Below are 54,727 nucleotides of genomic sequence, written 5' to 3' on the forward strand. Positions count from 1 at the left end.
ACGCATTTGCATGTGTGCACCGACGAGATTAAATCCTCTCGTTTGATTCCGGTGCAACATACAAGGAGCTGCCGCAGCCTGCGGCAGCTCCTACGTCTACATGTCAGAAAATTCATCTCCAGGGGAAAGGGTCGATAAATAGCGCCCTATAGGATGAGCTCCAGTCAGCCAATACACGGTCTGGCTGAACCCAACTACTGGAGAGTTCCCGATGAAATTCCTGAAAGCTTTTGTGATCGTTTCCCTGATGTGTGCTTCTGTGGCCGCGATGGCCGAAGGCGGCGGCGACAAGGTCCAGGCTCGAATGGACGCCGCACGCGATGTGGCGATGGTTCACTATCAGCAGTCTGAGCATGCGCAGGCCGTAGCGAGCAGTCAGAAAGCGCAGTCCGACACTGTCGAACGCTCGAATTGACGGCGTGCTTCACCCAGTCGCTGACGTGCCGTGTGGCAGCAGGACTTGGGGTAACACAGGCGTCAAACGCCTGAAGCCCGGATAGCGGAGTGCTCCGACTGTCCGGGCGATTGCAACTACTATGATGTGTACCGCTCACCGCGTTATCGCGGCGCGGGGTTTTCTGATGATCTGAATGGCGTCTATTTGTGGAAGAACTCAATCGCAGCCTGTTTATGGCGATCAATGCCAGCGTGGATGCCTCGGCGCCAATGCGCTCTTTGGCAATGTTTCTGGCGCAGTGGCTGATCTTCTGCGTACCGCTTCTGCTGATCGGCTTGTGGCTGCGCGGGACACGCCAGCAGCGGGCGGCGGCGGTCACTGCGACGCTGAGTATCGTTTTCGCGCTGGGCTGCAATTTGCTGATCAGCAGCCTTTGGTTCCACCCGCGGCCGTTCATGCTGGGGCTGGGGCAAAACTTTCTGGCGCATGCCGCTGAGTCATCGTTCCCCAGCGACCACGCTACAGTGATGTTCACGCTGGCCTTTGCATTAATGCTGGCAGCGCTGCGCAAGCTGGGTCTGCTGGTTCTGCTGCTGGGGGCGTTGGTTGGTTGGGCGCGTGTCTACCTGGGCGTGCACTTTCCATTCGATATTGCCGGGTCGTTGCTGGTGTCGCTGGCCAGCGCTTGGCTGGTGCGGGAAGTGTTGGGCTTCAAACAATTTGGCGAGCATCTGCTCGACGTTCTTGAGCGTCTGTACCAGCGAGTATTTCCAACACTCAGCCATAGGGTCTAGGGCTCGGGTATCTGTTTCATAGCCGCCGATGAGGCCTTGGAGCACGACAGGATGAACAGGTGAATCAGGCCAGATCGGTACCTCTGCGTATTCCGCGGACTATTTGGGCCTTGGGCTTTGTCAGCCTGTTCATGGATGTTTCGTCTGAGCTTGTGCACAGCCTTCTGCCGGTGTTTCTGGTCACGACCCTGGGCGCGAGCGCGCTGACTGTCGGCATCATCGAGGGCATCGCCGAAGCGACGGCGATGCTGGTCAAAGTCTTCTCGGGTGCGATCAGCGACTTTATCGGCCGGCGCAAAGGCCTGCTGTTACTCGGATACGGTTTGGCTGCGTTGTCCAAACCGCTATTCCCGCTGGCTCACTCGGTGGAGGTGGTGTTCACTGCGCGTTTTCTCGATCGTATCGGCAAAGGCATTCGCGGCGCGCCGCGCGATGCCTTGGTGGCGGACGTAGCGCCGCTGGAAATTCGCGGTGCGTGTTTCGGCTTGCGCCAATCGATGGACACCGTCGGTGCTCTTGTCGGTCCTGCGCTGGCCATCGTGCTGATGCTTTGGCTCACGGATATCCAGCAGGTGTTGTGGTTCGCCGTCATCCCGGCGGTCATCGCGGTAGCGCTGATTGTCACCGGGGTAAAAGAGCCTGAGCACGCGGCTGGCAAGCACACCTTTCGATCACCCATTCATTGGCGAGTCCTTCACGACTTTTCGTCCGGGTATTGGTGGGTGGTCGTCGTTGGAGGGGTGTTTACGCTGGCGCGTTTCAGCGAGGCGTTCCTGGTGTTGCGGGCGCAGCAGACAGGTCTGTCAGCCACGTGGGTGCCGCTGGTGATGGTGGTCATGTCGGGGTTCTATGCGTTGTCCGCGTACCCGGCCGGTTGGCTGTCTGACCGCATCAGCCGCACCAAACTGCTCTGTCTCGGTATGGGGCTGCTGGTGCTGGCGGACCTGGTGCTCGCTCAATCCCACTCGATCCTGACGATGATGCTGGGCGTGGCCTTGTGGGGGCTGCACATGGGTTTCAGCCAAGGCATCCTCGCCACACTGGTCGCCGATACGGCTCCCCAGGAACTGAAAGGTACAGCGTTCGGCATTTTCAATCTGATCAGCGGCGTCTGTCTGTTGATCGCCAGTGTTCTCGCCGGCTGGCTGTGGCAAACCGTCGGCGCACAAAGCACCTTCATCACTGGAGCGGTGCTGGCCGCTATGGCCATGCTTTTGCTGCTGCTACGCCAGGCCGATTAATGCCCGTGGCTTCTGCCGACATGCGAATGCCCGGTTTCACTCGCCGCCACGCCACCGCTGACTTCCAGCTGCTGCAGAATCCCGCACTGTTCGATATCCGGCCGTTCGCTGCAGCTTTGGCGCAGTTCCAGCAGTTGTATCTGCAAGGCCAGTAAACCGTCGATTCGCGCCTTGACGTGGTGGATGTGCTCGTCGATCAGTGCGTTGACGCTTTCGCATTGGTCCTGCGGGCTGTCACGCAGGCTGAGCAGGCTGCGGATTTCTTCGAGGGTCATGTCGAGGGTGCGGCAGTTGCGGATGAAGGTCAGGCGTTCGGTGTGGGCCTGGGTGTACAAGCGGTAATTGCCTTCGCTGCGGGCCGGTTCCGGTAACAGGCCTTCGCGCTCGTAATAACGGATGGTTTCGACCTGGCAGTCGGTCAGTTTCGCCAGTTCACCGATCTTCATTGCGTCAGTCTCCAAAAGGTTGCTTGACCCTATAGTGGCTACAGGGTCTTTACTTGGCAACAGGCACTTTTTGGACGCGACCTTATGAGCGACTCCCAGCACACCCACAAACCCCACGCGGATCACGATCACAGCCACGGGCCGAAGCTTCAGCCGGTTCAGAAACACGATCACGCCAGTCACGGTTCTTGCTGTTCCAGTGCGGCGGCGCCTTCGTTGATCAAACTCAGCGAAACGCCGACCGATGGCGCGCGCTTGAGCCGTTTTCGCATCGACGCCATGGACTGCCCGACCGAGCAGACGCTGATCCAGAACAAACTCGGCAAGCTTACGGGTGTGCAGCAACTGGAATTCAACCTGATCAACCGCGTGCTGGGCGTGACTCACGACCTGCCAAGCACTGCGCCGATCATCGACGCCATCAAGTCGATTGGCATGTTGGCCGAACCCATTGAGCAGGGCGCGGATGCGCAAGCCAGCCCGGCACCGGTGAAAAAGCCCTGGTGGCCGTTGGCGGTGTCGGGTATCGGTGCTTTGGCTGCCGAGGTGCTTCACTTCACCAACGCCGCGCCGACCTGGGTGGTGGCGATTGTTGCGCTGATTTCGATCCTCTGCGGCGGTTTGGGCACCTATAAAAAGGGCTGGATCGCCCTGAAGAACCTCAACCTGAACATCAACGCGCTGATGAGCATCGCGGTGACCGGTGCGGTGCTGATCGGCCAATGGCCGGAAGCGGCGATGGTGATGTTCCTGTTCACCGTGGCCGAGCTGATCGAAGCCAAATCCCTGGACCGCGCGCGCAATGCGATCAGCGGGCTGATGCAGATGACCCCGGAAAAGGTCACCGTGCAGCAGGATGATGGTAGTTGGATCGAGCGTGAAGCTAAAAGCATCGATCTCGGCGCGCGGGTGCGGGTTCGTCCCGGCGAGCGCATTGGTCTGGACGGCGAAGTGCTGTCCGGCAGCTCGACCATCGACCAGGCGCCGATCACCGGTGAAAGCCTGCCCGTCGAGAAAACCGTCGGCGACAAAGTCTTCGCCGGGACCATCAACCAGGCCGGTTCGCTGGAGTTCAAAGTCACTGCCGCCGCCAACAACTCGACCCTGGCGCGGATCATTCATGCCGTGGAAGCAGCACAGGGCGCACGGGCACCGACCCAACGCTTCGTTGACCGCTTCTCGAAAATCTACACGCCGGTGGTGTTCATCCTTGCCTTGGCCGTGGCGCTCATCCCGCCGCTGTTCATGGGCGCGGCCTGGTTCGACTGGATCTACCGCGCACTGGTGTTGCTGGTGGTCGCGTGCCCCTGCGCGCTGGTGATTTCCACCCCGGTAACCATTGTCAGCGGTCTGGCGGCGGCGGCGCGCAAAGGCATCCTGATCAAGGGCGGCGTGTACCTGGAGGGTGGTCACAAACTCGATTACCTGGCGCTGGACAAGACCGGCACGATCACTCACGGCAAACCGGTGCAGACCGATTACCTGTCTCTGGACCCAACGGTCGAAAGCACCGCAGAGGTTCTGGCCGCCAGCCTCGCCGGGCGTTCCGATCACCCGGTATCGCTGGCCATCGCCAAAGCGGTTGTGGATAAACAGCTGACGCTGCTCGCTGTGGATAACTTCGAAGCGCTGACCGGCCGTGGCGTGCGCGGTGAAATCAACGGCCAGGTTTACCACTTGGGTAACCACCGTTTGGTGGAAGAGCTGGGCCTGTGCTCGCCAGCCCTGGAAGAGAAACTGTTTGCCCTCGAAGAGCAGGGCAAGACCGTGGTATTGCTGCTCGACAGCTCTGGCCCGCTGGCGCTGTTTGCAGTAGCCGACACAGTGAAGGAATCCAGCCGCGAAGCGATCCAGCAGTTGCATGAACTGGGCATCAAAACCTTGATGCTGACCGGCGACAACCCGCACACCGCTCGGGCGATTGCCGCCCAAGTGGGCATCGATCAGGCGCAAGGCGACCTGCTGCCGACCGACAAGCTCAAGGCTATCGAAGGTCTGTACGCCCAAGGGCACCGGGTCGGCATGGTCGGCGACGGCATCAACGATGCCCCGGCGCTGGCCCGTGCGCAGATCGGTTTTGCCATGGCTGCCGCTGGCACCGATACCGCGATTGAAACCGCCGATGTCGCCCTGATGGACGATGATCTGCGCAAGATCCCGGCGTTTATCCGCTTGTCGCGGCAGACCTCGAATATCCTCACGCAAAATATTGCCTTGGCATTGGTCATCAAGGCGATCTTTCTTGGGGTAACCTTCGTGGGTCTCGCCACCATGTGGATGGCGGTCTTTGCCGACATGGGCGTGGCCCTGCTGGTGGTGTTCAACGGTCTGCGCCTGTTGCGCAAATAATCGATGTGAGGGTGATGTGCTGAGTGCCGAGCTGAAGGCTTTTTACAGGGTCGCGCGTTTGGGGAGCATTACCCTCGCGGCGAAAAAGCTCGGCCTGAGCCAACCTACGGTGACCACCCAGATTCGTCATCTGGAAAGCCAGTATTCGGTTGAACTGTTCTATCGCGGGGGTCGTCGGTTAACGCTCAGTGAGGACGGCGCGCGGTTGCTGCCAATGGTCAAAACCCTGTTGCAGCAGGAAGCCGATATCGAGTTTTTCCTGCGCAACAGCGGTCAGGTTCAAGGCGCGCTGCGCATCGCCGCCACCGCGCCGTATTACATCCTCGACCTGGTGAAAACCTTCCGCGAACGGCTTCCGCAGGTGGACGTCTCGGTGGAAATCGGCAACTCCCAACAGGTGCTCGAATCCCTTGAGGAATATCGGGTCGACATCGCCGCTTCATCACAACTGCTTGAAGACCCACGGTTGATCCGTCGGGTGCTGGGCAGCGATCCGCTGGTGCTGGCGGTGCACCGTAACCATCCGCTGGCGGTGCATGATCATATTCCGCTGAGTGCCTTGGTTGGGCACACCTTGTTGATGCGCGAAACCGGCTCGACCACCCGTCGTCTGACCGAAGAACTGCTGGCGAGCGCCGGAGTGAGCTTCGGCCCGTTGCTGGAGATCGGCAGCCGCGAGTCGATCCGTGAAGCGGTGCTGCGCAACATCGGCATCAGCATCATCGCCCGCCAGGAAGTGCCCCATGACCCGCAACTGCGGGTGCTGACCCTCGAAAACGCCCCGCAGATCCCCGAATACCTGTACTGCCTCAAAGAACGCAAAGGCGCACGCCTGCCGGCGGCGTTTCTTGGCCTGGCGCAGGAAATGGCTCCGGTCTAGAGACCTTTATCGCCAGTGAGGGCCTCATCGCGAGCAAGCTCGCTCCCACAGGTGACCGCGTACCCCTGTGGGAGCGAGCTTGCTCGCGATGGCGTCAGCCCATGCAACACATGACTTGAACCCAAATTCCCGAATACCACTATCGGCCGTTTTTGCCTCGCTGCCACATGACGGACGCATTACAAACCTAGGATGGCCTTCATCTGCTTGATGAGGCCCGTCCATGAACCACCCGAATGCAATTGCCCAGGTCTTCCCCGGTGCGCCGATGAAGGTGCGCGGTATCGAGAAACGCTTCGGCGCCTTCACTGCGCTGGATAACGTTTCGCTGGACGTCGAGGCCGGTGAGCTGGTGTGTCTGCTCGGGCCTTCCGGTTGCGGCAAGACCACCTTGCTGCGCTGCATCGCTGGTCTGGAGCGTCAGGATCGCGGCGAGTTGTACCTGGGTAGTCGGGATGTTTCCCTGCTGGCACCGCAGGCTCGGGACTACGGCATTCTGTTCCAGTCCTACGCGCTGTTCCCCAATCTCACCGTCGAAGCCAACATTGCCTACGGCCTGGCCGGCAGCGGCCGCGAGGAAGTGCGCAAGCGCGTGGCGCAAATGCTTGAACTGGTGGGCCTGATCGGCAGTGAAAAGAAATACCCCGGCCAATTGTCCGGCGGTCAGCAACAGCGCGTGGCACTGGCCCGGGCCTTGGCGCCGGCACCGTCACTGTTGCTGCTGGACGAACCAATGTCGGCCCTCGACGCGCGGGTTCGTGAGCATCTGTGCACCGAGTTGCGCCAATTGCAGCGCAACCTCGGCATTACCACCTTGATGGTCACCCACAATCAGGACGAGGCCATGCTGATGGCCGACCGCATTGCCGTGATGAACAACGGCAAGGTCGAGCAGTACGCCACGCCCCAGGAAATCTACAACCGCCCGGCCACACCGTTTGTTGCCGAGTTCGTCGGGCAGGGCAACTGGTTGCCGTTCCAGCGCAACAGCGACAGCCACGCGCAGGTCGGCGGAATGAATGTGCGGTTGGCCGACAACTCCGGCAAAGCCGCTTCAGGTCGACTGTTCTGTCGCCCGGAAGCGATCAGCATCAACCCGCCGGTGCATGAAGAAAACTTGTTCCCGGCCAAGGTTCGCGAAATCACCTTTCTCGGCAATCGCTGTCGGATGAGCTTTGAACTCAACCAACTGCCGGGCCATGCGCTACTCGCCGAACTGGCGCCTGAAGCCATGCCGCGATTGGGCGCTCAGGACATCATGGTCGCCTTGCCGCCGCGCAGCTTGCAGGTGTTTGCCTGATGAGCGAGCAGATCGCCCTGCCGATACCGCACAAGCAGGTTCGGCAGGCTTCCCGCGCCGAAATCGGCGACCGGCTGTTCGTGGTCGGCGGCAAGGTGTTGCTGTTGTGCCTGCTCAGCGTCGCGGTATTGATGCCGCTGCTGGCGATCTTCTGGCGCGGCTTCAGCAGCGACGCCGGGCAGGGCGGTGGATTAGTTGCCGCCCGAGAACTGCTGACCAGTGAGAATTTTCACTGGCTGCTGGGCAATAGTCTGAAAGTCTCCCTCAGTGTGGCGGCCATCGTCGTTCCGCTGGCCTACCTGTTTGCCTACGCGCTGCAACGCACACTGATTCCCGGCAAGGCGATCTGGCGCGGCATGTCGCTGTTGCCATTGATGGCACCGTCGATGCTGCCGGGTATCGCATTGGTCTACCTGTTCGGTAACCAGGGCATGTTGCGCGGGCTGCTGTCGGACAACATTTACGGCTTCTGGGGCATTGTCCTCGGCGAAGTGATTTATACCTTTCCCCACGCCTTGATGATCCTGCTCTCGGCGTTGTCCCTGGCGGATGCGCGTTTGTTCGATGCGGCGTCGAGCATGGGCGCCAGTCCGGCCAAGGCCTTTCGCAGCATCACCTGGCCGGCGACCCGGCAAGCGGTGTTCGCCGCGTTCTGCCTGGTGTTCACCCTGACCATTACCGATTTCGGTGTGCCGGTGGTGGTCGGTGGCGACTATCAAGTACTGGCGCTGGAAGCCTACAAAGCGGTGGTCGGCCAGCAGCAATTCGGTCGCGGTGCGCTGATCGGCATGGTGCTGCTGCTGCCGGCACTGTTCAGCTTCGGCGTTGACGCCTGGTTGCGCCGTCGGCATGGCGACTCCATGAGCGGTCGGGCACAAGTCTTTCAACCGGCGCCGTCGCGGCTGCGGGATGGCTGCTACCTGAGCATCGTCCTGTTGATCTGCGCCGCGCTGCTGCTGGTGTTCGGTATGGCGGTGTACTCGTCGCTGGTGAAGTTCTGGCCATACAACCTGTCGCTGTCGCTCAATCACTACCAGTTTGGCGACACCGCCGGTGGCGGCTGGCTGGCCTACGGCAACAGCGTGAAGATGGCCTTGTGCACCGCGTTGATCGGCAGCGGCTTGATCTTCACCGGCGCCTATCTGATGGAGAAAACCCGTGGTCAGCGCGGCTTGAATCTGGCGCTGCGAATGCTCAGCTTCGTGCCGATGGCGGTGCCGGGTTTGGTGCTGGGCCTGGGCTACGTGTTCTTTTTCAACCTGAACGGCAACCCGCTGCATGTGCTCTACGGGACGATGACCCTGCTGGTGATCTGCACCATTGCTCATTATTTGACCACTGCGCAAATGACCGCCACCACCGCGCTGCGTCAGCTCGACGCCGAGTTCGAAGCCGCCGCGCTGTCGCTCAAGGCGCCGCTGTACCGCCACTACCTGCGCGTCACCGTGCCGATCTGCCTGCCGGCGCTGCTGGACATCGTGCGCTACCTGTTCGTCTCGGCGATGACCACGGTGTCGGCGGCGATCTTCCTCTACAGCCCCGACACCATCCTCGCGGCGGTGGCAGTGCTGAACATGGACGACGCCGGCAACGTCGGCGGCGCGGCGGCCATGTCGACTCTGATTCTGTTCACTTCGGCGGGCGTTTCCCTGCTCCTGGCCTGGGCGTCGCGCGGCCTGCTGCGCCGCTCCCAGGCCTGGCGGCAAACAGCGCCCGGCAACTGATTTCCACTCCCGCAAACCTGAACTCAACTGCCGGTAAACAAAAGGAAAAAGACATGTTCAAGCCAATGGCCCTAGCCGCTGCTGTCCTCACCGCTTTCAGCCTGAACGCCTTCGCGGCGAAAACCGAGTTGACGGTCTACACCGCCCTCGAAGCCGAGCAACTGAAGTCCTACAAAGAGGCTTTCGAAAAGGCCAACCCGGACGTCGAGATCAAATGGGTGCGCGATTCCACCGGGATTATCACCGCCAAACTGCTGGCCGAAAAAGCCCGCCCGCAGGCTGACGCGGTCTGGGGCCTGGCCGCGTCCAGCCTGGCGATCCTCGATCAGCAAGGCATGCTGCAAAGCTACGCACCGAAGGACCTCGGCAAGATCGGCAGCAACTACCGCGACGCCGCCAACCCACCAGCCTGGGTTGGCATGGACGTCTGGGCGGCGACCATTTGCTTCAACACCGTCGAAGCCGAGAAACAGGGCCTGACCAAACCGGTGAGCTGGCAGGACCTGACCAAGCCTGAATACAAAGGCAAGATCGTCATGCCGAACCCGGCCTCGTCCGGTACCGGTTTCCTCGACGTCAGCGCCTGGCTGCAAACCTTCGGCGAGAAGCAGGGCTGGCAGTACATGGACGCGCTGCACCAGAACATCGGCCAGTACGTTCACTCCGGTTCCAAGCCGTGCAAGCTGGCGGCTGCCGGCGAATTCCCGATCGGTATCTCTTTCGAATACCCGGCGGTGCAGTTGAAGCGCCAAGGCGCGCCGCTGGACATCGTTCTGCCGAAAGAAGGTCTGGGCTGGGAAATCGAAGCCACCGCGGTGATCAAGGGCACGCCGCATGAAGACGCGGCGAAGAAACTCGCCGATTTCTCCGCAAGCCCGGCGGCGATGGAGCTGTACAAGGAAAACTTCGCGGTACTCGCCCAGCCAGGCATCGCCAAGCCACAGACCGAACTGCCGGCCGACTACGAACAACGCCTGATCAAGAACGACTTCGCTTGGGCCTCGAAAAACCGCGACGAGATCCTCAGCGAATGGCGTAAGCGCTATGACGGCAAGTCCGAGAAGGTGGTTGCCAAGTAAGATCTTCATCGGCTGACAGGGCCTCATCGTCGGATCGCCGCCCGGACCAAGCTCGCTCCCACAGGGGATTTGCGTTGATCACAGATCCAATGTGGGAGCGAGCTTGCTCGCGATAGCGGTTCTGAATTCAGGACAAACGTCATGACACACCACAGCGACATGCTGATCGTCGGTGCCGGCATTCTCGGCCTGTCCCACGCTTATGCCGCAGCCAGGCGCGGGCTCAAGGTCAAGGTCTTCGAACGCAGCGCCACACCCCTGGGCGCCTCGGTGCGTAACTTTGGCCAAGCGCTGGTCACTGGCCAGCCGCCGGGACAAATGCTTGAACTGGCCAAGGCCAGCCGCGAAATCTGGGGCCAGTGGGCGCAACGGGCGGGTTTGCAGCTCAAGCGCAACGGCTCGTATTTGTTTGCTCGCACCGAAGCTGAAGAGCAACTGCTGGAAGCCTTCTGTGCCGGCCGCGCTATCGAACACGGTTACCGCGTCGAGCTGTTGCGCGGCGCCGCATTGGGCGATGTGTACGGTGGCCAGTTCCGGCATCATCGCGCAGCATTGCACGGCCTGGATGACCAGCAACTGTATTCGCGTGAAGCAATTCCAGCGTTGATCGACTACCTGCGTCGCGACCTCGGCGTGGAGTTTCACTTCTCCACTCTGGTACGCGATATCGAACCCGGTCGCGTGCACAGCACCGCCGGCAGTTTCACGGGGGAGCAGATCATCGTCTGTTCCGGCCACGATTATCAGACCCTGCTGGCCGAGCCGATTGCCGCGCTCAAGCCGCAGATCTGCCGCCTGCAAATGCTCCGCGCCCGGCCGCAGATCAACCTCAATCTGCAACACGCGTTGCTCACCGGTTTGAGCTGTGTGCACTACGGCGCATTCGCTGATCTTCCGGAGGCGGCTGCGGTGCAGGCGCAAATTCTGCGTGAGGCGCCCCATCTGCATGAACACGGTATTCACCTGCTGATCAGCCCGACGCCGCATGGCGAACTGATCATTGGTGATTCCCACGACTACGGCAGCGACCCGTCACCGTTCAACGCGGAACAGGTCGATACCTGGCTGCTCGAACTGGCCGAGCAGACTCTGGGTTGCAAGGTGCAAGTGGTCGAGCGTTGGCAGGGCGTCTATGGCGCTCGCGGAGCAGTGCCGTTTTCGTTCTTGCAGGCCGCACCGGGCGTGCATGCCGCGTTGATGCACACGGGCGTCGGCATGAGCGTCGGGCCGGCGATGGCTGAGCGCAACATCAGGACCTTGTTGGGAGAACACTGATGGGCCGTAACGAACAGGCGATTGCCGAAGTGTTCGGCTGGTATGAGCGCTTCGGTGACAGCGACTACATTGGCGAACCGGTGTCGCAGATCGAGCACATGTCCCAGGCCGCCGAACTGGCCATGGCCGAAGGCTTCGACGATGAAGTGGTGCTGGCCGCGTTCTTCCACGACATCGGGCATCTCTGCGCCGCGAACGCCGAGAGCATGGGCGGCTTTGGCGTGGCCAGCCATGAACGCCTCGGCGCCGATTACCTGCGTCGCCTGGGTTTTGGCGAACGCATGGCGCGGCTGGTGGAATATCACGTTCAGGCCAAGCGTTACCTGACGTTCAAAGAGGCGGGCTATTACCAACGCTTGAGTGAGGCCAGTCGGCGCACGCTGGAATATCAGGGCGGGGTGATGACGGCTGCCGAGGCTGAGGCGTTTGAGCAGGATCCGTTGTGTGCGATTAGCCTGCGGATGCGTCAGTGGGATGAACAGGCGAAGGAGGTGTGGGTGCCGGTGATTGATCTTGAGATATTGAAAGAGAAGGCTGGGCGATTATTGGCGGCGTAGAGCCGTGGAACCGAGTGGCTGCCATCGCGAGCAGGCTCGCTCCCACACTGGACTTCCTGCGAACACATAATTTGTGAGCACCAGAGATTAAATGTGGGAGCGAGCCTGCTCGCGATGGGGCCAGTACAGACACTCGAGATTCAAGCCTCGATCACCTTCTGCGCCAACACCTCAATCTGCTCCTGCCGCTCCGCCTGACTCAACCTGGCATGAGGATTGAGCGAAGACCACTGCGGATGTGCGCGGGCTTTGGTCAACGCCTCCGGCAGTTTCCCTTCGCGCCAGCTCTTGTCCTGCGGCGTAGCGACCTGAATGCTGTCCATCGCTGCGTGCCCGCGCAGGTTCATGGCCTGTACCAGTTGCCGCTGACGCAACGCCAACAAACGCAGCACACTGTCGTCGACCGTCAGCTCGCGCTGGCCTTTGATCTTGCCCAGCAAGCGGCTGCCGTAACTGCGCGCCGTTTGCAGCGCGCCGCCGGCAATCGCCCCGGCCAGTGCTGCCACGCCGAGGGTCAGGCCGCCTACCAGCAAGTCCACGCCGGCACCAGCCGCGGCGCCAGCAGCGATTCCGCTGCCGACCCGCACGCCCAATTGCTTGAGGGTTTCGGGGTTGAACAAGTCATCGCCCCAGCGGCCATCCAGCAGCGGCAAGTCGCTGGCTGCGGCATCCTGTAGACGGAAGGCGTACAGCTTGAGCAGCGCTTCGACGCAGCGTTGTTCGCGTTGGCGAACGGCTTTGCGCAGTTCGCTGATGGCCTGCTGTTCCTGTGCGGCATCACTGACCACGCTGCGTCGACAGGCGGCGCAATCGATCAGCAATTCGGCGATCAAACGTGCCGCGCTTTGCTGGCGCGCTTCGCGCTGGGCCTGTTGGTCGACGATCAATCGCTCAAGCTGACCGCGCGCGCTTTCGATCAACAGCGCGAGACTTTCATAGAGCCGCCGTTCGCCATCTTCGGGCGGCGCCACGCTGTCAAAACGCACCAGCGCATGCAGGCCCAAACGGGCCAGGGCCTCGCGCCAATCCGGCTCGCGGTGGTTGGCGCTGCTGACGAAGTTCAGCACCGGCAGCAGCGGTTTGCCGCAACTGGCCAGCACTTCGAGTTCATCACGGTACTTGGCCAGCACCGGCTCACGGGCGTCGATCACGTACAGGCCAGCGTCGGAGGCCAACAGTTGACGCAGCACCTTGGTTTCCTGTTCGAAACGCTGGCGCGCCTCGCTGCCGTCGAGGAAACGCGCCAGCCGCGCCGGGCCGTCGAGGCGTTCGCCGGGGCGTTCCAGACGTTCCAGATAATCGAGCAGGGCAATCGCGTCTTCCAGCCCCGGCGTGTCGTAGAGCTCAAGCAAGGCTTCGCCATCCACCGACAGCCGGGCGCCCTCGACATGCCGAGTGGTGCTCGGGCGATGGGAGACTTCGCCGAAACCGACGTCGCGGGTCAGGGTGCGCAGCAATGAGGTTTTGCCGACATTGGTATGGCCGACCACGGCGAGTTTCAGTGGCCGTTTTTCAGCATCAGTCATGGCCCGACTCCAGCCAGTTCATCGGCGCGCAGTCAGCGAACGGCAACTCCAACTGTCGCAGAGCGGCGTGCCAGTCGCCGAGGCGTTCAGCGTCGAGTGCCTGACCGGGCGGCGCTTGCAGCAGCCAGATGCGTGTCGCGCTGGCGCTGCGGGCGAGTTCGGCGATCAGCGCCAGGCTGCCACGATCCGGCGAGCGCCGAGGGTCACAGGCAATGGCCAGACGTTGCGGTGGGAAACGGGTCAGCTGTTCCAGCAATTTTTGTCGGGACTCACGGCTGTCGAGGATGCCAGCGTCTTTGACGTTTTTCGGTAGTTGCGGCGGCCATGAGCGCTGGTCGTCCAGTTCGATAGCCACCAGCAATGCGCCGTCGCTGTCCAGGGAGTTGGCGCCGCCTTCGACCTGATGCAGGCGCTCGGGCGCGGCATCGTTGACGCCGAGGCGTTCGCTGCTCGGCATCAGCCGTTCGCGCAACTGTGCGTAGCCAGGCAGGTTAAGGTCCAGACGCAACGTAGTACGACCGCTTTTCCAGTGCCACAGGCAGAACAGCGCGAGCAGCAAACGCGGCAATACGCCGTACACCAGCAATACCCCTACCAGCCAGGCGGCCCAGGCTTGCCGGGCGCTTTCGATGTTCAGCGCGGTGTCACCGCTGGCGCGGATCATCTCCACGGTCGGCACGCTGAAGCCGAGCAATGCGGGCAGGGCGCCGAGGGTCTGGGTCATGACCACGAACGTGTCGCCGCTGAGAATCGTGGTTTCCCAGACGAAGCCGTAGCGCCGGGTTGCCATCAGCGTCAGCAGAATCGCCAGAGCGGTGAGCATCGCCAGCAGCCACAAGCCATTGACCAGCAAGCCGAGCACCCAGCGATTGAGCTTCTGCCGTTGCAGCAACAGCAGCAGGGCCGGCGCCAGTTGTGCGGCCTTGGCGTCGCGGGCGAGTTTTTCGCTGAGCCACAACCACAAACGCCCAAGGGTGGCGCCGTAATCGCCAGCGAATATCAGGCCCGAGGCCCAGCTCAATAGCAGAATCAGGTTCAGCCCGAGCAGGCTGCCGAGGGCCCAGAACACGTTGACCGCTGTCTGGCCGTCGCTCAACGCAGCGAACGCCATACCGGCACCGCTGATGATCGCCAGTACGGCCAGAACGATCAGCGCCAGTCGCGCACCTTGCAGCCAATGGCGCAAGGCGACGGTCAAGCCGTCGCGTTCGGCCAACCACAGGGCGCGGGCCTCGATTCGGGTCGGCAGATCGCCGCCAGCGCTGCGGGCCAGCCGGTTGGCTTCCTGGTCTTCCAGTGGACCTGCGTGTTCCTCGCGCAGGCGGATGGTTTCAGTCAGCCAGAGCTTTGTCAGTGGTGTCAGTTCAGTCACGCGGCATCCCGTCGCTCAAATGAACGCTGAGCATAACCGCTGTGGCGCTTATCGGGGTAAGCGCGGCTCTGGTATCCTCGCCGACATGAAAAAAACTCTCCCCCTCAGCCTGATCGCAGCCCTCGGTGAAAACCGCGTGATCGGCGTCGACAACAGCATGCCCTGGCACTTGCCGGGGGATTTCAAATACTTCAAGGCCACCACGCTGGGCAAGCCGATCATCATGGGTCGCAAGACCTGGGATTCGCTCGGTCGTCCGCTGCCCGGCCGGTTGAATATCGTGGTCAGCCGTCAGACCGACCTGCAACTTGAAGGCGCGGAAGTCTATCCGTCGCTGGAAGCGGCGGTGGTTCGGGCGCAGGAATGGGCGCTGGAGCAGGGTGTCGATGAGTTGATGCTGATTGGCGGCGCGCAGTTGTATGCGCAAGGCCTGGCACAGGCCGATCGGCTGTACCTGACCCGCGTGGCGCTGAGCCCTGAGGGTGACGCGTGGTTTCCGGAGTTTGATCTGGAACAGTGGAAGCTGGTATCGGATGTTCCGAATCCGGCTGAGGACGACAAGCCGGCGTACAGCTTCGAGGTGTGGGAAAAAGCTTAAGAGCATCGCGAGCAAGCTCGCTCCCACAGGGATTTTTGGTGTTCACACACTATGTGTTTCACCTTGTCCACTGTGGGAGCGAGCTTGCTCGCGATGGCGGTCTACAGGCATTGATTACGCCTGAGCCAACTCCTCATGCTCATCCGCATCCAGCAGCTCTTTGTCGGTCTGCTGCATGATCTGGCTGGTGATCGCGCCAGCAGTCATCGAGCCACTGACGTTCAATGCGGTGCGGCCCATGTCGATCAGCGGTTCAACCGAGATCAGCAGCGCCACCAGTGACACCGGCAAGCCCATGGCCGGCAGCACGATCAGCGCGGCGAAGGTTGCGCCACCCCCGACACCGGCAACCCCTGCCGAACTCAAGGTCACAATCGCCACCAGCGTCGCGATCCACAGCGGGTCCAGCGGGTTGATGCCCACGGTCGGCGCCACCATCACCGCCAACATCGCAGGGTAAAGACCGGCACAACCGTTCTGGCCGATGGTCGCGCCGAACGAGGCGGCGAAACTGGCGATCGATTGTGGAATGCCCAGGCGACGGGTTTGCGCTTCGATGCTCAGCGGAATGCTCGCGGCGCTAGAGCGGCTGGTGAAGGCGAAGGTCAACACCGGCCAGACTTTGCGGAAGAAACGCAACGGGTTGATCCCGGCCAGTGACACCAACAGGCCGTGAACCACGAACATCAGGCCCAGGCCGATGTAGGACACGACCACGAAACTGCCAAGTTTGATGATGTCTTGCAGGTTGGAACCGGCAACCACTTTGGTCATCAGCGCCAATACGCCGTATGGGGTCAGCTTCATCACCAGACGCACCAGACGCATCACCCAGGCTTGCAGGGTGTCGATGGCGTTGATCACTTTCTGACCTTTTTCGACGTCATCCTTGAGCAGTTGCAGCGCCGCGACCCCGAGGAATGCGGCGAAGATCACCACGCTGATGATCGAAGTCGGCTTGGCCCGGGCCAGATCGGCGAACGGGTTCTGCGGGATGAAGGACAACAGTAACTGCGGGACATTCAGGTCGGCGACCTTGCCTGCGTAGTCAGTCTGAATGGTTTGCAGGCGAGCCATTTCCTGGGTGCCGGCGACCAGACCTTCGGCGGTCAGGCCGAACAGGTTGGTCAGGCCAATGCCGATCAACGCTGCAATGGCGGTGGTGAACAGCAGGGTGCCGATGGTCAGGAAGCTGATCTTGCCCAGCGACGAAGCGTTGTGCAGACGGGCGACGGCGCTGAGGATCGAGGCGAACACCAGCGGAATCACGATCATTTGCAGCAACTGCACATAACCGTTGCCGACCAGATCGAACCAGCCGATCGAGGCCTTCAGCACCGGGCTGCCGGCACCGTAAACAGTGTGCAGGGCAACACCGAACACCACGCCCAGCACCAGTGCGACCAGGACTTTCTTGGCCAGGCTCCAGGTGGTGTGACGGGTTTGTGCCAGGCCGAACAGCAAGGCGAGGAATACCAGCAGATTGAGGATCAGCGGCAGATTCATTGAGACTCCAAAAAGACTTGTGCCAATCGCATTCCAGGGCGACTGCGAACCGGCAAGCCTAACAGCTTGATATCTAATGAATTAATATCAAAAACGCATGGCAACTGTCGTTTTTGGAATAAGGCTGTGACGCTGTCGCGAATGCCGGTGACGGATTCGGGACGCAAGCGGTCGTGCATAGACGAGGACTGTCACACTGATTTGTTAGCGTCGATGGCTTTCATTCAGGGAGAAATGCATATGAGGTTCACACCGAAACTGTTAGCCGTCGCAATGTGCCTGGGTCTTGCGGGTCAGGCGTTTGCCACCGAACTCAAGCACTGGCCCGAGGCTCAGGCCAAGCAGCTGGACGCGATGATTGCGGCCAATGCCAACAAGGGTAACTTCGCGGTGTTCGACATGGACAACACCAGCTACCGCTATGACCTCGAAGAATCGTTGTTGCCGTACCTGGAAAACAAGGGCCTGATCACCCGCGAGACCCTTGATCCGTCCCTGAAACTGATGCCGTTCAAGGACACCGCCGACCACAAGGAAAGCCTGTTCAGTTACTACTATCGCCTCTGCGAAGTCGATGACATGGTTTGCTACCCATGGGTCGCTCAGGTGTTCTCGGGGTTCACCCTCAAGGAACTCAAAGGCTACGTCGATGAGATGATGGCCTCCGGTAAGACGGTGCCGAGCACCTATTATGACGGCGATGTGGTGAAGAACATCGATGTCCAGCCGCCGAAGGTCTACACCGGCCAGGCCGAGCTGTACAACAAGCTGATGGAGAACGGCATCGAGGTCTACGTGATGACCGCTGCTTCCGAAGAGCTGGTGCGCATGGTCGCGGCTGATCCGAAGTACGGCTACAACGTTAAACCGCAAAACGTGATCGGCGTGAGCACGCTGCTCAAGGACCGCAAGACCGGCGAGCTGACCACCGCGCGCAAGCAGATCAGCGCCGGCAAGTATGACGAAAAGGCCAACCTGGGCCTTGAGCTGACCCCGTACTTGTGGACCCCGGCGACCTGGATGGCCGGCAAGCAAGCGGCGATCCTGACCTACATCGATGAGTGGAAAAAACCGGTGCTGGTGGGCGGCGACACTCCGTCCAGTGACGGCTACATGCTGTTCCACAGCGTCGACGTGGCCAAGGGCGGTGTGCACTTGTGGGTCAACCGCAAGGACAAATACATGACCCAACTCAACGGCATGATGGCCAAGCACGCCGCTGCCCAAGCCAAAGAAGGTCTGGAAGTGACGGCGGACAAGAACTGGGTGATCGTCAAGCCGGAAGATATCTTGTAGCAGCTGCCGCAGGCTGCGATCTTTTCCGGGACACCCCAAAGATCAAAAGATCGCAGGCTTCGCCAGCTCCTACGGGGGATTCTCAAGAATAAAAATGCCCCGCACTTGGCGGGGCATTTTTGTGTTCAACGGTTAAGCCTTACAGTCCGTCGAGCATCGCTTTGTTACGCACAGCGCCCTTGTCGGCGCTGGTCGCCAGCAAGGCGTAGGCTTTCAGTGCGGTGGTCACTTTACGTGGACGCACTTCAACCGGTTTCCAGCCTTTCTTGTCTTGTTCGACGCGGCGCGCAGCCAGTTCTTCGTCGCTGACCAACAGGTTGATCGAGCGATTTGGAATGTCGATCAACACCTTGTCGCCGTCCCGTACCAGGCCGATTGCACCGCCGGCAGCGGCTTCTGGCGAAGCGTGGCCGATGGACAAGCCCGAAGTGCCGCCGGAGAAGCGACCGTCGGTGAGTAAGGCGCAGGCTTTGCCCAGGCCTTTGGATTTCAGGTAGGACGTCGGGTAGAGCATTTCCTGCATGCCCGGGCCGCCTTTCGGACCTTCGTAGCGAATGATGACGATATCGCCTTCTTTCACTTCATCGGCAAGGATGCCGCGCACGGCGCTGTCCTGGCTTTCGAAGATTTTTGCGTTGCCTTCGAAGACGTGGATCGACTCGTCGACGCCCGCGGTTTTCACCACACAGCCGTCCAGGGCGATGTTGCCGTACAGCACGGCCAGACCGCCTTCTTGCGAGTAAGCGTGTTCGACACTGCGGATGCAGCCGTTTTCACGGTCGTCGTCGAGGGTTTCCCAACGGGTCGACTGACTGAACGCGGTCTGGGTCGGGATGCCTGCAGGACCGGCCTTGAAGAAGTGGTGAACCGCTTCGTCGTTGGTCTGGGTGATGTCCCACTTGGCAATACCTTCGGCCATGGTCTTGCTGTGCACGGTCGGCAGGTCGGTGTGCAACAGGCCGCCACGGGCGAGGGAGCCGAGGATGCTGAAGATCCCGCCAGCGCGATGCACGTCTTCCATGTGGTACTTCTGGATGTTCGGCGCGACTTTGCACAGTTGCGGAACGTGACGCGAAAGACGGTCGATGTCCTTCAGGTCGAAATCGATCTCGGCTTCCTGAGCGGCGGCCAGCAAGTGCAGGATGGTGTTGGTCGAGCCGCCCATGGCGATGTCCAGCGTCATGGCGTTTTCGAACGCCTTGAAGTTGGCGATGTTGCGCGGCAACACCGATTCATCGTTCTCGCCGTAGTAGCGTTTGCACAGCTCGACGATGGTGCGGCCGGCCTGCAGGAACAACTGCTCGCGGTCGCTGTGGGTGGCCAGGGTCGAACCGTTGCCCGGCAATGCCAAACCAAGGGCTTCGACCAGGCAGTTCATCGAGTTGGCGGTGAACATGCCGGAGCACGAACCGCAGGTCGGGCAGGCGCTGCGCTCGTACTCGGCGACTTTCTCGTCAGATGCGCTGGAGTCGGCGGCGATTACCATGGCGTCGACCAGGTCGAGGCCGTGGCTGGCGAGTTTGGTCTTGCCGGCTTCCATCGGGCCACCGGAGACGAAGATCACCGGGATGTTCAGGCGCAGGGAGGCCATCAGCATGCCGGGGGTGATCTTGTCGCAGTTGGAGATGCACACGATCGCGTCGGCGCAGTGGGCGTTGACCATGTACTCGACGGAGTCGGCGATGATCTCGCGGCTCGGCAGCGAATAAAGCATGCCGTCGTGGCCCATGGCGATGCCGTCATCGACCGCGATGGTGTTGAATTCCTTGGCGACGCCGCCAGCGCGTTCGATCTCGCGGGCGACCAGTTGGCCGAGGTCCTTGAGGTGGACGTGGCCCGGTACGAATTGGGTGAACGAGTTGGCAATGGCGATGATCGGCTTTTTGAAGTCGTCATCTTTCATCCCCGTGGCGCGCCACAGTGCGCGGGCGCCGGCCATGTTGCGGCCGTGGGTGGATGTTTTCGAGCGGTAATCAGGCATGGAGCACTCCGGGCGGCTAAGCAGGTATCGAAAGGGGAGTGAGCTTCTATTGACCTCGGGAACACTCAGAAATGGCCGTGTGTCCGAAAGTTGCCGATGACTTTGCGGGATCGCCGCGCGCCTCAGCCTGAGCTCATAAACCCGCCGGGGGATGACTGGCGATGAATCGTTCGATTCTACACCGCTGGCGTCAGGAAGGAATGCCGGGAAACGTTGAACCAGGGCTGGCGAGACGTGCGGGATGACAACTGGCAGCTTGCAGGCGGGCGCGGGGCCCTTTTGAGTCTGTTGTAGGAGCGAGCTGGCTCGCTCCTACAAGCAGGGAGCTATCAGCTGTTAGGCAACAACCGGCAAGTAATGCTCTTGATGTAGCGGGTTTCAGCGATAGCCGGGTGCACCGGGTGATCCGGACCCTGACCGCCACGTTCCAGCAGCTGGATGTTGCGGTCCAGATGGCGGGCGCTGGTCAGCAGGATGTTCTGCAGATCGTCTTCAGGCAGGTGCATCGAGCACGAAGCGCTGACCAGGATGCCGTCCTTGCTGAGCAGGCGCATGGCTTGCTCGTTCAGACGACGGTAGGCGCCTTCGCCGTTCTTCAGGTCTTTCTTGCGCTTGATGAAGGCTGGCGGATCAGCAACGATCACGTCGAAACGCTCTTCGCTGGCTTTCAGCTCTTTCAGGGCTTCGAACACGTCGCCTTCGATGCAGGTCATTTTGTCGGCGAAACCGTTGAGTGCGGCGTTGCGCTCGACACCGTCGAGGGCGAAGGCCGAAGCGTCGACGCAGAACACTTCACTGGCACCGAAAGCGGCAGCTTGCACGCCCCAGCCGCCGATGTAGCTGTACAGGTCGAGTACGCGTTTACCTTTGGCATAAGGTGCCAGGCGCGCGCGGTTCATGCGGTGGTCGTAGAACCAGCCGGTTTTCTGTCCCTGGATGACTGGCGCTTCGAACTTCACGCCGTTCTCTTCCAGGGCAACCCACTCCGGCACCAGGCCGAATACGGTTTCGACGTAGCGGTTGAGGCCTTCGGCGTCGCGTGCGGCGGAGTCATTCTTGAACAGAATGCCGCTTGGCTTGAGCACTTGGGTCAGCGCGGCGATCACGTCGTCTTTATGGGCTTCCATGGTCGCCGAAGCGATCTGCACCACCAGGATGTCGCCGAAACGGTCGACCACCAGGCCTGGCAGCAGGTCGGAGTCGCCGTAGACCAGGCGGTAGAACGGCTTGTCGAACAGACGATCGCGCAGGGACAGCGCAACATTGATGCGGTGCACCAGCAGCGACTTGTCGAGCGGCAACTTGATGTCACGCGACAGCAGGCGAGCGCAGATCAGGTTGTTCGGGCTCATGGCGACGATGCCCAGCGGTTTGCCGCCGGCAGCTTCGAGAATCGCTTGATCGCCAGCCTTGAAGCCGTGCAGTGGGGTGGCGGCTACATCGATTTCGTTGCTGTAGACCCACAGGTGGCCGTTTCGCAGGCGACGGTCGGCGTTGGCTTTGAGGCGCAGGCTTGGCAGGGACATGACGTCGCTCCAGGTGAAAAAAAGAGCGGGAGTATAGCGCTAGATGGGTATCCGCAGCGCGGTTGTTTATGGGCGTTGCGTCGGACGGATCGCCCATGCGGCGGATTTTTTCCGCTAGAATCGCCGACTGACCCAGAGTAAGTACTTATGTCCCAAGAGCTATCTTCCGAACAGATTCAACAGGCCCTGCAAGGCATCAGCGTGCCGCCTCAGCCGCAAATCATGGTGGATTTGCAGATGGAGCAGTACATGCCGGACCCGGACCTGGAAGTGATCGCGAAGTTGATCTCCCAGGACCCGGGCCTCTCTGGCGCCTTGTTGAAGATCGTCAACTCGCCGTATTACGGGCTGAGCAACAAGATCGCCTCGATCCAGCGCGCGGTGAACCTGCTGGGCAGTCGCTCGGTCATCAACCTGATCAACGCGCAGTCGATCAAAGGCGAGATGAATGACGACACCATCGTCGTCCTGAACCGATTCTGGGACACCGCCCAGGATGTGGCGATGACCAGCCTGAGTCTGGCCAAACGCATTGGCTCGCAAGCGGTGGATGAGGCTTATGCATTGGGCCTGTTCCACGATTGCGGCGTGCCGTTGATGCTCAAGCGCTTCCCCAACTATATGTCGGTGCTGGAAGAGGCCTACGCCAGTGCCAGCGCCGAATGCCGGGTGGTTGATACCGAGAACCGCGTACTCAATACCAACCACGCGGTGGTCGGTTACTACACCGCGAAATCCTGGCGCCTGCCGGAGCATGTGACCGACGCGATCGCCAATCACCACAATGCGTTGGCGATTTTCAGCGACGAGTCGTCGCGCAACAGCCAGTTGAAAAACCTGCTGGCGATCCTGAAGATGGCCGAACACATCTGCGCCTCGTATCGTGTACTGGGCAATCAGACCGAAGATCACGAGTGGAACAATGTCGGGCACCTGGTGCTCGATTATGTTGGCCTCTCGGACTACGACTTCGAGAACCTCAAACAGACGATTCGCGAGCTCGGCGCTCACCATTGAGTGTCGGACCCTTCCTTGATCCGAGTGCGCCATGCCTGAACTGCCAGAAGTCGAAACCACCCGTCGCGGTATTGCCCCGTTCCTTGAAGGCCAACGCGTCAGTCGCGTGATCGTGCGGGACCGGCGTCTGCGCTGGCCGATCCCCGAGGACCTCGATGTGCGCCTGTCCGGGCAGCGCATTGTGCTGGTGGAGCGACGTGCCAAGTATTTGCTGATCAACGCCGAAGTCGGCACCTTGATCAGCCATTTGGGCATGTCGGGGAATTTGCGTCTGGTGGAAGTCGGCTTGCCGGCGCTCAAGCACGAGCATGTGGACATCGAGCTTGAGTCTGGCCTGGCGCTGCGATACACCGATCCGCGACGTTTTGGCGCGATGCTCTGGAGCCTCGATCCGCTGAATCACGAACTGCTGGTTCGTCTGGGGCCGGAGCCGCTGACTGATCTGTTCGATGGCGAGCGGCTGTTCCAGCTGTCACGCGGGCGTTCGATGGCGGTCAAACCGTTCATCATGGACAACGCGGTGGTGGTGGGGGTTGGCAACATTTATGCGACCGAAGCGCTGTTTGCTGCCGGGATCGACCCGCGCCGTGAAGCCAAGGGGATTTCCCGGGCGCGCTATCTGAAGCTGGCGATCGAGATCAAACGCATTCTGGCCGCCGCTATCGAGCGCGGCGGCACCACGCTGCGCGATTTTATTGGCGGTGACGGCCAGCCGGGCTACTTCCAGCAAGAGCTGTTCGTGTACGGCCGTGGCGGTGAGCAGTGCAAGGTCTGTGGCACTGAGTTGCGGGAAGTTCGCCTTGGGCAGCGCGCGAGCGTCTTTTGCCCACGTTGTCAGAGCTGAGAATTCCCACGGTCTATAGTTAGTGGTCTGACTGCCTAGCCGAAGGACCGTGCCATGACGTTGACCCAAACTCTTGCTGCCGCGCTGCTCTTGAGCATCGGCTTATCTGCCCAGGCGTCTGAAGGCGGCAGCGGCGACCCCAGTTACAGCATCCACAACCCACCGGCATACGCGATGATCGGCGATTTGTTGATCGCCCGCCCTTTGCTGGTGGTGGCGACGGTGATCGGTGCCGGGGTGTTTGTCGTGTCCTTGCCGTTTACCGCGCTGGGCGGCGGGATAGGCGATGCGGGGCAGGCGTTGGTGGTCGATCCGGCGAAAGCGGCGTTCGTCCGTTGCCTGGGGTGTATCGGGGAGGGTTTCGAGCAGCAGTGAATTAGCTGGGTCAGCGGTGTGGCTGATGGCCCTATCGCGAGCAAGCTCGCTCCCACATTTGATCTTTGGTGTTCACAAATAGTGTGTTCACAGCAGATCTATGTGGGAGCGAACTTGCTCGCGATGGCGTCCTTATGGACACCGAATAATCAGGCCTTGCCGGTAAGCTTGCGGTACTTCTCCATCAACTGCTCTTCAGTCTCCGGGTGCGCTTCGTCCAGCGGAATGCAATCCACCGGGCAAACCTGCTGGCACTGAGGTTCGTCGTAGTGACCGACGCACTGGGTGCAGAGGTTCGGGTCGATCACATAGATCTCTTCGCCCTGGGAGATGGCGGCGTTCGGACACTCGGGTTCGCAGACGTCGCAGTTGATGCAATCGTCGGTGATGATCAGGGACATTGGGACTGACTCCTGCCGGGGTAGTCTGCCCAGGCATCTGAAAACTAATGCGCACAATTGTGCCGCATTGGCGCCCGCAGTGCACGCGGGAGCGATGGGCTGCAAAAGATCGTCCGAACGCGGCCCGAACCTTCGGCAGCTCCTACTTTTTGAAGCGCTGGGTCAGCGCATCGGCCACGACAGGGTGGACGAACTTGGTGATATCGCCGCCCAGGGCTGCAATTTCACGGACCAGCGTCGAAGAAATGAACGAATAGCGCTCGGACGGCGTAAGAAACAGGCTTTCCACGTCCGGGGCCAACTGGCGGTTCATATTGGCTAGCTGGAATTCGTATTCGAAATCCGACACCGCACGCAGGCCACGCAGGAACACATTGGCATTCTGCTCTTTGGCGAAATGCGCCAGCAACGTCGAAAAGCCGACGACTTCGACGTTCGGCAAATGTTTGGTGACCTCGCGGGCCAGCTCCACACGCTGTTCCAGGGGGAATAGCGGGTTTTTCTTCGGGCTGGCGGCGACGGCGATGATCACGTGATCGAACAGGCGCGAGGCGCGTTCGACCAGATCGCCATGGCCCTTGGTAATAGGGTCGAAGGTACCTGGGTACAACACTCGGTTCATCGCGTCGTCCTGGCGGGAGTCCGTTGGGGAGTCGGATGGTATCGCAGCATTCCCGGTCGGCCAAGTCGCCTTTGGGGTAAGAAAGCACTATAGACGGTGCGTATTATGTGTTTTTTCATGGTTTTTTTAAACGCATCGCCAGTGCTGTCGCCAGTTGCGCGGTCAGTCCGTAGACCGACAATTGCGGGTTGGCGCCAATGCTGGTGGGGAACAGCGAACCATCATGAATCGACAGATTACTCAGCTGATGATGACGGCCGAGGCTGTCAGTGACGGCATGTTTCGGGTCTTCACCCATGGCACACCCGCCCATCACATGAGCGCTGCCCAGTCGTGTGCGGTACAGCTCAAGGCTCAGACCATCGATAAGCGTGCGGGCCTCGGCGAGGGTTTTCACGTAGCGCGCATCGGCGTGCATCGGCATCACGGCGTTGGCACCGCCGGCGAACTGAATCTCGGCCATGCTGTGAAACGCCCGGCGTAGCCCATCCCAGGCATAGGCTGAGACCTGATAGTCGAGCACCGGCGTGCCATCGCCGCGCAACTCGACGCTGCCGCCGGGGCTGTCCGGGTGAAAACCGTCGCGCAGCAGCGCCAGCATCGCGTGGGTGTGCGGCAGCTGCTGCATGTGCTGGGCGTTGTCTTTGCCAAAACCTCCGAGCAAGGTCGCGGCCAGCGCCGGGTGTAGTGGCGGCACTTCAAGCTTGTAGGACATTTTGCCGGTGGTGCCGTCCAGCCACTGAAAGTGGTCGGAGTAGATCGACTGCGGCGCACCGTAGAACGGGTTGATCACTTCGTCGAACAGCCCGGCAGACATGTTCACCAGGTGCAGGAAGGTCCGCTTGCCAAGGCGTTCATGGGGATCGGGGGCTTTGGAACGCAGCAGCAACGCCGGGCTGTTGATGCCACCGCCGGCCAGCACGTAATGCCGCGCCTTGACGGTAATGCGGCGCCCGGTCGGCACCACGCAACGCTCGTCCATTGCCACACAATGCAGGCCGGTGATCTTGTTGTCCTTGATCAGCAGTTGTTCGGCGCGGGCGAGGTAGAGCAACTCGCCGCCTTTTTCCAGGGTCGCAGGAATGGTCGTGACCATCATCGATTGTTTGGCGTTGGTCGGGCAGCCCATGCCGCAGTAGCCGAGATTCCAGCAGCCGCGCACGTTACGCGGGATCACGTGCCAGCTGTAGCCGAGCTGTTCACAGCCTTTTTTGATCACGTCGTTGTTGGCGTTGGGCGGCACCCTCCACGGGGCGACACCGAGGCGCTGTTCCATTTTTTCGAACCAGGGCGCCATTTCCGCCGGGCTGTGGCCCTTGACTTCGTGTTCCCTGGCCCAGTGTTCGAGGGTCGGTTCGGGGGTGCGAAAGCTTGAGGTCCAGTTGATCAACGTCGTGCCACCGACTGCGCGACCTTGCAGGATGGTGATCGCGCCGTCCTTGCTCATGCGACCGATGCCTTCCTGATAAAGGCTGGAATAGGCCTGGTCTTCGAGCATCTTGAAGTCGCTGCTGGTCTTGAGCGGGCCTTCTTCGATCAGTAGGACTTTATAGCCGGCAGCGCTGAGAATTTCGGCGCTGGTGCCACCGCCAGCGCCGCTGCCGATGATCGCAATGTCGGCTTCCAGCGTCAGATCATTGGCCAGTTGCGAGCCGTTATAGGTTTTCCAGCCACGGGCCAGGCCTTCGCGGAACGGATCGGGTACGGGCATCTTTGGGTTCTCTTATTGTTTTGGATTCGGTGGTGATGCGGCTGGCGCCTTCGCGAGCAAGCTCGTTCCCACATGGATCGCGAACCCCCTGTGGGAGCGAGCCTGCTCGCGATAGGGGCGCCTCGGTCTCAAACGGTGGGCGGTCCCGGATAACCGCAATGTGCCCACGACTCGGCGCGGCCGTACCAGGCCATCATCACCAGTTGCAGGATCGAGCTGTGGCCCATGCGCAACAGGCTTAGCGAGCTGTTTTGCCAGCGCTGGAGGAACTGGCGGATGTCATCGCCACTGGCGTTTTCCCAACTGCCCCAGATTCCGGTCAGTGGCCCGCGAGTGACGGTCATGCCGAGCACGTCGAACAGTTGTTGGGTCAGCTTGAGCATTTCCGGCGACAGGTGATTGAGGCCGTTGTCCAGCGATTGCAGGGTGCCCTCGAGGGCGGCCGGGAGTTTTTCGACGGCCACGGCACCGCTGAGCATCACCGGGATCAACGCCCGCAAAAACGGCAGATCACTGCTGCGCAAAATCGCGAAACCACTGGCCGGACTGCTGGCCGAGCACCCACTGAGGCTGGCGCCGAGGCCGGCGGTAGTCAGGAAGGCCGTAGCGCAGAGACTGAATTTGAGCAGGCCGCGCCGTGACAGCGCGGGGGATTCGGACAGGCTTGGGTTCATTATTGTTATTACCCGGTAATGAGCTGTCAGCGGATGAACAGCTTCTGGATCAGCTTCTGGATCGACTTGCCGTACGGCGGATAAATCAGCTTCGCCGCGTTAAAACGCTGCTTGATCAGCACGCCTTTGGCTTTGCTGAACGTCAGGAAACCTTCATGGCCGTGGTAATGGCCCATGCCCGAAGCACCGATTCCACCAAACGGCATGTCGTCCTGCGCGACGTGCAGCAAGGTGTCGTTCAGGCATACGCCGCCGGAATGGGTTTCGTTGAGGACGCGATTTTGTTCGGCCTTGTTGTAGCCGAAGAAGTACAACGCCAGCGGACGTGGCCGCTGGTTGATGTAGGCAAACGCCTGGTCCAGATTTTTGTAAGGCACGATCGGCAGCACCGGGCCGAAGATTTCATCCTGCATCACGATCATCTCGTCACTGACATTCAGCAGCAGGCTGTGGCTCATGCGCCGGCCCTGATCCTGTTCGAACACCGGGATCAGCAGCGCGCCCTTGCTGGTGGCGTCGCTGAGGTAGCTGTGCAGCCGCGCCAATTGGCGTTCATTGATGATGGCGGTGTAGTCCGGGTTGTCCGCGAGTGTCGGGTAAAACCCGCGAACCGCCTGGCGATAGGCTTCGACGAAGGAACCGACCCGCTCTTCCGGCACCAGCACGTAGTCCGGCGCGACACAGGTTTGTCCGGCGTTCAGGGTTTTACCGAAGGCAATGCGTTCGGCGGCGTCCTTGAGCGGTACATCGTGGGAAACGATGGCCGGAGATTTGCCGCCCAACTCCAATGTTACGGGCGTCAGGTTCTCGGCTGCCGCGCGCATCACATGTTTACCGATGCTGGTGGCGCCGGTGAACAGCAGGTGGTCGAACGGCAGTTTGGAGAAGGCCATGCCGACCTCGGCTTCACCCAGCACCACGCACACCAGATCTTCGGGAAAGACTTTGGCCAGCAGGTTCTTGAGCAGTTGCCCGGTGGCCGGCGTGGATTCGCTGAGCTTGAGCATCACCCGGTTGCCCGCCGACAACGCGCCGACCAATGGTCCGATGGCCAGGTACAGCGGGTAGTTCCAAGGCACGATGACCCCGACCACGCCCAATGGCTGATAAACCACCTTGGCCGCAGCCGGCTGAAAGGCAATTCCTACCTTGCGCGGTGACGCTTTCATCCAGCTTTTGAGGTGTTTGCTGGCGTGATGAATGCCGTGCAGGCTCGGCATCAGCTCGGCGAGCAGGGTTTCATCGGCGCTGCGGTTGCTGAAGTCCTGGCTGATCGCGTCGATCAGGGCCTGGCGCTCGTCGCTCAGCAGGTCGCGTAATGCCTTGAGCCATTGCTGACGTTGCGCAGCCGGCGGCATCGGATGGGCCGCGTAGGCCTGACGCTGGGCGGCAAACAGATCGTGAAGCTCACTCAATGGCTGTTGGGAGCTTTGCAGGTAGGCAATGTCGGCGGGCATGGTAGCTCCGGTTTTTTTTTGGATGAGGAAGTTTTTAGAGTCTATGCTCTAGAAAGTCAAATGACATCCTCGGGAAGCGATGATTTATCCGCCAGCGGATAGGTCGTAAGATGCCCGGCAACGCACTGAAGAATTAAAGCTCAAGCCATGGCCCCACGAATAAAAACCAGCGAGCGCATCGTGCAGAACAGCCTGGAGCTGTTCAATCAACAGGGCGAACGCAGCATCAGCACCAACCATATCGCCGCGCACATGGAGATTTCTCCAGGCAACCTGTACTACCACTTCCCCAACAAGCAGGCGATCATCGCCGTGTTGTTCAGTGAGTATGAAGCCCTGGTAGAGAGCTTCCTGCGCCCGCCCCAGGGCCGCGCCGCGACCGTTGAAGACAAGCGCTTCTACTTGCAGGAGTTGCTGGCCGCCATGTGGCGTTACCGGTTCTTGCACCGCGACCTCGAGCACTTGCTCGACAACGATGTGGAATTGGCCGCTCGATACCGGCGTTTTTCCCAACGCTGCCTGATCCAGGGCACGGCGATTTACGCAGGCTTCGTCGAGGCCGGCATTCTGTGCATGGACAAGGTCCAGATCGAATCCCTGACGCTCAACGCCTGGATCATCCTCACGTCCTGGGTGCGGTTTTTGTGCACCACGCGGGAAAATTCCAACCACCTCAGCGAGCAAGCCATTAAACGCGGCGTGTATCAGGTGCTGGTGCTGGAAGCAGGATTCGTCACGGAGCAAGCGCGTGAGGCGGTCAATGGCTTGTTCGAGGAGTTTTACGTGCCGTTGGCCCAGGCTCTGGAAGAAGTGCAGTAGGATCGACCAGAGACTTAATCAGAGGAGCCCGCCATGCCCATTGCGCAACTGATCAGCCCGAACGCCCTGGACCAGAAAAAAGACCAGGCCGGGTTGGTGATTCTGGATTGTCGTTTTGCCCTGGAAGACCCGGATTACGGTCATCGCAGCTATGCCCTGGGGCATATCGAGGGTGCCTCATTTGCGGATCTCGAACATGACCTCAGCGGGCCCGTGGTCAAGGGTGTCACCGGTCGTCATCCATTGCCGACGCCGCACCATTTGATTGAGCGCTTGCAGGATTGGGGCATCAGCAACAACAGCGAAGTCGTTTTGTATGACGACGGCCCCGGCATGTATGCCGCGCGGGCCTGGTGGTTGCTGGCCTGGCTGGGCAAGCGCGACGGCGTGTTCATTCTCGATGGCGGCCTCAAGGCCTGGCACGCGGCTGGCTTGCCGCTGAGCCTTGATACCCCGGCAATCCCCCGTGGCTCCTTTAGCGGTGCGCCGGACCACACCTTGTTAGTGAGTGCCGAGAAACTGCAACAGCGCCTAGGTCAACCGACGCTGACCTTGCTCGATGCCCGAGGCCTGCCGCGTTTTCGTGGCGAGGTCGAGCCGATTGACCCAGTTGCCGGGCACATTCCCGGCGCGCAATGCGCGGCTTTCACGGAAAACCTGGGTGCCGACGGGCGCTTTCTTCCCGCCGATCAGCTCAAGCAGCGTTTTGCGGCGAAACTGGGTGATCGCTCACCGACCGAACTGGTGGCGTATTGCGGCTCGGGCGTGACCGCTTGCCACAACTTGTTTGCATTGTGCCTGGCCGGTTATCCATTGGGCTCGCTGTATGCTGGATCGTGGAGCGAATGGATTACCGATCCTGCGCGGGGCGTCGCCACCGGCGACTAGTCACCACAAAATCCTGTGGGAGCGAGCTTGCTCGCGATGGCGGACTGTCAGTCAACATCATTGTTGAATCTGACGGCCTCATCGCGAGCAAGCTCGCTCCCACATGGGTATTAGGGTGCTTTTTAGATTTCACCGCAGTCGCGCACTGCGATACGCCCCCGGCCCTACGCCATAAACCTTCTTGAACTGCCGACTCAGATGGCTCTGGTCGGCAAAACCCAATTGGCTGGCCACTTCCAGCGGCAGGCAACCTTCCTGCAATAACGCACGGGCCTGGGCGATGCGCTGCTGCATCAGCCAGGTGTGCGGCGGCATACCGGTGGCATGGCGAAATACGCGGGCGAAGTGAAAGGGCGAAAGGTTCACCGCAGTGGCCAGTTCTTCCAGCGAGGGTGGCGCGGCGAGTTGTGCCTGCATCAACTCCTTTGCCCGAGCGATGGCCCGGTGTTCCTGGCCGGGTTGACCGGGTGTTGCTACCGCGGCGTGGCGTTGCAGCAACGACAACATCATTTCCCGCCACACGGTCTGCTGTTGCAGCGCACTGGCCGGGCTTTCCAGCAAGCGGTGCAATTGGCAGAAGCCGTTCACCAGATCCGGGTCGCGATACAGCGTCGCGCCAAAGGCCGGCAAGTGCTGGGCAGGCAGCTCAAGTTCGTCCAGCAACGAAAGAATTTGCTGATTATCGGGATAAAACGCCCGGTACAGCCAACCGTCTTCTGTGCCTTTGTGGCCGGTGTGCAGCTCGTCCGGATTGATCACCACCAGGGTTCCGCTGCCGGCCAGATGTTCGGCGCCGCGATAGCGGTAGCGTTGAGCGCCAGCCATGATCATGCCGATAACGTACCCGTCATGCACATGGGGTACGAAGCGTTGCTCGATGTAGCGTGCAGACAGCAGCTCGACGCCGGCCAAGGGGGCCGTTTGCCAGAAGTGTATCGACTCGCCCGGGGTGGCTTCCATGGCCTTACTCGCGACCTGTGTTGGCCAGCCAGGCCGGGATGCGCCGTTCCAGGTAGTAGCCGGGGTTGCGGAACGTGCCGTCGACGAAGCCGACGTGCCCGCCCTTGGCCTGCAATTCGAACTGTGTGCTGCCCGACAACTCGCTGGCTTGCGGCAAGCTGTGGAGGAAGACGAAAGGATCGTCGGCCGCGTGAATGATCAGCGTCGGCGTACGGATTTCACCGAGAAAGTAGCGGCTGGAGGCGCGGCGATAGTAGTCCTGAGCGTCCGTGAAACCGTTCAGTGGTGCGGTCACCCGGCCATCGAAGTCCCAGAACGTGCGCAGGTTTTCCAGTGAGCCGAGTTTGGCCAGGGTCTCCAGGCCCTCGTGGTGGCCGTCGCGCAGAAACTGTTGTTGCTTGTTCTTGATGTAGGCGAGCATTTCGCGCATGAAGTGCGCTTGATAGATCTTGGAAAAGCCTTGATCGATGCGGTCGGCGCACTGATCCAGCCGGAAGGGTACCGAAACCGCCACTGCGCCCTGCAGCTGACTGTCACTGCCGGTTTCTCCCAGGTGCTTGAGCAATACGTTGCCGCCCAGTGAATAGCCGACTGCGTACAGCGGTGCCAAGGGGCGTGTCGCTCGCAGGTGGTTGATCGCTGCGGCAAGGTCTTCGCTGGCGCCGGAGTGATAGCTGCGCGGCAACAGATTCGGTTCACCCGAACAGCCACGCCAGTTCAGCGCCACGCTGGCCCAGCCGTGGGTGGAGAGGGCTTTCTGCAGACCGGCGACATAGGGGGAGTTCGAAGAGCCGGTCAGCCCATGGAGCACCAGCACCAACGGCGCCTTGGCACTGTGCGGCCCGTGCCAGTCAAGGTCGAGGAAATCACCGTCATCGAGCCACAGACGTTCGCGTTGTCGATCCAGGTGCGTGGGTTTGCGCCACAGCGGTCCCCACAAGGTTTGCAGGTGCGGGTTGCCGAGGCCGAAGGCAGGGGTGAAACGATCTGGCGGTGTAGACACGGTTGTTCTCGATGCAGCGGTGCGTCACCGGGGCTGTTGACCCCAGGCACGCACCTTGTTCAGGCCGGTGGATTAACCGGCGATCTCTGCCGTACGGTGCCACAACGCGTAGTAGACCCGCCCGGATTTTTGCTCCCGGTGCAGGCGCCAGCCCCCTGGCAGACCGAGGGTCGATGGCGCTGTTTCACTTTCAGTGTAGATCCATGCGTCGTCGGCCAGCCATTGGCGTTCTTCGAGCAGCGCGCAAACAGCAGGCAGCAAGTTCTGGTTGAACGGCGGATCGAGGAATACCAGGTCGTAGGCGATCGCTGGCTGGGTTTCCAGATAGCGCAAGGCGTCGGCAGTCTGCACTTGGCCGACGGTGCAGCGCAGCGTTCCCAAATGCTCTTTCAGGCTGGAAACCGCCAGGCTGCTGGCATCCAGCGCCTGGCCCATGGCGGCGCCACGCGACAGTGCTTCGAGAAACAACGCGCCGCTGCCGGCAAACGGGTCGAGCACCTTGGCCCCTGCAACGTACGGCGCGAGCCAGTTGAACAGGGTTTCACGCACGCGGTCGGGCGTCGGGCGCAAGCCTGGGGCGTCAGGGAAACTCAGGCGACGGCTGCGCCATTCACCGCCGATGATGCGCAATTGGTTCACGCCGTTGTGGACGTTATGAACAGGTTTTTTAGGACGCGATGGACTGGCCATTAATGCTCCGGAACCCCGAGCGGCTGCTCGGAAGGTTTGTCAGTTGGGGCCGGTAACGGCTGTTGCGGCACGGTCGGGCCAGCAGAAACGATGACCATTTTGTCCGTGCTCAGGTGTTTGTTCATTGCTGCGGTGACCTGTTCGACGGTCAGGTTCTGGGACTGCTGCATGAAGTCTTCGAGGTAACTCAGCGGCAAATTATAGAAACCCATGGCACCCAGTTGGCCGACGATATCGGCGTTGCTGGCGTTGGACAGTGGGAAACTGCCGGCCAGTTCACGCTTGGCGTCGTCGAGTTCTTTCTGGGTCGGGCCGGTTTTAAGGTAATCGGCGAGCACGTCCTGCACCAGTTTGAGTGTGCCTTCGCTCATTTCGGCGCGGGTTTGCAGGTTGATCATGAACGGCCCGCGGACCTGCATCGGCGTGAAGCCCGAGTAGACGCCATAAGTCAGGCCACGTTTCTCGCGCACTTCACTCATCAGTCGGGTACCGAAGCCACCGCCGCCGAGGATCTGGTTGCCCAGGGAGACGGCCGCGTAGTCCGGATCGCCACGGTCGATGCCCAGTTGCGCGAGCATCAGGTTGGTCTGTTTGGACGGAAACTCGATGTGGCCGATGCTGGCTTTTGGCTCAGCCGGTTGTTCGATTTTCGCCAGTGCCGGACCTTTAGGCAGTGCAGCGGAAACCTGTGCGGCAATCGCTTCGGCTTCGCTGCGCGACAAGTCGCCCACCAGTGCAATCACTACGTTGCCCGCGGCGTAGGCTTTTTCGTGGAAGGCCCGCAGTTGCGCCACGCTAATCGGCGGGACACTTTGCGCGTTGCCGTCGCTCGAATGCGCATACGGATGATTACCGTACAGGCGCTTCATCAGCTCCAGGCTCGCCAGTTTGCCGGGGTTCTGCTTCTGGTATTCGAAACCTGCGAGCAACTGGTTCTTGATTCGCGCCAGCGAGTCGGTCGGGAACGTCGGTTTGCCAACCACTTCAGCGAACAGGTTCAGGGCAGGTGTGCGTTTATCCACAGCGCTCAGGCTGCGCAGCGAGGCAACGGCCATGTCTTTGTAGGCACCGTTGCTGAAGTCTGCGCCCAGCCCTTCGAAACCTTCAGCGATCTTGCCGACATCTTTACCGGCGATGCCTTCGTTGAGCATCGCGTTGGTCAACACAGCCAGACCCGGTTTGTCACCGTCCTGGCTGCTGCCGGCGGCGAAGATCAGGCGCATGTCGAACATCGGCAGCTCCGGGGCTGCGACGAACAGCACCTTGGAGCCTTCAGCGGTTTTCCAGGTTTGCACGTCCAGCGTGCGGTGGCTCGGCGCTTTACCGTCGAGTTCGGTCAGAGATTGCAGCTTTTTGCTGGCCTTGGCCTGGTCGAGGGCTTCGCTGGCGTTGGTCTCGGTCGAACGGCTGAAGTAAAAGCCGAGCGAGGCGGCCAGTGCGACGAGTACCAGGCCGATCAGGACCAGGCGTGGTTTTTTACTCTCACTCATGAGCGGTTTCCTCGGGCAGTGGCAGTACATGCGCAACGCTGAGACGTTCGCGAGTGAAATAAGTGCGGGCGGCTTTCTGGATGTCTTCCGGGGTCACGCTTTGCAGCTCGGCGAGTTCGGCGTCCATCAGTTTCCACGACAGGCCAACGGTTTCCAACTGACCAATGGCAGTGGCCTGGCTGGTGATCGAGTCACGCTCGTAGACCAGACCGGCGATTACTTGAGCGCGTACGCGTTCAACTTCATCAGCCGACGGCGCGGTGGTTTTCAGCTGTTCGAGCAGTTTCCACAGACCGGCTTCGGCCTGGGCTATGGTTTTGTGTTTCTGGGTGTTCGGCGATGCCGACAAGGTAAACAGGCTGTCACCGCGGGTGTAGGCGTCGTAGCTCGACGAGCCGCCGGAGACCAGCTCTTCGCCGCGCTCCAGTTGCGCCGGAATGCGCGCGCTGTAGCCGCCATCAAGCAACGCTGCAATCAACCGCAGGGCATTGACCGAGCGCTTGTCTTGCGCGGTGGCGATGCTCGGCACATTGAAGGCCAGCATCAGGCTCGGCAGTTGCGTCTGTACATGCAAGGTGATCTGGCGCTCGCCGGGTTCGGCCAGTTCCCGCGGAATCTTCGCCGGTGGTATGTCGCGTTTCGGAATCGCCCCGAAGTAGCGCTGAGCCAGGGCTTTGACTTCGTCCGGAGTCACGTCACCGACCACCACCAGCGTGGCGTTGTTCGGCACATACCAGGACTTGTACCAGTGGCGCAGTTCTTCGACCTTCATGCGGTCCAGGTCAGCCATCCAGCCGATGGTCGGCGTGTGGTAACCGCTGGCCGGGTAGGCCATGGCCTTGAAGCGCTCGTAAGCCTTGGCCATCGGCTTGTCGTCGGTGCGCATGCGGCGCTCTTCCTTGATCACTTCAATCTCGCGGCTGAACTCGTCGGCCGGCAGGCGCAGGTTGGCCATGCGGTCGGCTTCAAGTTCAAAGGCCACGCCCAGGCGATCGCGGGCCAGCACCTGGTAATACGCGGTGTAGTCGTCACTGGTGAAGGCGTTCTCTTCGGCGCCGAGGTCGCGCAGGATCAACGACGCTTCGCCAGGGCCAACTTTCTCGCTGCCCTTGAACATCATGTGTTCCAGGGCGTGGGACAAACCGGTCTGGCCCGGGGTTTCGTAGCTGGAGCCAACCTTGTACCAAACCTGGGAAACCACCACGGGCGCCCGATGATCTTCGCGCACGACGACCTTGAGGCCATTGTCGAGGGTGAATTCATGGGTCGGTTGAGGGTCGGCAGCCAAAGCTGAAAGGGGCAGACAAACTGTGCTGAGCAGCAGGCCAGCAGCGCGGCGGGCTAGAGCATTCATTCGTTTTTAAACCTGTTGGGCTGCCCGCTAGGTCTTAGCGTAGGCGGGCTAGAGGGTGCTAGGATAACGGTCCGTTTTACTGGCGGCCACGCCTATCAGGTTTTTGTGCCTGATCAGGTTGTATGGGTTCACGGCGGAAAGCCTCTGTTTATCAGCTAAACTCCGCTTTTTCGCCGATTTTGCCAGTTCAGTCCTTCGTAAAATCGATCCTTGAGGTGCTGTTGAGCACTTCGACAAAATGTTGCGCGTGAACAAGCTGGGTGAAACGCAGTCTGTTCTGCATCGAATATTTATTTGCCGAGGCGCCATTGGCGCGTCGCTACCGTGAGATAGCCGTCCTCCATGTTTGGTTCCAACGACGACAAGAAGACCCCAGCTGCGGCTGGCGAGAAGAAAAGCCTGTTCGGATGGCTGCGCAAAAAGCCGCAGGAGCCCGTCGTCGAACAGCCACAGCCACTTCCCGAGGTTGCGCCTGAGCCGGTAATAGATGGTGCGCAAGCGCCGGCCCCCGTCGTAGTGCCGATAGCCGAGCCGGTATTGCAACCGGCTGCCGAGCCACAACCTGCGCCAGTGGCAGAGCTGCCGCGTACGCCAGAAGTCACGCACACGCCGTGGTTGACGCTGCCGGTGGCTGAAGAGCCGGTAGCTCTGGTCGAAGACGAACTGGCGCCGCATGTCACGCCACCGATTCCTGCGCCGACAGTGGTCCAGCAAGCCGTAGAACTGCTGGTGGTCGAACCGGCGCCAGTCATCGAATCGGCGGCTGAACAGCTGATAGTTGATGAGCCGGATCTGCCTCAGCCGGTGATTGCAGCATTTGTCATGCCAGAACCTGCTCCGGAACCTGTGCCTGCCCCAGCGCCGACACCCGTCGTCGCGGCACCGGTAACGCCGCCAGCGCCGGTTGCACCGGTCGTTCCGGTTGCGGCTCCGGTTGCAGCCGAGCCGGCTCGCACCGAAGAAACCAAAGCCGGCTTCTTTGCCCGCCTCAAGCAAGGCCTGTCGAAAACCAGCGCCAGCATTGGCGAGGGCATGGCCAGCCTGTTCCTCGGCAAGAAGATCATCGATGACGAACTGCTCGAAGACATCGAAACCCGCCTGCTGACCGCTGACGTCGGCGTCGAAGCGACGTCGGTGATCATCCAGAGCCTGACCCAGAAGGTCGCGCGCAAGCAGCTGGCCGACGCCGATGCACTGTACAAATCCTTGCAGGCCGAGCTGGCCAACATGCTCAAGCCTATCGAGCAGCCGCTGAAAATTACCTCGCAGAACAAGCCATTCGTGATTCTGGTGGTCGGCGTCAACGGCGCCGGCAAAACCACCACCATTGGCAAGTTGGCGAAGAAGCTGCAACTCGAAGGCAAAAAAGTCATGCTCGCGGCCGGCGACACCTTCCGCGCCGCAGCGGTCGAGCAATTGCAGGTCTGGGGCGAACGCAACAAGATCCCGGTGATCGCTCAGCACACCGGTGCCGACTCGGCTTCGGTTATCTTCGATGCCGTGCAGGCCGCCAAGGCCCGTGGCATTGACGTGTTGATCGCCGACACCGCCGGTCGCCTGCACACCAAAGACAACCTGATGGAAGAGTTGAAGAAGGTTCGCCGGGTCATCAGCAAGCTCGACGCCGACGCACCGCATGAAGTGCTGCTGGTGCTCGATGCGGGTACTGGCCAGAACGCTATCAACCAGGCCAGGCAATTCAACCAGACGGTCGAACTGACCGGCCTGGCCCTGACCAAACTCGATGGCACGGCCAAAGGCGGGGTGATTTTCGCCCTGGCCAAGCAGTTTGGTCTGCCGATTCGCTACATCGGTGTCGGTGAAGGCATCGATGACTTGCGTACCTTTGAAGCAGAACCCTTTGTCCAGGCACTGTTTGCCGAGCGGGAGCGTTAATGATTCGTTTCGAACAGGTCGGTAAGCGCTATCCGAACGGTCACGTCGGCTTGCATGAGCTGAGCTTTCGAGTCCGTCGGGGCGAGTTCTTGTTTGTCACCGGCCACTCCGGCGCCGGTAAAAGTACCTTGCTGCGGCTGTTGCTGGCCATGGAACGTCCAACCACCGGCAAACTGCTGCTGGCCGGGCAGGATCTGGCCACCATCAGCAACGCACAGATCCCGTACCTGCGTCGGCAGATCGGTGTGGTCTTCCAGAACCACCAGTTGCTGTTCGACCGTACGGTGTTCAACAACGTCGCCTTGCCGTTGCAGATTCTTGGCCTGTCCAAGGCTGAAATCGCCAAGCGCGTGGATTCGGCCCTGGAGCGCGTGGCGCTCTCGGACAAGACCGATCTCTACCCGGGCGACCTGTCCACCGGTCAGCAACAGCGCGTCGGTATCGCCCGCGCCATCGTCCATCGCCCGGCCTTGCTGCTGGCGGACGAGCCGACCGGTAACCTCGACCCGCGTCTGGCGGCAGAAATCATGGGCGTTTTCGAAGACATCAACCGTCTGGGCACCAGCGTGCTGATAGCCAGTCACGACCTGGCGCTGATTGCCCGCATGCGTCATCGCATGCTGACCTTGCAACGTGGCCGATTGATCGGCGACGGGGAGGCCGGGGTATGAGTGCAACACGCAGTCCGAAGGTTTCCGAGCGCGTGGCCCCGAAGGCCGCCGATCCGCAACCACAGAAGAAAAAACGCGACGAAGACGACGGCCCGGACTTCAGCACCTTGCTGCGCGCCTGGATCGAAAGCCACCGCGCCAGCTTGCTGGACAGCCTGCGACGTCTGGGCAAGCAGCCGATCGGCAGCTTCTTCACCTGCCTGGTGATGGCCGTTGCCCTGAGCTTGCCGATGGGCCTGTCATTGCTGCTGAACAACGTCGAGCGTCTGGGCGGCTCCTGGCAGCGTGCGGCGCAGATCTCGCTGTACCTGCAACTCGACGCCAGCGCCAACGAAGGCGAACAGCTGCGCGAGCAGATCAAAGGCTTGCCGGGCGTGGCCGATGCCGAGTACATCAGCCGCGAACAGGCGCTGGAAGAGTTCCAGCAGCAGTCCGGTCTGGGCGAGGCGCTCAAGGAGTTGCCGCAGAATCCGTTGCCTGGCGTGGTGCTGGTCACCCCGAACGAAGTCGACAAAGCGACCCTTGAAGCATTAAGACAAAAACTTTCCGAACTGCCAAAGGTACAACAGGCGCAACTTGATCTAGTCTGGGTCGAGCGTTTGGCGGCCATCCTCAAGCTGGGCGAGCGGTTTGTCTTCGGTCTGACCGTGCTTCTGGTTTCTGCATTACTTTTGGTGATAGGCAATACCATTCGTCTTCATATTGAAAACCGCCGCACCGAGATAGAAGTGATTAAACTCGTCGGCGGCACTGACAGCTATGTGCGTAGGCCTTTTCTGTACATGGGCGCGCTTTATGGCTTCGGTGCGGGGATTCTTTCCTGGGGTGTTCTGGCGTTTGGCCTGAACTGGCTGAACGACGCAGTGGTTGGGCTGGCCGGCTTGTATGGCAGTAATTTCGCGTTGGCCGGGGTGCCGGTTGCCGATGGTCTGTCACTCTTGCTAGGCGCAGTGCTGTTGGGGTATATCGGTGCTTGGATTGCGGTAGCGCGCCATTTGAGAGAGCTCGCACCGAAGTAGTGTCTTTTTGCTTGTATGACCTTTCAGCGTGTAGGGGAACTTGTCCTTTGGTTCCCGGTCAATTTTCGCAGTGCTGAACTGCACGAGTTATGTAAGTCGGAGGTTTTTTCGTATGACCACTTCTTTGCAACCTGCTTATGCTCTAGTCCCAGGCGCAAACCTGGAGGCTTATGTGCACACGGTGAACAGCATTCCATTGCTGACACCGGAGCAGGAGCGTGAACTGGCCGAGAGTCTCTACTATGAGCAGGATTTGGGGGCGGCTCGGCAGATGGTGCTCGCCCACCTGCGTTTTGTTGTACATATTGCCCGTAGCTATTCCGGTTACGGCCTGGCCCAGGCTGACCTGATTCAGGAAGGCAACGTTGGCCTGATGAAAGCGGTCAAGCGCTTCAACCCGGAAATGGGCGTGCGTCTGGTGTCCTTTGCAGTGCACTGGATCAAGGCTGAAATCCACGAATTCATCCTGCGCAACTGGCGCATCGTCAAGGTCGCCACGACCAAGGCCCAACGCAAACTGTTCTTTAACCTGCGCAGCCAGAAAAAACGTCTGGCGTGGTTGAACAACGAGGAAGTCCATCGCGTGGCTGAAAGCCTCGGCGTAGAGCCGCGGGAAGTGCGCGAGATGGAAAGTCGCCTGACCGGCCATGACATGGCCTTCGACCCGGCTGCGGAAGCGGACGACGACAGCGCTTTCCAGTCGCCGGCCAACTATCTGGAAGACCATCGGTACGACCCGGCCCGTCAACTGGAAGATGCCGACTGGACCGACAACTCAACCAGCAACCTGCACGAAGCGCTGGAAGTACTGGACGACCGCAGCCGTGACATCCTCTACCAGCGCTGGCTGGCAGAAGAAAAAGCCACGCTGCACGACCTGGCGCAGAAGTACAACGTGTCGGCCGAGCGTATCCGTCAGCTCGAAAAGAGCGCGATGAACAAGCTCAAGCTGTCCATTGCTGCTTAAGCTGCAATGCAATAAAAAACGCCCTGATCATTGATCGGGGCGTTTTTGTTTGTGCCCGATAATCCTGCCTCACACCGGCCCCCCTGTGGGAGCGAGCCTGCTCGCGATGGCAATGTAACAGGCAGCATTGATGCTGAATGTGCTGGCCTCATCGCGAGCAGGCTCGCTCCCACAGTGGTTCTCCAGTGCTGTTGGAATCGTGATCGGCTATTGCGTCCAAGGTGCCCGGCGCGAAGCGTTGAGCCCTATCAGATAGCTGTCGCCACCCAACTGGCTCATCTGCTGCCGAATCCAGCTCGCGCGTCGCAATACATAAGGGCTCGGATGGCCGGCGCTCCAGACCCGTGGGTTCGGCAGCACAGCGGCCAGCAAACTGGCCTGCTGACGGTTCAACGACCGGGCGCTCACGCCAAAGTGATGCCGGGCAGCCGCTTCGGCGCCAAACACCCCGTCATCCCATTCCACGCTGTTGAGGTACACCTCAAGTATCCGCTGCTTGGGCCAGAACACTTCGATCAGTCCGGTAAACCAGGCTTCCAGGCCCTTGCGCAGCCAGCTGCGACCGGACCACAGGAACAGGTTCTTCGAGACTTGCTGGCTCAGGGTGCTGGCGCCACGGATCGAACCGCCGAGTTCGTTGTGCGCCAGAGCAGCCTGAATCGCGCCGAAGTCAAAACCCCAGTGCTCGGGGAATTTCTGATCCTCGCCAGCCATCACCGCGACTTTCAAGTCGTCGGAGATGTTTTCCCACGGCTGCCAATTACGCTGCACGTCGATAGGCTCGCCATCGACCCAGGATTCGATCTTGCGCTCAACCATCAGTGCTGTCCCCGGAGGCGGAACGACACGAAACACCAGCACCAGCAACACGCTGCCAACCGCGAACCAGAGCAGGGCTTTTGTGAAGCGGCGGAACATTAAACGCAGCATAGAGATGGCTTGGCCGAACCTGTCGAGCGGGCCATTATACAGACCCTGCCCGATGATTCTGACTGGAGTTCCTCATGCTGCGTGGCTTTCTGATGCTGGCCGCTTTTTTCGGATTCACCGGCGTGGGCCTGGGCGCGTTTGCCGCCCATGGCCTGAAAGACCGCCTGAGTGCCGAATACCTGGCGATTTTCCACACCGGCGTCACCTACCAACTGGTGCATAGCCTGGCGTTGCTGGGCATAGCACTGCTGGCCACGCAGATTTCCGGGCGCCTGATCACCTGGGCCGGCGTATCATTTGCTATCGGAATCCTGCTGTTTTCCGGCAGCCTTTACCTGCTGACCCTGACCGGTGTCAGCAAGCTTGGCATCGTTACGCCGTTCGGCGGATTGGCATTCCTCGTGGGCTGGCTGTGCCTGGGGATTGCCGCCTGGCGTCTGACCTGACCCCTACGGGTCCATTTCAAGACGAATGGCTTGGGTCGACCTGACTGATCGGGCTAGAATGCTGGCCCCTAAAAACGATGGCGGCATTCGGCATGCGCATTCAGTTGAACGGCGAATCCCTTGAACTGCCCGACGGTGAAACCGTTGCGGCCCTGCTGACCCGTCTGGAGCTGACCAGACGCCGGGTGGCGGTCGAACTCAATCTGGATATCGTCCCGCGCAGTCAGCACGCAGAAACTACTTTGAACGACGGTGACTCGGTCGAAGTCGTTCACGCCATCGGCGGCGGCTAGTAGCCAGCAGGCGACTCCCGCGGCCCACACGCATTCTGCAAGAACCTCACCCCAACAGAGGATTTCCGATGAGCAACGTTCGCAGCGACAAGCCTTTCGTCCTGGCCGGTCGTACTTACCAGTCGCGTTTGCTGGTAGGTACCGGCAAGTACCGTGACATGGAAGAAACCCGCCTGGCCATCGAAGCCTCGGGTGCCGAGATCGTCACCTTCGCCGTGCGCCGGACCAACCTCGGCCAGAACCCGGGCGAACCGAACCTGCTCGAAGTCCTGTCGCCGGATCGCTACACCTTCCTGCCGAACACCGCCGGCTGCTTCGACGCTACCGAGGCTGTGCGCACCTGCCGCCTGGCCCGTGAGCTGCTCGGCGGCCACAACCTGGTGAAGCTGGAAGTGTTGGCGGACCAGAAAACCCTGTTCCCTAACGTGATCGAAACCCTCAAGGCCGCCGAAGTGCTGGTCAAGGAAGGTTTCGACGTGATGGTCTACACCAGCGATGACCCGATCATTGCCCGTCAACTGGCGGAAATCGGCTGCATCGCAGTCATGCCGCTGGCCGGTCTGATCGGCACGGGCCTGGGGATCTGCAACCCGTACAACCTGCAGATCATCCTCGAAGAAGCCAGGATCCCGGTGTTGGTGGATGCCGGTGTCGGCACCGCTTCCGACGCCACCATCGCCATGGAACTGGGTTGCGAAGCGGTGCTAATGAACTCGGCCATCGCCCACGCCCAGCAGCCGATCATGATGGCTGAAGCCATGAAACACGCCATTGTTGCAGGTCGTCTGGCGTACCTCGCCGGGCGCATGCCGAAAAAACTCTATGCCAGCGCTTCCTCGCCGCTGGATGGTCTGATCAAGTAAGAGCCATTGATGACTGAATCGAACGACACGCCTATCCAGACGGAAGCAGGCGAAGAGCGCCAACACCGCCGCATCAAGAGTTTCGTGATGCGCGCCGGGCGCATGACCGAAGGCCAACAGCGCGGCCTGGACCAGGGCACGCCGCTGTTCGTTTTGCCGCTGGCCGACGCGCCGGTGGATTTTGACCAGGTGTTTGGTCGCTCGGCACCGCGCTCGCTGGAAATCGGCTTTGGCATGGGCCATTCGCTGCTGGAAATGGCCGCGGCTTCGCCGGATCAGGATTTCATTGGCGTTGAAGTGCACCGTCCAGGTGTCGGCGCGCTGCTCAATGGCGTGCTGACTCAAGGCCTGACTAACCTGCGGGTCTACGATTGCGATGCGATCGAAGTGCTCAACCGTTGCGTGGCCGACAACAGCCTCGATCGCCTGATGCTGTTTTTCCCGGACCCGTGGCACAAGAGCCGTCACCACAAGCGTCGTATCGTTCAGGCGTCGTTCGCTGAGCTGGTGCGTAGCAAGTTGAAAGTTGGCGGTGTGCTGCACATGGCTACCGACTGGGAACCGTATGCGGAATACATGCTGGAAGTGATGAACGTCGCACCGGGCTACCGCAACCTCGCCGAAGACGGCAAGTGCGTGCCGCGCCCAGCCGAGCGCCCGATCACCAAGTTCGAACGCCGCGGCGAACGCCTTGGGCATGGCGTGTGGGATTTGAAGTTCGAAAAACAGTCGTAAGCCATAACTCAAAACTATATGTGGGAGCGAGCTTGCTCGCGATGAGGCCATAACATTCAGCATCGATGTTGAATGTTATATCGCCATCGCGAGCAAGCTCGCTCCCACATTTGTTTTGTGTGTTGTTTAGGATTAACGGCGGTCTGCGACGACACCGATCAACACCAGCACTACCAGCAACACTGGCGCCAGGCTGTAGTTGTTGAACTGGCTCAGGCCGCGAACAATCCACGGCGTGGCGTAGATCAGTGCGGCGCCGCTGCCAATCATGCACACCAGGGCCATCAACGGGACGCGCAAGGCGCCGGCGATGCTGCCCAGGCGTTGGTCGATCCAGCCTTTGATATCTGCGCCAAACAGCACCAGCAGGCAGCCCACCAGCGCCAGGGCGATTTCCGACAGGTTGCTACGGCTCCAGCGGGACACGGTGGCAAGCAGATCGAGTACCAAATCCATTCGATTTCCTTAAGTCAGAAAATTCTGCAGCAAGTCATTGAGGAACAGCTGTCCGTGCTCAGTCGCCGCCAGACGTGACGGTTCGACCTGCAACAAGCCACTTTGTTCGGCCTCACGACGGCCTTCGGCAAGACTTTCCAGCGTCAGGCCGGTGCGCTCCGGATACAGCCTCGCCTCGACACCCTCGGTCAGGCGCAAGGCATTCATCAGGAACTCGAAAGGCAGCTCTTCGTTGGTCAGGGCTTTCTCGCCCGCCTGAAAGCTCTTTGCCGGGTTGAGGTAGTCCTTCGGCAAACGGGTCTTCCAAGTGCGGACAATTCGCCCGTCCGGATGACTGAGTTTGCCATGAGCCCCGGCACCGATGCCGATGAAGTCACCGAAACTCCAGTAATTGAGGTTATGCCGCGCCGGGCGACCGGGTTGGGCATACGCCGACACTTCGTATTGGGCGTAACCGTGTTCGGCCAGCAGCGCCTGACCGGCCTCTTGAATGTCCCACAGGGTGTCGTCTTCTGGCAGGGTTGGCGGCTGATTCCAGAACACCGTATTCGGCTCCAGCGTCAGCTGATACCAGGACAGATGAGTCGGCTTCAGTGCGATGGCCTGGCGCAGGTCGTCCAAAGCGTCTTCCAGGGACTGATCGGGCAAGCCGTGCATCAGGTCCAGGTTGAAGTTGTCGAACCCGGCCTGTCGGGCCATGCCTGCGGCGCGAATCGCTTCATCGCCGTTGTGGATCCGGCCCAGTGCCTCAAGCTTCTCTTGTTGGAAGCTCTGGATGCCGATCGACAGGCGATTGATGCCCAAGGCGCGGTAAGCGACGAACTTTTCCTGCTCGAAAGTCCCGGGGTTAGCCTCCAGGGTGATTTCGATATCGCTGGCAAACGGGATCCGCTGTTCCACACCTTTGAGCAACCGGCCCAACGCTTGCGCGCTGAACAGGCTCGGTGTGCCGCCGCCGAAGAAGATCGAACTGAGCTTGCGGCCGTAAACTGCGTGCAGATCCTGATCGAGGTCAGCCAGCAGGGCGTCCACATACTCTTCTTCCGGCAGCACGGGGCTTGCGGTGTGGGAGTTGAAGTCGCAATAAGGGCATTTGCGTACGCACCACGGAATATGGATGTACAGCGCCAGCGGCGGCAACTGAGGCAGGGCCGCGCGGGGCGATTGCGCGCCGCCGAAGATCAGCGGCGACGCCGATGAGTCGTGGGTCATTTCAGGCTCAAACGTTGGCGCAGCAATTCCATTGCACGGGCGCGGTGGCTGAGCTGGTTTTTCTCGGCCGGGCTCAATTCTGCGCTGGAGCAATCACGCTCCGGCACCCAGAACAGCGGATCGTAACCAAAGCCGTGCTCACCGCTGGCCTGGGTCAGAATACGCCCGTGCCACAGACCTTCGCAGAGAATCGGCAGCGGATCGTCGGCGTGGCGTACCAGCGCCAGCACGCAGACAAACTGCGCACCGCGTTCGGCTTCAGGCACGTCTTTCAGCACGTCGAGCAGCTTGGCGTTGTTCGCCGCATCGCCCTGGCCATCGGCGTAACGCGCCGAGTAGATGCCGGGTGCGCCGCCGAGGAAGTCCACCGCCAGCCCCGAATCATCGGCCAGCGCCGGCAAACCGGAGATGCGCGCGGCGTTGCGGGCCTTGAGGATGGCGTTTTCGACGAACGACAGGCCGGTTTCTTCGGGCTCGACGCTGCTGAACTCGCCAATCGAGCGCAGGTGCACCGATTCGCCGAGCATGGCCTGGAGTTCTTTGAGTTTGCCGGCGTTATGGCTGGCCAATACGAGTTGCGTGAAGTCGATCATTCGCCGGGGAAGAGCTCTTGGTTGAAATTGATGGTGTTGATTTTGTCGCCGGTCTGCACCTTGATCTCGAACGTGCGGACTTCCTGCTGATCCACCGGGAACTGGGCGATATAGTAGACCGCACCGGTTTCGGTGATCTGTTTGAACTTCAGCGGGAGGCTTTGGCTGGTCAGGTCTTTCACCGTACCGGTAACGCTGGCGGTCAGTGGTTTACCAGCCTTGATCACCGACACATTGATCACACCCTGGTTCTTGCTGCGGATAAGTTCGGCGTTTTTGGCGATATCCGGCGTCAGGTAGGTGGAATTGAAGGTGTTGTAGTGCACCGTCACGTCACCGAAGGTTTCCTGGCGCTCGCCTTTGATGGCTTCGGCGGCCATGGCGCTGACGCTCAGGCAGGCGGTTAATAGAAACAGGGCTAGACGACCCATGATCGCTCTCCTCGAAATACCTCGTTAAACCGCTACCTGGTGATCCTGCAGGCCAGGACTGCTGACGCGGTAGATGCCAATCTCACCTAATAGATTAGGCCATAGCTTACTGGCCCACCCGTGTCGGTGTTGTTGATCGACGGCAAGCCGATCGATGACCTTGGCTTCACGTTCGCGGCACAGCGCTTCAAAGTCTTCAAAGGTGCAGAAGTGAATGTTCGGCGTGTTGTACCAGGTGTATGGCAAAAACTCCGAAACCGGCATCCGGCCCTTGCTTGCCAGGTACCAGCGGCAGCGCCAGTGACCGAAGTTGGGGAAGGTGATGATGCACTGACGACCGACCCGCAGCATTTCGTCGAGGATCTTGTCCGGGTAATGCACGGCTTGCAGGGCCTGGGTCATCACCACGATGTCGAAACTGTTGCTGGCAAAGTTGCCGAGGCCCTTGTCCAGGTCCTGCTCGATGACGTTGATGCCCTTGGCCACGCATTCGGCGATGTTGTCCGCATCGTTTTCCAGCCCGTAGCCGGTGACTTGCTTGTTGTCGCGCAGCCAGGTCAGCAGCTCGCCATCACCGCAACCGAGGTCGAGGACGCGGCTGCCGGCGGGGATCCATTCCTGGATGATTTCCAGATCGGCTCTCATGTCTTCCTCAAAGCGATATACGGTTCATGTAATTGCTGAATGCCTGCAAGTAACGCGGGATCGGAATCAGGAAGGCGTCGTGGCCTTGCGGAGCATCGATCTCCAGGTAGCAAACGTCTTTCCTGGCCGCCATCAGCGCATCCACCAGTTCCCGCGAGCGGGCAGGGGAGAAGCGCCAGTCGGTGGTGAAGGACATCACGCAGAACTTGGCTTTGGCTGCCTCGAAGGTTTTCGCCAGGTTATCGTCGAAGTTAGCCGCCGGATCGAAGTAGTCCAGCGCTTTGGTCATCAGCAGGTAGGTGTTGGCATCGAAGCGCCCGGAGAACTCTTCACCCTGATAACGCAGGTAGCTTTCGACTTGGAACTCGACGCTGTGGAAGTCGTAGTTGAGCTTTTCGCTCTTCAGGCCACGGCCGAATTTCTCGCCCATGGAATCGTCCGACAGGTAGGTGATGTGCCCGACCATCCGCGCCAGCATCAGCCCGCGCTTGGGGATCACGCCCGCTTCCTGGAACGAACCGCCATGGAACTCCGGGTCGGTGAGAATTGCCTGACGTGCTACTTCGTTGAAGGCGATGTTCTGTGCCGACAGTTTCGGTGCCGAGGCAATGGCCAGGCAGTGACGGATGCGCTCAGGGTAAGTGATGCTCCACTGCATTGCCTGCATGCCGCCCAGACTGCCGCCGATCACGGCGGCCCACTGGTCGATGCCGATCCGGTCCGCGAGGCGTGCCTGGCTATGGACCCAGTCTTCCACGGTCAGCACCGGAAAATCGGCGCCGAACGGCTTGCCGGTGTCCGGGTTGATGCTGCTCGGGCCGGTGGAGCCGTTGCAGCCGCCGAGGTTGTTCAGGCTGACCACGAAGAATTTGTTGGTGTCGATCGGTTTGCCCGGGCCGATGCAGCTGTCCCACCAACCGGGTTTACGGTCTTCGGTACTGTGAAAACCGGCGGCGTGATGGTGACCGGACAAGGCATGGCAAATCAGCACGGCGTTGCTCGCCGTGGCGTTCAGCGTGCCGTAGGTTTCATAGATCAGGTCATAAGCTGGCAATGAGCGGCCGCAGGCAAGGGCCAGGGGCTCGCTGAAGTGCGCCACTTGCGGCGTCACCAGACCAACAGAATCGGCGGGAAAGGCAGTTGGCATCGACCCTGCTCTCGTTGAAATGAGGCGTAAGTCTAATGAGCAGGGACCTCAGCGGCAAGCAAAGGCCGGGCCTGATTTCATTCAGCTGGATCGAGGTGCGCCATTCGCGAGCAAGCCCGCTCCCACAGGGGGATTGCATTCCAAATGTGGGAGCGAGCCTGCTCGCGATGAACGATGACGCAGTCAGCCTGCCGGGCGCGCAAGATCCGGCAACTCCGGCAACTTCTTCGGCGAGCTGATCCGAACCCGCTTCTGCCGGTTCAGCTCACCGCTGATCAGGCTCACCTGGCTCTTGGACACCCCAAACGCCTTGGCCAGAAACGCCATCAGATAGGCGTTGGCCTTGCCTTCGACCGGCGGGGCGGTCAGGCGGATCTTCAGCCGATCGCCATGCAGCCCGCAGAAGTCATCGCTGCGGGCCGCCGGTTGCAGGTGACACTCCAGAATCAGGTCGTCACCGTCCCAGCGAAAATAGCTCATCAGATCAGGCCGAGCAGCCCGTTTGGCATGAAGGCATAGTACGCAAGGCGTGGGATCAGCCAGCTTTGCAGTAACTGGATCACGATAAACGCGAAGATCGGTGAGATGTCGAGGCCGCCCAGGTTCGGAATCATGCGGCGGAACGGGGCGAGGACCGGTTCAGTAATCTGAGCGACCAGCTCTGCGCCCGGATTGTGGCTCCCCGGGGCGACCCAGGACAGAATCACGCTGATGATCATCGCGTAGAACAGGATATTCAAAAACAGTGCGAAGATCGCGATCAGTGCCCATGGCACCAAAAACAGCCAGTCAACCTGGAAGCCTTTGAGCAACAGGATGACCGCGATCAGTAGCATCTGCACGATCAGCGCCAGTACCAGCGACGACATGTCCAGCCCGAACATGCTCGGGATTACCCGGCGCAGAGGCTTGAGCAGCGGTTGAGTGGCTTTCACGATGAACTGGCAGAGCGGGTTGTAAAAATTCGCCCGAACCAATTGCAGGATGAAGCGCAACAGCACGATCAGCAGGTACAGGCTGCCCAGGGTTTTAATTATGAAAATGGCAGCGTCATTGAGTCCGAGCATCATTTATTCCTTTGTAAGAGCTGATTAGCGACCGAGTTGCTCGGCCATCTCGGCCGAGCGGTGCGCAGCGGCGCCGAGTGCTTTTTCGACCAGGGCTTCGAAGCCGCCGGCCTGGAAGGTCTTGATCGCGGCTTCGGTGGTGCCCGCTGGCGAAGTTACGCGACGGCGCAGCTCAGCGGCGTCGACATCACTGGCGACCGCCATGTGCGCAGCGCCCAACGCCGTTTGCAGGGTCAGTTGGGCCGCGATGTCCCGTGGCAGACCCAGTTTCTCGCCCGCAGCGGTCATGGCTTCGATCAGCAGGAAGAAGTACGCAGGGCCACTGCCTGAAACGGCGGTGACCGCATCCAGTTGCTGCTCTTCGTTCAGCCACAGGGCGATACCGACGGCCGACAGCAGCTCTTCGGCCTGCTGACGCTGTTCGGCAGTCACCTGGGCGGTAGCGAACAAACCGCTCACGCCCTGACGCAGCAGCGCCGGGGTGTTGGGCATGCAGCGCACGATCGGCTGGGCGCCGAGCCAGTTGTTCATGCTGGCGCAGGTGATCCCGGCGGCAATCGACACCACCAGTTGATTCGGTGCAAGGCTTGGACGCAGCGCTTCACACACAGCTTTCATCGCCTGAGGTTTGACCGCCAGTACGACCACGTCGGCGCCTTGAACCGCTTCTGCATTGTCGGCGAACGTTTCGATGCCGTGTTCGGCGGTTACCCGGGCGCGGGTTTCAGCACCCGGATCGCTGGCGCGGATCTGCGTGGCGTCCAGACCTTTGGCGCGCAGGCCGCCGATCAGGCTGGCGGCCATGTTTCCGGCACCGATAAAGGCAATACGTGTCTTGCTCATGTCAGGTCCTTATAGAGAGGTGTGTCAGTCATTGTTCACGGCTGACCGGCTATTGATGACCAGGGGCGCGGGCGCCAAACAGGGCCGTACCAATACGAACCCAGGTGGCGCCCATGGCAATGGCCGACTCCAGGTCGTGGCTCATGCCCATGGAAAGTGTGTCGAGTGGCAGATTCAGGCTGGCTTGTAGCCTTTGTACGGTCGCAAAGGCAGCGTCCTGGGCGGCACGATCTTCAGTCGGCTCCGGGATTGCCATCAAGCCGCGCAGTTTCAGCCGTGGTAACGCGCTGACGGCATTCGCCAGCGCCGGCAGATCGGCCGGGGTACAACCGGATTTGCTGGTTTCACCGCTGACATTGACCTGAATGCAGATGTTCAGGGGCGGCAGCTCGGCCGGGCGTTGTTCGGACAGGCGTTGTGCGATTTTCAAGCGATCCACGGAATGCACCCAAGCGAAGTTCTCGGCGATAGCACGCGTCTTGTTCGATTGAATGGGGCCGATGAAGTGCCAACTCAAGGGCAGGTCGGCCAACTCGAGCTGTTTGCCCAAGGCTTCCTGCAAATAGTTCTCACCAAAGTCGCGCACGCCGGCGGCGTAGGCTTCACGCACGGCGTCGCTGGGTTTGGTTTTGCTCACGGCCAGCAGTCGGACACTGTGTTCGGCACGTTGCGCAGCCTGTTCCGCGGCGCGGATGCGTATCTGAACCAAGGCTATGTTGTCTGCTATCGTGGACATTGAGGGACGCCGGCAGTCTGAGGTTCGCGGCATTCTACTGGAATTGGGGAGCGCTATGGATATCACTGAACTGCTGGCTTTCAGCGCCAAACAGGGGGCTTCCGACTTGCACCTGTCTGCGGGGCTGCCGCCGATGATCCGGGTGGATGGCGATGTGCGGCGGATCAACCTGCCGGCGCTGGATGACAAGCAGGTGCGCGAGCTGATCTACACGATCATGAACGACAAGCAGCGGGTGGAGTTCGAGCAGGCGCTGGAGACCGACTTTTCCTTCGAGGCGCCGGGTGTGGCGCGCTTTCGGGTCAATGCGTTCAATCAATATCGCGGCCCGGGCGCGGTATTCCGCACCATCCCGTCGAAAATCCAGAGCCTGGAAGATCTGGGTATGGGGGATGTGTTTCGCCGTATTACCGAGGTCTCTCGCGGGCTGGTGCTGGTCACCGGGCCTACCGGTTCCGGCAAGTCGACCACCCAGGCGGCGATGATCGACTACCTGAACAACCACCGGCATCACCATATCCTCACCATCGAAGACCCCATCGAATTCCTCCACGAATCACGTAAATGCCTGATCAATCAACGCGAAGTGCACCGTGACACGCGCAGTTTCGCCACCGCGCTGCGTTCGGCATTGCGCGAGGACCCGGACGTGATTCTGGTGGGGGAGATGCGTGATCTGGAGACCATCCGCCTGGCGCTGACGGCGGCCGAGACCGGGCATCTGGTCTTCGGTACCTTGCACACCAACTCCGCGGCGAAAACCATTGATCGGGTGGTGGACGTGTTTCCGGGCGAAGAGAAGTCGATGGTGCGTTCGATGCTCTCGGAGTCGTTGCAGGCGGTGATTTCCCAGACGCTGATCAAGAAAATCGGCGGTGGCCGGGTGGCGGCTCACGAAATCATGATCGGTACTTCGGCAATCCGTAACCTGATCCGCGAAGACAAGATTGCGCAGATGTACTCGTCGATTCAGACCGGGGCTTCGCAGGGGATGCAGACACTGGATATGTGCTTGAAGGACCTGGTGAACAAAGGCTTGATCAGCCGCGAGCATGCGCGGGAAAAGGCGCGGTCACCGGATAATTTCTGAGGGGGAATTTGTTGTGTGGATCGTTCCCACGCTCCTGCGTGGGAATGCCGCCATGGACGCTCTGCGTCCGCTGTTGAGGCTGTGACGCGGAGCGTCACGGGATGCATTCCCACGCAGGAGCGTGGGAACGATCATCAGGCTGGGATTAGCGCTGAGCGATGCGCATGGTTTTCGATTCTTTCGTTTCAACCCGCTTGGCAACCACGTAATGGCTTTCCCAGTACGGTTTCTTCAGGGTGTCGATGGTCACCGACTTGCCACGACGCGGTGCGTGGATGAAGCGGTCGTTGCCCAGGTAAATGGCAACGTGGTTGACCTTGCGGCTCTTGATATTGAAGAAAATCAGGTCGCCCGGCTTCAAGTCCTTACGCTCGACTTTCTGTCCGTGACCGGCGGCCATGGCGTTGGAAGTGCGTGGCAGATCAGCAGCACCAACGCCATTGAAGGCGTATTTCACCAGCCCGCTGCAATCGAAGCCTTTACTTGGGCTGCTGCCGCCCCAACGATAAGGAGTGCCGAGCACGTTTACTGCACGGCTCAGTACATTGCTGCTTTGTTTGGCCCCCATCGGCGGGACCGGTTTGCTGTCGGCCTTGCTCAGATGAGTCAGACCTTTTACAGCGTGTTTGTTTTTGCTGGTAACGGCAGAAACATGAGATTTTGGGGTGTAACCATTAACGTTCGGAAGACGTTGCTCACGATTGGTGGCGTGGGCGGCCAGTGGCATTAATAGGCAAATGGTTAGCCATGTCTTGAAAAATGGACGCATTAGGCAAGGCTCTATGTAGGTAAGCGCGCAACTTTATAACAGCTTTTTTGTCCTTTCCGAGGCCGTTGGTCGATTCAACCTGGGGGTCAACTGCACCAAAGAAGCTGCAAATTGACTCAATTGTCGGACAGAAGTCAGGTGTTACAAGGCTTTGACGGGAGACAAGGTAGCATTTGCCACACGTCGGTCGCCTGTAAAAAAGTCACAAAGAATTCAAGAATATTTATCTATCGAGGCAAATGAGGGAACCCATGAACACCTATCGTCAGGATGTTTCACACCAGGACACCCACAGCAAGGTGATCGGTTACCTGCTGTGGATTTTCGGTTTTACCGGTGCTCACCGCTTCTACTACGGCAAGCCGGTGACCGGAACGATCTGGTTTTTCACCTTTGGATTGCTGGGGATCGGCTGGCTGATCGACTTGTTCCTGATTCCAGCCATGGACCGTGAAGCGGACCTGCGGTTTACCGCCGGGCCTATCGAGTACAGCGTCGCCTGGATCCTGCTGACATTCCTCGGCGTGTTCGGCATCCACCGCATGTACCAAGGCAAGTGGCTGACGGGCCTGCTGTACCTGGTGACCGGTGGGTTGTTCTTTCTGGGGGTGCTGTATGACTTCTGGACGTTGAATGACCAGATCTCCGTACGCAATGCTCAGAACAGAGGCGCCTTCCAGTAAGTCATCGCGAGCAGGCTCGCTCCCACATTCGTTCGGCGTTTTGCCGAGGATTTGTGAAACACCACAAATCCAATGTGGGAGCGAGCTTGCTCGCGATTGGTGCGACGCGTTCTCAAGCCTGGTGGCTGATCCGTCCGTCCACCAGGGTGTAGCGCACCACGCCCGGTAGGCTATGGCCGAAGAACGGGCAATTTTCGCCCTTCGACAGCCAGTTCTCACCGGCCACGGTGGACGCGGCTGGATCGAACACCACCAGATCCGCCGGAGCGCCCACTGCCAACTTGCCCACTGGCAGGCGCAGGGCGTCGGCCGGGCCGGCACTCAAACGCGCCAACAGCGTCGGCAGATCGAGCAAGCCGTCTTCCACCAGTGTCAGGGCCAGCGGCAATAGCAGTTCAACGCTGCTGATGCCCGGCTCGGTCGCGCCGAACGGTGCCAGCTTGGCGTCGCGTTCGTGTGGCTGGTGATGGCTGGAGATCGCTTGAACCACCCCGGACTTCACGGCGGCACGCAAGCCATCGCGGTCAGCACGGGTGCGCAGCGGCGGCTGGACGTGATACAGGCTGTTGAAGTCGATCAGCGCCTCGTCGGTGAGGATCAGCTGATACAGCGCCACATCGGCCGTCACCTTCATGCCACGGGCCTGGGCCTGAGCGATCAATGCCACGCCACGGGCGCTGGTGAGCTGGCTGAAGTGCGCGCGCACGCCGGTTTGTTCGACCAGCAGCAGATCACGTGCCAGGGCCACGGTTTCAGCCGTTTCGGGAATTCCCGGCAAGCCGAGGAAGCTTGCGGTCGGACCTTCGTGAGCCAGACCACCTTCGGCCAGGTCATGATCCTGCGAATGGAAGATCACCGTCAGGTCGAACGTCGCCGCGTATTCCAGCGCCCGGCACAGGGTGCGGGTATTGCGGAAACTCTCCAGGCCGTTGCCGAATGCAATGCAACCGGCATCGCGCAGGGCAATCAGCTCAGCCAGCTGTTCGCCGTCCAGACCTTTGCTCAGGGCGCCGATCGGGAACACCTTGGCATTACCGGCCTCGCGGGCGCGGTCGAGGATCAGCTCGGCCACGGCGGAGGTGT

56 protein-coding genes (1 of these 56 cut by a window edge) are annotated in these 54,727 nt (G+C 60.6%); 27 read left to right on the forward strand and 29 right to left on the reverse strand.

The genetic code is table 11. The features are described 5' to 3' along the window. Window positions 1–211: 211 nt before the first annotated feature. From AC1RKH_RS26815 to AC1RKH_RS26825, 3 genes are all read left to right on the forward strand, one after another. Complete coding sequence (locus AC1RKH_RS26815) at window positions 212–415, forward strand: co-regulatory protein PtrA N-terminal domain-containing protein (RefSeq protein ID WP_493064408.1); 204 nt, start codon at window positions 212–214, stop codon at window positions 413–415. Between the two features lie 188 nt (window positions 416–603). Next, window positions 604–1,191: an undecaprenyl-diphosphatase gene (locus AC1RKH_RS26820; RefSeq protein ID WP_493064407.1), complete on the forward strand. Its 588-nt coding sequence runs from the start codon at window positions 604–606 to the stop codon at window positions 1,189–1,191. A 59-nt stretch (window positions 1,192–1,250) separates the two neighbouring features. After that, complete coding sequence (locus tag AC1RKH_RS26825; protein WP_493064406.1) at window positions 1,251–2,432, forward strand: MFS transporter; 1,182 nt, start codon at window positions 1,251–1,253, stop codon at window positions 2,430–2,432. On the opposite strand, the gene cadR is transcribed toward AC1RKH_RS26825, so the two are convergent. Then, window positions 2,429–2,878, reverse strand: coding sequence for a Cd(II)/Pb(II)-responsive transcriptional regulator (gene cadR, locus AC1RKH_RS26830; protein ID WP_493064405.1), 450 nt, complete (start codon window positions 2,876–2,878; stop codon window positions 2,429–2,431). The two genes, AC1RKH_RS26825 and cadR, sit on opposite strands and share 4 nt — an antisense overlap. Window positions 2,879–2,962: 84 nt before the next feature. Here cadR and AC1RKH_RS26835 point away from each other — a divergent pair, with 84 nt between their 5' ends. The 7 genes from AC1RKH_RS26835 (at window position 2,963) to AC1RKH_RS26865 (ending at window position 12,042) form a co-directional block, all read left to right on the forward strand. Further along, entirely contained in the window at window positions 2,963–5,227 is a 2,265-nt protein-coding gene (locus AC1RKH_RS26835) for a heavy metal translocating P-type ATPase (RefSeq protein ID WP_493064404.1), read from the forward strand. 16 nt (window positions 5,228–5,243) lie between these two features. Next, window positions 5,244–6,107 (forward strand): LysR family transcriptional regulator, encoded by an 864-nt coding sequence (locus AC1RKH_RS26840; protein ID WP_493064403.1) that lies wholly within the window; start codon window positions 5,244–5,246, stop codon window positions 6,105–6,107. A 223-nt stretch (window positions 6,108–6,330) separates the two neighbouring features. Then, entirely contained in the window at window positions 6,331–7,407 is a 1,077-nt protein-coding gene (locus AC1RKH_RS26845; RefSeq protein WP_123426314.1) for a putative 2-aminoethylphosphonate ABC transporter ATP-binding protein, read from the forward strand. Continuing rightward, window positions 7,407–9,131: a putative 2-aminoethylphosphonate ABC transporter permease subunit gene (locus tag AC1RKH_RS26850; RefSeq protein WP_493064402.1), complete on the forward strand. Its 1,725-nt coding sequence runs from the start codon at window positions 7,407–7,409 to the stop codon at window positions 9,129–9,131. Before AC1RKH_RS26845 ends, AC1RKH_RS26850 begins: the two co-directional genes overlap by 1 nt. 53 nt (window positions 9,132–9,184) lie before the next feature. Then, window positions 9,185–10,210, forward strand: coding sequence for a putative 2-aminoethylphosphonate ABC transporter substrate-binding protein (locus tag AC1RKH_RS26855; protein ID WP_493064401.1), 1,026 nt, complete (start codon window positions 9,185–9,187; stop codon window positions 10,208–10,210). 141 nt (window positions 10,211–10,351) lie between these two features. Beyond that, window positions 10,352–11,485 carry a TIGR03364 family FAD-dependent oxidoreductase gene (locus AC1RKH_RS26860; protein WP_493064400.1) on the forward strand — a complete coding sequence of 378 codons (1,134 nt, stop codon included), beginning with the start codon at window positions 10,352–10,354 and terminating at the stop codon, window positions 11,483–11,485. Continuing rightward, on the forward strand, window positions 11,485–12,042 hold the full coding sequence (locus AC1RKH_RS26865; RefSeq protein WP_493064399.1) for a phosphonate degradation HD-domain oxygenase: 558 nt from the start codon (window positions 11,485–11,487) through the stop codon (window positions 12,040–12,042). The genes AC1RKH_RS26860 and AC1RKH_RS26865 overlap by 1 nt, the downstream gene beginning before the upstream one ends. 140 nt (window positions 12,043–12,182) lie before the next feature. On the opposite strand, the gene AC1RKH_RS26870 is transcribed toward AC1RKH_RS26865, so the two are convergent. Together AC1RKH_RS26870 and AC1RKH_RS26875 are read right to left on the reverse strand one after the other, a co-directional pair. Continuing rightward, window positions 12,183–13,568, reverse strand: coding sequence for a GTPase/DUF3482 domain-containing protein (locus tag AC1RKH_RS26870; protein WP_493064398.1), 1,386 nt, complete (start codon window positions 13,566–13,568; stop codon window positions 12,183–12,185). Next, a complete protein-coding gene (locus AC1RKH_RS26875; RefSeq protein WP_493064397.1) occupies window positions 13,561–14,940 on the reverse strand; it encodes a DUF2868 domain-containing protein in 1,380 nt (459 codons plus the stop codon). Before AC1RKH_RS26875 ends, AC1RKH_RS26870 begins: the two co-directional genes overlap by 8 nt. Window positions 14,941–15,025: 85 nt before the next feature. Between AC1RKH_RS26875 and AC1RKH_RS26880 the strand changes: the two genes are divergently transcribed. Next, window positions 15,026–15,538: a dihydrofolate reductase gene (locus AC1RKH_RS26880; protein WP_493064396.1), complete on the forward strand. Its 513-nt coding sequence runs from the start codon at window positions 15,026–15,028 to the stop codon at window positions 15,536–15,538. A 114-nt stretch (window positions 15,539–15,652) separates the two neighbouring features. Here the strand turns inward: AC1RKH_RS26880 and AC1RKH_RS26885 are convergent, their stop codons facing one another. Continuing rightward, complete coding sequence (locus AC1RKH_RS26885; protein ID WP_123426324.1) at window positions 15,653–17,044, reverse strand: L-cystine transporter; 1,392 nt, start codon at window positions 17,042–17,044, stop codon at window positions 15,653–15,655. 240 nt (window positions 17,045–17,284) lie between these two features. Here AC1RKH_RS26885 and AC1RKH_RS26890 point away from each other — a divergent pair, with 240 nt between their 5' ends. Continuing rightward, window positions 17,285–18,340 carry an HAD family hydrolase gene (locus tag AC1RKH_RS26890; protein ID WP_493064395.1) on the forward strand — a complete coding sequence of 352 codons (1,056 nt, stop codon included), beginning with the start codon at window positions 17,285–17,287 and terminating at the stop codon, window positions 18,338–18,340. 139 nt (window positions 18,341–18,479) lie between these two features. Here the strand turns inward: AC1RKH_RS26890 and ilvD are convergent, their stop codons facing one another. Both ilvD and AC1RKH_RS26900 read right to left on the reverse strand, forming a co-directional pair. Beyond that, window positions 18,480–20,321: a dihydroxy-acid dehydratase gene (gene ilvD / locus AC1RKH_RS26895; RefSeq protein ID WP_123426405.1), complete on the reverse strand. Its 1,842-nt coding sequence runs from the start codon at window positions 20,319–20,321 to the stop codon at window positions 18,480–18,482. Between the two features lie 329 nt (window positions 20,322–20,650). Continuing rightward, window positions 20,651–21,847: a class I SAM-dependent rRNA methyltransferase gene (locus AC1RKH_RS26900; RefSeq protein ID WP_493064394.1), complete on the reverse strand. Its 1,197-nt coding sequence runs from the start codon at window positions 21,845–21,847 to the stop codon at window positions 20,651–20,653. 201 nt (window positions 21,848–22,048) lie between these two features. Between AC1RKH_RS26900 and AC1RKH_RS26905 the strand changes: the two genes are divergently transcribed. The 3 genes from AC1RKH_RS26905 to AC1RKH_RS26915 are packed head-to-tail and all read left to right on the forward strand — an operon-like array spanning window position 22,049 to window position 24,083. Beyond that, window positions 22,049–22,864: an HDOD domain-containing protein gene (locus AC1RKH_RS26905; protein WP_185015412.1), complete on the forward strand. Its 816-nt coding sequence runs from the start codon at window positions 22,049–22,051 to the stop codon at window positions 22,862–22,864. Between the two features lie 31 nt (window positions 22,865–22,895). Continuing rightward, window positions 22,896–23,708 (forward strand): bifunctional DNA-formamidopyrimidine glycosylase/DNA-(apurinic or apyrimidinic site) lyase, encoded by an 813-nt coding sequence (mutM, locus tag AC1RKH_RS26910; protein ID WP_123426408.1) that lies wholly within the window; start codon window positions 22,896–22,898, stop codon window positions 23,706–23,708. A gap of 54 nt (window positions 23,709–23,762) precedes the next feature. Beyond that, window positions 23,763–24,083: a multidrug transporter gene (locus tag AC1RKH_RS26915; RefSeq protein WP_493064393.1), complete on the forward strand. Its 321-nt coding sequence runs from the start codon at window positions 23,763–23,765 to the stop codon at window positions 24,081–24,083. Window positions 24,084–24,232: 149 nt separating this feature from the next. Here the strand turns inward: AC1RKH_RS26915 and AC1RKH_RS26920 are convergent, their stop codons facing one another. The 5 genes from AC1RKH_RS26920 to AC1RKH_RS26940 form a co-directional block, all read right to left on the reverse strand. Continuing rightward, entirely contained in the window at window positions 24,233–24,484 is a 252-nt protein-coding gene (locus AC1RKH_RS26920; RefSeq protein ID WP_008150569.1) for a YfhL family 4Fe-4S dicluster ferredoxin, read from the reverse strand. 142 nt (window positions 24,485–24,626) lie between these two features. Continuing rightward, on the reverse strand, window positions 24,627–25,106 hold the full coding sequence (gene coaD, locus AC1RKH_RS26925) for a pantetheine-phosphate adenylyltransferase (protein WP_123426410.1): 480 nt from the start codon (window positions 25,104–25,106) through the stop codon (window positions 24,627–24,629). Between the two features lie 115 nt (window positions 25,107–25,221). Then, window positions 25,222–26,817 (reverse strand): GMC family oxidoreductase, encoded by a 1,596-nt coding sequence (locus AC1RKH_RS26930; protein WP_493064392.1) that lies wholly within the window; start codon window positions 26,815–26,817, stop codon window positions 25,222–25,224. 128 nt (window positions 26,818–26,945) lie between these two features. Beyond that, window positions 26,946–27,491 carry a twin-arginine translocation pathway signal protein gene (locus tag AC1RKH_RS26935; protein ID WP_493064391.1) on the reverse strand — a complete coding sequence of 182 codons (546 nt, stop codon included), beginning with the start codon at window positions 27,489–27,491 and terminating at the stop codon, window positions 26,946–26,948. 26 nt (window positions 27,492–27,517) lie between these two features. Then, a complete protein-coding gene (locus AC1RKH_RS26940; protein WP_493064390.1) occupies window positions 27,518–28,948 on the reverse strand; it encodes a coniferyl aldehyde dehydrogenase in 1,431 nt (476 codons plus the stop codon). A 147-nt stretch (window positions 28,949–29,095) separates the two neighbouring features. Here AC1RKH_RS26940 and AC1RKH_RS26945 point away from each other — a divergent pair, with 147 nt between their 5' ends. Next, window positions 29,096–29,767 carry a TetR/AcrR family transcriptional regulator gene (locus tag AC1RKH_RS26945; protein ID WP_123426414.1) on the forward strand — a complete coding sequence of 224 codons (672 nt, stop codon included), beginning with the start codon at window positions 29,096–29,098 and terminating at the stop codon, window positions 29,765–29,767. Between the two features lie 33 nt (window positions 29,768–29,800). After that, on the forward strand, window positions 29,801–30,655 hold the full coding sequence (locus AC1RKH_RS26950; protein WP_493064389.1) for a sulfurtransferase: 855 nt from the start codon (window positions 29,801–29,803) through the stop codon (window positions 30,653–30,655). Window positions 30,656–30,784: 129 nt separating this feature from the next. On the opposite strand, the gene AC1RKH_RS26955 is transcribed toward AC1RKH_RS26950, so the two are convergent. The 5 genes from AC1RKH_RS26955 to AC1RKH_RS26975 all read right to left on the reverse strand — a co-directional run bounded on the left by AC1RKH_RS26955 (window position 30,785) and on the right by AC1RKH_RS26975 (window position 36,152). Beyond that, on the reverse strand, window positions 30,785–31,615 hold the full coding sequence (locus AC1RKH_RS26955; protein WP_493064388.1) for an AraC family transcriptional regulator: 831 nt from the start codon (window positions 31,613–31,615) through the stop codon (window positions 30,785–30,787). Window positions 31,616–31,619: 4 nt separating this feature from the next. Further along, on the reverse strand, window positions 31,620–32,618 hold the full coding sequence (locus AC1RKH_RS26960) for a hydrolase (RefSeq protein WP_493064387.1): 999 nt from the start codon (window positions 32,616–32,618) through the stop codon (window positions 31,620–31,622). A 72-nt stretch (window positions 32,619–32,690) separates the two neighbouring features. Next, window positions 32,691–33,308 carry a 16S rRNA (guanine(966)-N(2))-methyltransferase RsmD gene (gene rsmD / locus AC1RKH_RS26965; RefSeq protein ID WP_123426418.1) on the reverse strand — a complete coding sequence of 206 codons (618 nt, stop codon included), beginning with the start codon at window positions 33,306–33,308 and terminating at the stop codon, window positions 32,691–32,693. After that, window positions 33,308–34,798 carry a M16 family metallopeptidase gene (locus AC1RKH_RS26970; RefSeq protein WP_493064386.1) on the reverse strand — a complete coding sequence of 497 codons (1,491 nt, stop codon included), beginning with the start codon at window positions 34,796–34,798 and terminating at the stop codon, window positions 33,308–33,310. Before AC1RKH_RS26970 ends, rsmD begins: the two co-directional genes overlap by 1 nt. After that, a complete protein-coding gene (locus AC1RKH_RS26975; protein WP_493064385.1) occupies window positions 34,791–36,152 on the reverse strand; it encodes a M16 family metallopeptidase in 1,362 nt (453 codons plus the stop codon). Before AC1RKH_RS26975 ends, AC1RKH_RS26970 begins: the two co-directional genes overlap by 8 nt. Window positions 36,153–36,494: 342 nt before the next feature. Here AC1RKH_RS26975 and ftsY point away from each other — a divergent pair, with 342 nt between their 5' ends. The 4 genes from ftsY (at window position 36,495) to rpoH (ending at window position 40,705) form a co-directional block, all read left to right on the forward strand. After that, window positions 36,495–38,048, forward strand: a complete 1,554-nt coding sequence (gene ftsY, locus AC1RKH_RS26980; RefSeq protein ID WP_493064384.1) for a signal recognition particle-docking protein FtsY — start codon at window positions 36,495–36,497, stop codon at window positions 38,046–38,048. Further along, the gene (gene ftsE, locus AC1RKH_RS26985; protein ID WP_019694097.1) at window positions 38,048–38,719 is read left to right on the forward strand and encodes a cell division ATP-binding protein FtsE; all 672 of its coding nucleotides are present in this window, start codon (window positions 38,048–38,050) and stop codon (window positions 38,717–38,719) included. The genes ftsY and ftsE overlap by 1 nt, the downstream gene beginning before the upstream one ends. Next, entirely contained in the window at window positions 38,716–39,738 is a 1,023-nt protein-coding gene (ftsX, locus tag AC1RKH_RS26990) for a permease-like cell division protein FtsX (protein WP_123426422.1), read from the forward strand. The genes ftsE and ftsX overlap by 4 nt, the downstream gene beginning before the upstream one ends. Window positions 39,739–39,850: 112 nt before the next feature. After that, window positions 39,851–40,705, forward strand: coding sequence for an RNA polymerase sigma factor RpoH (gene rpoH / locus AC1RKH_RS26995; protein WP_123426423.1), 855 nt, complete (start codon window positions 39,851–39,853; stop codon window positions 40,703–40,705). Between the two features lie 207 nt (window positions 40,706–40,912). Here the strand turns inward: rpoH and mtgA are convergent, their stop codons facing one another. Then, entirely contained in the window at window positions 40,913–41,635 is a 723-nt protein-coding gene (gene mtgA, locus AC1RKH_RS27000) for a monofunctional biosynthetic peptidoglycan transglycosylase (protein ID WP_493064383.1), read from the reverse strand. Window positions 41,636–41,709: 74 nt separating this feature from the next. On the opposite strand from mtgA, the gene AC1RKH_RS27005 reads away from it, so the two are divergent. The 4 genes from AC1RKH_RS27005 (at window position 41,710) to trmB (ending at window position 43,972) form a co-directional block, all read left to right on the forward strand. Continuing rightward, window positions 41,710–42,081, forward strand: coding sequence for a DUF423 domain-containing protein (locus AC1RKH_RS27005; RefSeq protein ID WP_493064382.1), 372 nt, complete (start codon window positions 41,710–41,712; stop codon window positions 42,079–42,081). Between the two features lie 92 nt (window positions 42,082–42,173). Continuing rightward, a complete protein-coding gene (thiS, locus tag AC1RKH_RS27010; RefSeq protein WP_493064381.1) occupies window positions 42,174–42,374 on the forward strand; it encodes a sulfur carrier protein ThiS in 201 nt (66 codons plus the stop codon). Window positions 42,375–42,442: 68 nt separating this feature from the next. Next, window positions 42,443–43,237: a thiazole synthase gene (locus AC1RKH_RS27015; RefSeq protein ID WP_123426426.1), complete on the forward strand. Its 795-nt coding sequence runs from the start codon at window positions 42,443–42,445 to the stop codon at window positions 43,235–43,237. A 9-nt stretch (window positions 43,238–43,246) separates the two neighbouring features. Beyond that, on the forward strand, window positions 43,247–43,972 hold the full coding sequence (gene trmB / locus AC1RKH_RS27020) for a tRNA (guanosine(46)-N7)-methyltransferase TrmB (RefSeq protein ID WP_054594470.1): 726 nt from the start codon (window positions 43,247–43,249) through the stop codon (window positions 43,970–43,972). Window positions 43,973–44,104: 132 nt separating this feature from the next. Here the strand turns inward: trmB and AC1RKH_RS27025 are convergent, their stop codons facing one another. From AC1RKH_RS27025 to AC1RKH_RS27070, 10 genes are all read right to left on the reverse strand, one after another. Further along, complete coding sequence (locus tag AC1RKH_RS27025; protein WP_054594469.1) at window positions 44,105–44,428, reverse strand: DUF3392 domain-containing protein; 324 nt, start codon at window positions 44,426–44,428, stop codon at window positions 44,105–44,107. 9 nt (window positions 44,429–44,437) lie between these two features. Next, entirely contained in the window at window positions 44,438–45,640 is a 1,203-nt protein-coding gene (hemW, locus tag AC1RKH_RS27030; protein ID WP_493064380.1) for a radical SAM family heme chaperone HemW, read from the reverse strand. After that, a complete protein-coding gene (rdgB, locus tag AC1RKH_RS27035; protein ID WP_493064379.1) occupies window positions 45,637–46,233 on the reverse strand; it encodes an RdgB/HAM1 family non-canonical purine NTP pyrophosphatase in 597 nt (198 codons plus the stop codon). The genes hemW and rdgB overlap by 4 nt, the downstream gene beginning before the upstream one ends. Continuing rightward, a complete protein-coding gene (locus AC1RKH_RS27040) occupies window positions 46,230–46,664 on the reverse strand; it encodes a DUF4426 domain-containing protein (protein WP_123426431.1) in 435 nt (144 codons plus the stop codon). The genes rdgB and AC1RKH_RS27040 overlap by 4 nt, the downstream gene beginning before the upstream one ends. 24 nt (window positions 46,665–46,688) lie before the next feature. Continuing rightward, entirely contained in the window at window positions 46,689–47,309 is a 621-nt protein-coding gene (gene metW / locus AC1RKH_RS27045; protein ID WP_071552963.1) for a methionine biosynthesis protein MetW, read from the reverse strand. Between the two features lie 7 nt (window positions 47,310–47,316). Then, entirely contained in the window at window positions 47,317–48,456 is a 1,140-nt protein-coding gene (metX, locus tag AC1RKH_RS27050) for a homoserine O-succinyltransferase MetX (RefSeq protein WP_493064378.1), read from the reverse strand. A gap of 183 nt (window positions 48,457–48,639) precedes the next feature. Further along, entirely contained in the window at window positions 48,640–48,936 is a 297-nt protein-coding gene (locus AC1RKH_RS27055) for a DUF167 domain-containing protein (protein WP_493064377.1), read from the reverse strand. Next, window positions 48,936–49,523 carry a YggT family protein gene (locus tag AC1RKH_RS27060; protein ID WP_493064376.1) on the reverse strand — a complete coding sequence of 196 codons (588 nt, stop codon included), beginning with the start codon at window positions 49,521–49,523 and terminating at the stop codon, window positions 48,936–48,938. Before AC1RKH_RS27060 ends, AC1RKH_RS27055 begins: the two co-directional genes overlap by 1 nt. A 24-nt stretch (window positions 49,524–49,547) precedes the next feature. Further along, entirely contained in the window at window positions 49,548–50,366 is an 819-nt protein-coding gene (gene proC, locus AC1RKH_RS27065; RefSeq protein ID WP_493064375.1) for a pyrroline-5-carboxylate reductase, read from the reverse strand. A 49-nt stretch (window positions 50,367–50,415) separates the two neighbouring features. Next, on the reverse strand, window positions 50,416–51,102 hold the full coding sequence (locus tag AC1RKH_RS27070) for a YggS family pyridoxal phosphate-dependent enzyme (RefSeq protein WP_493064374.1): 687 nt from the start codon (window positions 51,100–51,102) through the stop codon (window positions 50,416–50,418). Window positions 51,103–51,157: 55 nt separating this feature from the next. On the opposite strand from AC1RKH_RS27070, the gene AC1RKH_RS27075 reads away from it, so the two are divergent. Beyond that, a complete protein-coding gene (locus AC1RKH_RS27075) occupies window positions 51,158–52,192 on the forward strand; it encodes a type IV pilus twitching motility protein PilT (protein WP_493064373.1) in 1,035 nt (344 codons plus the stop codon). Window positions 52,193–52,337: 145 nt separating this feature from the next. Here the strand turns inward: AC1RKH_RS27075 and AC1RKH_RS27080 are convergent, their stop codons facing one another. Then, window positions 52,338–52,961 (reverse strand): C40 family peptidase, encoded by a 624-nt coding sequence (locus AC1RKH_RS27080; RefSeq protein ID WP_493064372.1) that lies wholly within the window; start codon window positions 52,959–52,961, stop codon window positions 52,338–52,340. Window positions 52,962–53,212: 251 nt separating this feature from the next. Here AC1RKH_RS27080 and AC1RKH_RS27085 point away from each other — a divergent pair, with 251 nt between their 5' ends. Beyond that, a complete protein-coding gene (locus AC1RKH_RS27085; protein ID WP_493064371.1) occupies window positions 53,213–53,644 on the forward strand; it encodes an NINE protein in 432 nt (143 codons plus the stop codon). 112 nt (window positions 53,645–53,756) lie between these two features. Here AC1RKH_RS27085 and AC1RKH_RS27090 read toward each other — a convergent pair whose 3' ends face one another. Next, window positions 53,757–54,727, reverse strand: the 3' portion of a protein-coding gene (locus tag AC1RKH_RS27090) for a dihydroorotase (protein ID WP_493064370.1). Its footprint extends 301 nt past the window's final position; the window shows 971 of its 1,272 coding nt (coding positions 302–1,272); its start codon lies off the right edge, out of view — the gene reads right to left on this strand; its stop codon occupies window positions 53,757–53,759.

Source organism: Pseudomonas sp. GW822-FHT06B12, assembly GCF_058799675.1.

Bases quoted from the DNA above. Each gene is read 5' to 3' on its own strand.
- AC1RKH_RS26815 (WP_493064408.1), top strand. From the start codon at position 212: ATGAAATTCCTGAAAGCTTTTGTGATCGTTTCCCTGATGTGTGCTTCT.
- cadR (WP_493064405.1), bottom strand. From the start codon at position 2,878: ATGAAGATCGGTGAACTGGCGAAACTGACCGACTGCCAGGTCGAAACC.
- AC1RKH_RS26835 (WP_493064404.1), top strand. From the start codon at position 2,963: ATGAGCGACTCCCAGCACACCCACAAACCCCACGCGGATCACGATCAC.
- AC1RKH_RS26845 (WP_123426314.1), top strand. From the start codon at position 6,331: ATGAACCACCCGAATGCAATTGCCCAGGTCTTCCCCGGTGCGCCGATG.
- AC1RKH_RS26850 (WP_493064402.1), top strand. From the start codon at position 7,407: ATGAGCGAGCAGATCGCCCTGCCGATACCGCACAAGCAGGTTCGGCAG.
- AC1RKH_RS26855 (WP_493064401.1), top strand. From the start codon at position 9,185: ATGTTCAAGCCAATGGCCCTAGCCGCTGCTGTCCTCACCGCTTTCAGC.
- AC1RKH_RS26860 (WP_493064400.1), top strand. From the start codon at position 10,352: ATGACACACCACAGCGACATGCTGATCGTCGGTGCCGGCATTCTCGGC.
- AC1RKH_RS26865 (WP_493064399.1), top strand. From the start codon at position 11,485: ATGGGCCGTAACGAACAGGCGATTGCCGAAGTGTTCGGCTGGTATGAG.
- AC1RKH_RS26870 (WP_493064398.1), bottom strand. From the start codon at position 13,568: ATGACTGATGCTGAAAAACGGCCACTGAAACTCGCCGTGGTCGGCCAT.
- AC1RKH_RS26880 (WP_493064396.1), top strand. From the start codon at position 15,026: ATGAAAAAAACTCTCCCCCTCAGCCTGATCGCAGCCCTCGGTGAAAAC.
- AC1RKH_RS26885 (WP_123426324.1), bottom strand. From the start codon at position 17,044: ATGAATCTGCCGCTGATCCTCAATCTGCTGGTATTCCTCGCCTTGCTG.
- AC1RKH_RS26890 (WP_493064395.1), top strand. From the start codon at position 17,285: ATGAGGTTCACACCGAAACTGTTAGCCGTCGCAATGTGCCTGGGTCTT.
- ilvD (WP_123426405.1), bottom strand. From the start codon at position 20,321: ATGCCTGATTACCGCTCGAAAACATCCACCCACGGCCGCAACATGGCC.
- AC1RKH_RS26900 (WP_493064394.1), bottom strand. From the start codon at position 21,847: ATGTCCCTGCCAAGCCTGCGCCTCAAAGCCAACGCCGACCGTCGCCTG.
- mutM (WP_123426408.1), top strand. From the start codon at position 22,896: ATGCCTGAACTGCCAGAAGTCGAAACCACCCGTCGCGGTATTGCCCCG.
- AC1RKH_RS26915 (WP_493064393.1), top strand. From the start codon at position 23,763: ATGACGTTGACCCAAACTCTTGCTGCCGCGCTGCTCTTGAGCATCGGC.
- AC1RKH_RS26920 (WP_008150569.1), bottom strand. From the start codon at position 24,484: ATGTCCCTGATCATCACCGACGATTGCATCAACTGCGACGTCTGCGAA.
- coaD (WP_123426410.1), bottom strand. From the start codon at position 25,106: ATGAACCGAGTGTTGTACCCAGGTACCTTCGACCCTATTACCAAGGGC.
- AC1RKH_RS26930 (WP_493064392.1), bottom strand. From the start codon at position 26,817: ATGCCCGTACCCGATCCGTTCCGCGAAGGCCTGGCCCGTGGCTGGAAA.
- AC1RKH_RS26935 (WP_493064391.1), bottom strand. From the start codon at position 27,491: ATGAACCCAAGCCTGTCCGAATCCCCCGCGCTGTCACGGCGCGGCCTG.
- AC1RKH_RS26940 (WP_493064390.1), bottom strand. From the start codon at position 28,948: ATGCCCGCCGACATTGCCTACCTGCAAAGCTCCCAACAGCCATTGAGT.
- AC1RKH_RS26945 (WP_123426414.1), top strand. From the start codon at position 29,096: ATGGCCCCACGAATAAAAACCAGCGAGCGCATCGTGCAGAACAGCCTG.
- AC1RKH_RS26950 (WP_493064389.1), top strand. From the start codon at position 29,801: ATGCCCATTGCGCAACTGATCAGCCCGAACGCCCTGGACCAGAAAAAA.
- AC1RKH_RS26955 (WP_493064388.1), bottom strand. From the start codon at position 31,615: ATGGAAGCCACCCCGGGCGAGTCGATACACTTCTGGCAAACGGCCCCC.
- rsmD (WP_123426418.1), bottom strand. From the start codon at position 33,308: ATGGCCAGTCCATCGCGTCCTAAAAAACCTGTTCATAACGTCCACAAC.
- AC1RKH_RS26970 (WP_493064386.1), bottom strand. From the start codon at position 34,798: ATGAGTGAGAGTAAAAAACCACGCCTGGTCCTGATCGGCCTGGTACTC.
- AC1RKH_RS26975 (WP_493064385.1), bottom strand. From the start codon at position 36,152: ATGAATGCTCTAGCCCGCCGCGCTGCTGGCCTGCTGCTCAGCACAGTT.
- ftsY (WP_493064384.1), top strand. From the start codon at position 36,495: ATGTTTGGTTCCAACGACGACAAGAAGACCCCAGCTGCGGCTGGCGAG.
- ftsE (WP_019694097.1), top strand. From the start codon at position 38,048: ATGATTCGTTTCGAACAGGTCGGTAAGCGCTATCCGAACGGTCACGTC.
- ftsX (WP_123426422.1), top strand. From the start codon at position 38,716: ATGAGTGCAACACGCAGTCCGAAGGTTTCCGAGCGCGTGGCCCCGAAG.
- rpoH (WP_123426423.1), top strand. From the start codon at position 39,851: ATGACCACTTCTTTGCAACCTGCTTATGCTCTAGTCCCAGGCGCAAAC.
- mtgA (WP_493064383.1), bottom strand. From the start codon at position 41,635: ATGCTGCGTTTAATGTTCCGCCGCTTCACAAAAGCCCTGCTCTGGTTC.
- AC1RKH_RS27005 (WP_493064382.1), top strand. From the start codon at position 41,710: ATGCTGCGTGGCTTTCTGATGCTGGCCGCTTTTTTCGGATTCACCGGC.
- thiS (WP_493064381.1), top strand. From the start codon at position 42,174: ATGCGCATTCAGTTGAACGGCGAATCCCTTGAACTGCCCGACGGTGAA.
- AC1RKH_RS27015 (WP_123426426.1), top strand. From the start codon at position 42,443: ATGAGCAACGTTCGCAGCGACAAGCCTTTCGTCCTGGCCGGTCGTACT.
- trmB (WP_054594470.1), top strand. From the start codon at position 43,247: ATGACTGAATCGAACGACACGCCTATCCAGACGGAAGCAGGCGAAGAG.
- AC1RKH_RS27025 (WP_054594469.1), bottom strand. From the start codon at position 44,428: ATGGATTTGGTACTCGATCTGCTTGCCACCGTGTCCCGCTGGAGCCGT.
- hemW (WP_493064380.1), bottom strand. From the start codon at position 45,640: ATGACCCACGACTCATCGGCGTCGCCGCTGATCTTCGGCGGCGCGCAA.
- rdgB (WP_493064379.1), bottom strand. From the start codon at position 46,233: ATGATCGACTTCACGCAACTCGTATTGGCCAGCCATAACGCCGGCAAA.
- AC1RKH_RS27040 (WP_123426431.1), bottom strand. From the start codon at position 46,664: ATGGGTCGTCTAGCCCTGTTTCTATTAACCGCCTGCCTGAGCGTCAGC.
- metW (WP_071552963.1), bottom strand. From the start codon at position 47,309: ATGAGAGCCGATCTGGAAATCATCCAGGAATGGATCCCCGCCGGCAGC.
- metX (WP_493064378.1), bottom strand. From the start codon at position 48,456: ATGCCAACTGCCTTTCCCGCCGATTCTGTTGGTCTGGTGACGCCGCAA.
- AC1RKH_RS27055 (WP_493064377.1), bottom strand. From the start codon at position 48,936: ATGAGCTATTTTCGCTGGGACGGTGACGACCTGATTCTGGAGTGTCAC.
- AC1RKH_RS27060 (WP_493064376.1), bottom strand. From the start codon at position 49,523: ATGCTCGGACTCAATGACGCTGCCATTTTCATAATTAAAACCCTGGGC.
- proC (WP_493064375.1), bottom strand. From the start codon at position 50,366: ATGAGCAAGACACGTATTGCCTTTATCGGTGCCGGAAACATGGCCGCC.
- AC1RKH_RS27070 (WP_493064374.1), bottom strand. From the start codon at position 51,102: ATGTCCACGATAGCAGACAACATAGCCTTGGTTCAGATACGCATCCGC.
- AC1RKH_RS27075 (WP_493064373.1), top strand. From the start codon at position 51,158: ATGGATATCACTGAACTGCTGGCTTTCAGCGCCAAACAGGGGGCTTCC.
- AC1RKH_RS27080 (WP_493064372.1), bottom strand. From the start codon at position 52,961: ATGCGTCCATTTTTCAAGACATGGCTAACCATTTGCCTATTAATGCCA.
- AC1RKH_RS27085 (WP_493064371.1), top strand. From the start codon at position 53,213: ATGAACACCTATCGTCAGGATGTTTCACACCAGGACACCCACAGCAAG.